44 protein-coding genes (2 of these 44 cut by a window edge) are annotated in these 57671 nt (G+C 70.0%); 25 read left to right on the plus strand and 19 right to left on the minus strand.

From position 1 onward, the window contains the following. Window positions 1-8, minus strand: the 5' end (the start) of a protein-coding gene (locus tag QSK15_RS21555; RefSeq protein WP_285795967.1) for a dihydrodipicolinate synthase family protein. It extends 910 nt beyond the left edge of the window; 8 of the gene's 918 nt are visible here — the first part of the coding sequence; its start codon is at window positions 6-8; its stop codon lies beyond the left edge, outside the window. A 254-nt stretch (window positions 9-262) separates the two neighbouring features. On the opposite strand from QSK15_RS21555, the gene QSK15_RS21560 reads away from it, so the two are divergent. Next, complete coding sequence (locus tag QSK15_RS21560; protein WP_285795968.1) at window positions 263-1492, plus strand: PucR family transcriptional regulator; 1230 nt, start codon at window positions 263-265, stop codon at window positions 1490-1492. Between the two features lie 57 nt (window positions 1493-1549). Here QSK15_RS21560 and QSK15_RS21565 read toward each other — a convergent pair whose 3' ends face one another. After that, entirely contained in the window at window positions 1550-2635 is a 1086-nt protein-coding gene (locus QSK15_RS21565) for a branched-chain amino acid aminotransferase (protein ID WP_279516008.1), read from the minus strand. A gap of 151 nt (window positions 2636-2786) precedes the next feature. On the opposite strand from QSK15_RS21565, the gene acpS reads away from it, so the two are divergent. The 15 genes from acpS to QSK15_RS21640 all read left to right on the plus strand — a co-directional run bounded on the left by acpS (window position 2787) and on the right by QSK15_RS21640 (window position 18107). Next, window positions 2787-3233, plus strand: coding sequence for a holo-ACP synthase (gene acpS, locus QSK15_RS21570; protein ID WP_285795969.1), 447 nt, complete (start codon window positions 2787-2789; stop codon window positions 3231-3233). Between the two features lie 348 nt (window positions 3234-3581). Continuing rightward, the gene (locus QSK15_RS21575; RefSeq protein WP_285795970.1) at window positions 3582-4787 is read left to right on the plus strand and encodes a DUF6421 family protein; all 1206 of its coding nucleotides are present in this window, start codon (window positions 3582-3584) and stop codon (window positions 4785-4787) included. Then, window positions 4780-5898, plus strand: a complete 1119-nt coding sequence (locus QSK15_RS21580; protein WP_285795971.1) for a branched-chain amino acid aminotransferase — start codon at window positions 4780-4782, stop codon at window positions 5896-5898. The genes QSK15_RS21575 and QSK15_RS21580 overlap by 8 nt, the downstream gene beginning before the upstream one ends. A gap of 12 nt (window positions 5899-5910) precedes the next feature. Then, window positions 5911-6486: a hypothetical protein gene (locus QSK15_RS21585; RefSeq protein ID WP_285795972.1), complete on the plus strand. Its 576-nt coding sequence runs from the start codon at window positions 5911-5913 to the stop codon at window positions 6484-6486. Then, window positions 6480-7697: an ATP-grasp domain-containing protein gene (locus QSK15_RS21590; protein ID WP_285795973.1), complete on the plus strand. Its 1218-nt coding sequence runs from the start codon at window positions 6480-6482 to the stop codon at window positions 7695-7697. Before QSK15_RS21585 ends, QSK15_RS21590 begins: the two co-directional genes overlap by 7 nt. A gap of 2 nt (window positions 7698-7699) precedes the next feature. Beyond that, entirely contained in the window at window positions 7700-8794 is a 1095-nt protein-coding gene (locus QSK15_RS21595; RefSeq protein WP_285795974.1) for an aminotransferase class IV, read from the plus strand. Window positions 8795-8828: 34 nt separating this feature from the next. Continuing rightward, window positions 8829-9119 (plus strand): 4Fe-4S dicluster domain-containing protein, encoded by a 291-nt coding sequence (locus QSK15_RS21600; RefSeq protein WP_279516015.1) that lies wholly within the window; start codon window positions 8829-8831, stop codon window positions 9117-9119. An 18-nt stretch (window positions 9120-9137) separates the two neighbouring features. Next, window positions 9138-10658: a coproporphyrinogen-III oxidase family protein gene (locus QSK15_RS21605; RefSeq protein WP_285795975.1), complete on the plus strand. Its 1521-nt coding sequence runs from the start codon at window positions 9138-9140 to the stop codon at window positions 10656-10658. Window position 10659: 1 nt separating this feature from the next. Continuing rightward, entirely contained in the window at window positions 10660-10944 is a 285-nt protein-coding gene (locus QSK15_RS21610) for an acyl carrier protein (RefSeq protein ID WP_285795976.1), read from the plus strand. Next, window positions 10937-11509, plus strand: coding sequence for an RBBP9/YdeN family alpha/beta hydrolase (locus QSK15_RS21615; protein WP_285795977.1), 573 nt, complete (start codon window positions 10937-10939; stop codon window positions 11507-11509). The genes QSK15_RS21610 and QSK15_RS21615 overlap by 8 nt, the downstream gene beginning before the upstream one ends. Continuing rightward, window positions 11506-13047 carry an amino acid adenylation domain-containing protein gene (locus tag QSK15_RS21620; protein WP_285795978.1) on the plus strand — a complete coding sequence of 514 codons (1542 nt, stop codon included), beginning with the start codon at window positions 11506-11508 and terminating at the stop codon, window positions 13045-13047. The genes QSK15_RS21615 and QSK15_RS21620 overlap by 4 nt, the downstream gene beginning before the upstream one ends. Then, window positions 13037-14458 (plus strand): S8 family serine peptidase, encoded by a 1422-nt coding sequence (locus QSK15_RS21625; RefSeq protein WP_285795979.1) that lies wholly within the window; start codon window positions 13037-13039, stop codon window positions 14456-14458. The genes QSK15_RS21620 and QSK15_RS21625 overlap by 11 nt, the downstream gene beginning before the upstream one ends. Before the next feature lie 62 nt (window positions 14459-14520). Beyond that, a complete protein-coding gene (locus QSK15_RS21630) occupies window positions 14521-15738 on the plus strand; it encodes an MFS transporter (protein ID WP_285795980.1) in 1218 nt (405 codons plus the stop codon). Then, window positions 15704-16927, plus strand: coding sequence for an ATP-grasp domain-containing protein (locus QSK15_RS21635; protein ID WP_285795981.1), 1224 nt, complete (start codon window positions 15704-15706; stop codon window positions 16925-16927). Before QSK15_RS21630 ends, QSK15_RS21635 begins: the two co-directional genes overlap by 35 nt. Beyond that, entirely contained in the window at window positions 16920-18107 is a 1188-nt protein-coding gene (locus QSK15_RS21640) for an ATP-grasp domain-containing protein (RefSeq protein ID WP_285795982.1), read from the plus strand. The genes QSK15_RS21635 and QSK15_RS21640 overlap by 8 nt, the downstream gene beginning before the upstream one ends. A gap of 235 nt (window positions 18108-18342) precedes the next feature. On the opposite strand, the gene QSK15_RS21645 is transcribed toward QSK15_RS21640, so the two are convergent. Then, on the minus strand, window positions 18343-19083 hold the full coding sequence (locus QSK15_RS21645; RefSeq protein WP_285795983.1) for a uroporphyrinogen-III synthase: 741 nt from the start codon (window positions 19081-19083) through the stop codon (window positions 18343-18345). A gap of 366 nt (window positions 19084-19449) precedes the next feature. On the opposite strand from QSK15_RS21645, the gene QSK15_RS21650 reads away from it, so the two are divergent. The 4 genes from QSK15_RS21650 to QSK15_RS21665 all read left to right on the plus strand — a co-directional run bounded on the left by QSK15_RS21650 (window position 19450) and on the right by QSK15_RS21665 (window position 23907). Continuing rightward, on the plus strand, window positions 19450-20535 hold the full coding sequence (locus QSK15_RS21650) for a hypothetical protein (RefSeq protein WP_285795984.1): 1086 nt from the start codon (window positions 19450-19452) through the stop codon (window positions 20533-20535). A gap of 235 nt (window positions 20536-20770) precedes the next feature. Continuing rightward, window positions 20771-22111, plus strand: coding sequence for a carbohydrate-binding protein (locus tag QSK15_RS21655; RefSeq protein WP_285795985.1), 1341 nt, complete (start codon window positions 20771-20773; stop codon window positions 22109-22111). Between the two features lie 54 nt (window positions 22112-22165). Then, a complete protein-coding gene (locus QSK15_RS21660; RefSeq protein WP_285795986.1) occupies window positions 22166-23413 on the plus strand; it encodes an FAD-dependent oxidoreductase in 1248 nt (415 codons plus the stop codon). Between the two features lie 8 nt (window positions 23414-23421). Next, entirely contained in the window at window positions 23422-23907 is a 486-nt protein-coding gene (locus QSK15_RS21665) for a MarR family winged helix-turn-helix transcriptional regulator (RefSeq protein ID WP_285795987.1), read from the plus strand. Between the two features lie 36 nt (window positions 23908-23943). Here QSK15_RS21665 and QSK15_RS21670 read toward each other — a convergent pair whose 3' ends face one another. Continuing rightward, the gene (locus QSK15_RS21670; RefSeq protein WP_285795988.1) at window positions 23944-24351 is read right to left on the minus strand and encodes a nitroreductase family deazaflavin-dependent oxidoreductase; all 408 of its coding nucleotides are present in this window, start codon (window positions 24349-24351) and stop codon (window positions 23944-23946) included. Window positions 24352-24616: 265 nt separating this feature from the next. On the opposite strand from QSK15_RS21670, the gene QSK15_RS21675 reads away from it, so the two are divergent. Continuing rightward, complete coding sequence (locus QSK15_RS21675) at window positions 24617-25681, plus strand: carboxypeptidase-like regulatory domain-containing protein (protein ID WP_285795989.1); 1065 nt, start codon at window positions 24617-24619, stop codon at window positions 25679-25681. Between the two features lie 38 nt (window positions 25682-25719). On the opposite strand, the gene QSK15_RS21680 is transcribed toward QSK15_RS21675, so the two are convergent. From QSK15_RS21680 to QSK15_RS21720, 9 genes are all read right to left on the minus strand, one after another. Continuing rightward, entirely contained in the window at window positions 25720-26643 is a 924-nt protein-coding gene (locus tag QSK15_RS21680) for a serine hydrolase (protein WP_285795990.1), read from the minus strand. Next, window positions 26636-27262: a hypothetical protein gene (locus QSK15_RS21685; protein WP_285795991.1), complete on the minus strand. Its 627-nt coding sequence runs from the start codon at window positions 27260-27262 to the stop codon at window positions 26636-26638. The genes QSK15_RS21680 and QSK15_RS21685 overlap by 8 nt, the downstream gene beginning before the upstream one ends. Before the next feature lie 197 nt (window positions 27263-27459). Beyond that, window positions 27460-27960, minus strand: coding sequence for a SigE family RNA polymerase sigma factor (locus QSK15_RS21690; RefSeq protein ID WP_285795992.1), 501 nt, complete (start codon window positions 27958-27960; stop codon window positions 27460-27462). Continuing rightward, window positions 27953-28837 (minus strand): hypothetical protein, encoded by an 885-nt coding sequence (locus QSK15_RS21695; protein WP_285795993.1) that lies wholly within the window; start codon window positions 28835-28837, stop codon window positions 27953-27955. The genes QSK15_RS21690 and QSK15_RS21695 overlap by 8 nt, the downstream gene beginning before the upstream one ends. A gap of 124 nt (window positions 28838-28961) precedes the next feature. Further along, window positions 28962-29474, minus strand: a complete 513-nt coding sequence (locus tag QSK15_RS21700) for a DinB family protein (protein WP_285795994.1) — start codon at window positions 29472-29474, stop codon at window positions 28962-28964. A 97-nt stretch (window positions 29475-29571) separates the two neighbouring features. After that, a complete protein-coding gene (locus QSK15_RS21705) occupies window positions 29572-38625 on the minus strand; it encodes a hypothetical protein (RefSeq protein WP_285795995.1) in 9054 nt (3017 codons plus the stop codon). Beyond that, the gene (locus tag QSK15_RS21710) at window positions 38622-40910 is read right to left on the minus strand and encodes a caspase family protein (protein ID WP_285795996.1); all 2289 of its coding nucleotides are present in this window, start codon (window positions 40908-40910) and stop codon (window positions 38622-38624) included. Before QSK15_RS21710 ends, QSK15_RS21705 begins: the two co-directional genes overlap by 4 nt. Then, window positions 40907-42109: an alpha/beta hydrolase family protein gene (locus QSK15_RS21715; RefSeq protein WP_285795997.1), complete on the minus strand. Its 1203-nt coding sequence runs from the start codon at window positions 42107-42109 to the stop codon at window positions 40907-40909. The genes QSK15_RS21710 and QSK15_RS21715 overlap by 4 nt, the downstream gene beginning before the upstream one ends. 409 nt (window positions 42110-42518) lie before the next feature. Continuing rightward, on the minus strand, window positions 42519-43292 hold the full coding sequence (locus tag QSK15_RS21720) for a hypothetical protein (protein WP_285795998.1): 774 nt from the start codon (window positions 43290-43292) through the stop codon (window positions 42519-42521). Window positions 43293-43627: 335 nt separating this feature from the next. Here QSK15_RS21720 and QSK15_RS21725 point away from each other — a divergent pair, with 335 nt between their 5' ends. Next, window positions 43628-44506: a hypothetical protein gene (locus QSK15_RS21725; RefSeq protein ID WP_285795999.1), complete on the plus strand. Its 879-nt coding sequence runs from the start codon at window positions 43628-43630 to the stop codon at window positions 44504-44506. Between the two features lie 53 nt (window positions 44507-44559). On the opposite strand, the gene pdxR is transcribed toward QSK15_RS21725, so the two are convergent. Beyond that, window positions 44560-46023, minus strand: a complete 1464-nt coding sequence (pdxR, locus tag QSK15_RS21730; RefSeq protein ID WP_285796000.1) for a MocR-like pyridoxine biosynthesis transcription factor PdxR — start codon at window positions 46021-46023, stop codon at window positions 44560-44562. A gap of 47 nt (window positions 46024-46070) precedes the next feature. Between pdxR and QSK15_RS21735 the strand changes: the two genes are divergently transcribed. Then, window positions 46071-47423: an FAD-binding oxidoreductase gene (locus QSK15_RS21735; RefSeq protein ID WP_285796001.1), complete on the plus strand. Its 1353-nt coding sequence runs from the start codon at window positions 46071-46073 to the stop codon at window positions 47421-47423. A gap of 5 nt (window positions 47424-47428) precedes the next feature. Here the strand turns inward: QSK15_RS21735 and QSK15_RS21740 are convergent, their stop codons facing one another. From QSK15_RS21740 to QSK15_RS21750, 3 genes are all read right to left on the minus strand, one after another. Next, window positions 47429-47824 (minus strand): VOC family protein, encoded by a 396-nt coding sequence (locus tag QSK15_RS21740; protein ID WP_285796002.1) that lies wholly within the window; start codon window positions 47822-47824, stop codon window positions 47429-47431. 15 nt (window positions 47825-47839) lie between these two features. After that, window positions 47840-48607 carry an arsenate reductase/protein-tyrosine-phosphatase family protein gene (locus QSK15_RS21745; protein ID WP_285796003.1) on the minus strand — a complete coding sequence of 256 codons (768 nt, stop codon included), beginning with the start codon at window positions 48605-48607 and terminating at the stop codon, window positions 47840-47842. Window positions 48608-48715: 108 nt separating this feature from the next. Beyond that, on the minus strand, window positions 48716-49645 hold the full coding sequence (locus QSK15_RS21750) for an NADP-dependent oxidoreductase (protein WP_352232198.1): 930 nt from the start codon (window positions 49643-49645) through the stop codon (window positions 48716-48718). Between the two features lie 51 nt (window positions 49646-49696). On the opposite strand from QSK15_RS21750, the gene QSK15_RS21755 reads away from it, so the two are divergent. Continuing rightward, the gene (locus QSK15_RS21755; protein WP_285796005.1) at window positions 49697-50383 is read left to right on the plus strand and encodes a TetR/AcrR family transcriptional regulator; all 687 of its coding nucleotides are present in this window, start codon (window positions 49697-49699) and stop codon (window positions 50381-50383) included. Between the two features lie 204 nt (window positions 50384-50587). Further along, window positions 50588-53515: an immunoglobulin-like domain-containing protein gene (locus QSK15_RS21760; protein ID WP_285796006.1), complete on the plus strand. Its 2928-nt coding sequence runs from the start codon at window positions 50588-50590 to the stop codon at window positions 53513-53515. Between the two features lie 83 nt (window positions 53516-53598). Here the strand turns inward: QSK15_RS21760 and QSK15_RS21765 are convergent, their stop codons facing one another. Together QSK15_RS21765 and QSK15_RS21770 are read right to left on the minus strand one after the other, a co-directional pair. Further along, window positions 53599-55353: a family 43 glycosylhydrolase gene (locus QSK15_RS21765; RefSeq protein WP_285796007.1), complete on the minus strand. Its 1755-nt coding sequence runs from the start codon at window positions 55351-55353 to the stop codon at window positions 53599-53601. Between the two features lie 358 nt (window positions 55354-55711). After that, window positions 55712-57671 carry the final stretch of a SpvB/TcaC N-terminal domain-containing protein gene (locus tag QSK15_RS21770; RefSeq protein ID WP_285796008.1) on the minus strand. Its footprint extends 5702 nt past the window's final position, so only the last 1960 of its 7662 coding nucleotides appear in the window; its start codon lies off the right edge, out of view; its stop codon occupies window positions 55712-55714.

Genomic DNA, 57671 nt, shown 5'->3' on the forward strand with positions numbered 1-57671 from the left:
GTTCCCACTCGGATATCCCCTCCCCGCCGGCAACGCCCGTCATCGTTACCGCGCCGTGCGCGGGGCACCGGTGCGGTCCGTACCGGAACCTTAGGAACGTCTGTCATCCGCGGTCTTCGGACAGATGCCGGAACAGTCGCGGTGCCGTCCGTCCTTATGTCGCGACTTCGACAGTGGACCTTGCGCAAGGGCCCATCCGCACCGGAGGGTAAGGACTGACGGTCGCGCGATCCCTGTCACGCAGCGCAACCATGGGAGATACATGCACGGTGAGCTCCAGCGAATCGTCGACGCCGTCGCCGCCCGGGTGGGGCGACCCGCCCTCATCGAGGACCGGCGGCAACGGGTGGTCGCCTACAGCGAGCACGACGGCCCGATGGACGACGTCCGCCGGATGTCGATCCTGCGTCGGCAGACGACGCCGGAGGTGATCGCCTGGTTCCGCGGAAAGGGCGTGCTCACGGCGCGCGCACCGATCCGCACCCCGGCGTGCGCCGACCTGGACCTGCTGGCGAGGGTCTGCGTGCCGATCCGGCACGACGACCTGCTGCTCGGGTTCGTCTGGTTCATCGATGCCGACGGTTCGATGACCGATGCCGACATCGCCACCGCTGCCGGTGCCTTCACCGACCTGTCCTTGGCTCTCTACCGGGAGAACCTGCTCGGTGAGCTCGCCTCGCAGCGGGAGACCGAGGCCACCCGCACCCTCCTGGTGGAGGGCCGGCAGGCGCGGGAGCACGCGGCGCGGGCGCTGCTGGATGAGGGCGTGGTGGCCGCCGACGGGTCGACCGTCGCGCTCGTCGCGCAGCTCGTGGCGACCGGTGGGCGGCAACCCGACGAGGTGGCCCGGATCGCCCTGGAGCAGGCCCTGGTCACGACCCGTCGGTGGATCGGCGTGCGGGAGACGCTGCATCTGGTCTGGCACGACCACGGTGTGCTGCTGGTCTGCGGCGACCGGATCGCCGGCCGCCCCACGCCGGAGGCCTCCGCCGCGCACCTGGACGCGGCGCTGAGCACCGCGACCCGGGGTCTGGCGTCGGTGGACCGGACCGTGACCGGGATCGGCCAGCCCCGCGCCGAGCTGTCCAGCGCCGTCGCGTCCTACCAGGAGGCCGCCCAGGCGGCCCGGGTCGGTACCCAACTGCCCGCGCTCGGCCGGGTGATCTCCTGGGCCGGCCTGGGCATCTACCGGGTGCTGTCCCAGTTGGACAGCCAGCATCTGGACGTCGCTGGTGTCCATCCCGGGCTGGAGCGGCTGCTGCGCGACGACGCCCACCAGGTGCTGCTGGAGACCCTTGAGGCCTACCTCGACCTGGCGGGCAACGCGCACGCGACCGCCGAGAAACTGCGACTGCACCGGACCACGCTGTACTACCGGCTGCAGCGGGTGGAACAGCTCGCCGGGACCGACCTCAAGGACGGCAACGAACGTCTGTGCCTGCACCTGGCCATGAAGCTCGGTCGGCTCACCGGCCACTACCGCACGCCGTGACGCCGCCCGCCCGTGGCGTGGCCGCGACCAGCGACGCGACCGGGCGGACGGTCCTCGTCACACCAGGCGGGTCATCCAGCCGTACGGGTCGGCGGCCCGGCCGTACTGGATGTCGAGCAGGTGCCGGCGCAGTCGCATGGTCACCGAGTCCTCGGCGCCGGCCTTCGGTGCCGTCACCTCGCCGCCGTCCCAGACCAGACGCCCGACCGGCGTGACCACGGCGCCGGTGCCACACGCGAAGACCTCGGTGATCGCGCCGGACGCCACGCCCTCCTGCCATTCCCGGATCTCCACCGGGCGCTCCTCGACCTCCAGGCCCAGGTCCTTGGCGAGGATGAGGATCGACCCCCGGGTGACGCCCTCGAGAATGGTGCCGAGTTCCGGGGTGATGATCTTGCCGTCGGCGGTGATGAAGTAGAGGTTCATGCCGCCCAGTTCCTCCACGTAGCGGCCCTCGGCGGCGTCCAGGAAACAGACCTGCTCACAGCCGTGCTCGGCGGCCTCAACCATGGGCGCCAGGCTGGAGGCGTAGTTGCCGCCGCACTTCGCCTCACCCGTGCCGCCGCGCGCCGCCCGGGTGTATTCGGTGGAGAGCCAGATGGAGACCGGCTTGACACCACCGGAGAAGTACGCGCCGACCGGGCAGGCGATCACCATGTAGGTGATCTCCTTCGCCGGGCGAACCCCCAGGAACGGCTCGGACGCGAACATGAACGGCCGCAGGTAGACGCTGTACTCGTCCTCGTCCGGCACCCACACCTGGTCGGCCCGGACCAGTCCCTCGACCGAGGCCATGAAGTCCGGCACCGGCAGTTCGGGCAGTGCCAGCCGTCGGGCGGACCGGGCGAAGCGCTCGCCGTTGGCCTGTGGCCGGAACGACCAGATCGAGCCGTCGGCGTGCCGGTACGCCTTCATCCCCTCGAAGATCTCCTGCGCGTAGTGCAGCACCGCCGCGGCCGGGTGCATGAGGATCGGGCCGAAAGGGATGATCTCGGAATCCTGCCAGCCGCCGTCCGGCCTCCACACCGCCCGTGCCATGTGGTCGGTGAAGTAGGTGCCGAACCCGGGATTCGCCATGATCTCGGCTCGCCGCTGCGCGCTGGCCGGGTGCGGATTCTGCTGCAACGGGAACGGCAGGCTCATGGGCCGGGTCCTCTCACTGGCCGCATCCCTGGCGCTCAGTCATCGGGAACGAACACGCAGGGGAAGTTTGTCGGATGACAGGTGCAGAATACCGACCGTATTGTCGCCGGTCATAGGCAGACTGCGGCGACGCGGGAGGGACGGTGCGCCGGTGAGCCGGGGTGACGAGCGGATCGTCGCGGCCGCCGACAGCGCCGCCCGCCAGGTGGTGGGCCGGGTGGTCGTGTGTGCGGGCACCGACCTCGTCGACGTCGACGACATCCGGGCGCTGCTGGCCCGGCAGCCCCGCTTCGCGGAGCGGCACTTCACTGCGGGTGAGCGCGCGTACTGCCTGCTCGAACGCGACCCGGCGGAACGCTTCGCGGTCCGCTTCGCCGCCAAGGAGGCGGTGTTGAAGGCTCTCGGCACCGGCCTGAGCGGGGCGGCGCTGCGCGAGATCGAGGTGGTGCGCCGGCACTCCGGGCAACCGGAACTGGCCCTGGCCGGGCGCGCGGCGGCGCTCGCCGAGGCGGCCGGTGTCCATTCCTGGCTGATCACCCTGACGCACAGCCGACATCTGGCGCACGCCTTCGTCGCGGGCGTGGGCCAACCGACCTGAACGCCTTCCTGCCACTATTCGTCCAACTTGGACATACAGCTCATACTATTTGATTGACCGTCGATGCCACATTGTTGACTTTAGCTATTCGGTGTGGAGGTTCGACACTGACCATCAGCAGATATTTACCGCGGAATCGGGCAAAACAAGGGGCAGTCAAGATCGGCAATACCCATAGTCATTTATGTCTATATCCCAGATAGCGAGAGTTGTTTGACGGAACCGGAGCAGCCCCTGAGGATTTCGATCAAGCGGTTCCTCGGGGGATGGGCAACAGTCGTGCATACTTCGAGGTGCATCACGGGTGGGACGTCGTAACGGCGTCGATGCTGCTGCCGAGGGGATATTGTGGAACCACGCACGCTCTCTCAGCTCCTGGAATTCGAGCGTCGCATTGTGCCGGCCGCCGGCCTGATCCGCGCGGCCCAGATCCGTGGCGACAGCGATCAGGCCCTCGCGCACCTCGACCAGCTCTGCCGTGACGTCGAGCAGCTCGCTCCGCTGATGCCGACGCGCCAGATCGAGGCCACGGTCCACGACCTGCGCGCCTGGTCAGACTCCGGCTTCCTGGAGAAGCCGGCCTTCGACGCGACCCGTGACACCGTTCCCGCGCCGGAGGACGGAGAAGCCGCCGCCTTCGTCGGACCGGTCACCCTGCCCAACGGCGACGGCTCCCGCGGCGCCTTCCTCGAGGCGTTCACTGTCGTTCGCCAGGACCCGGACTGCACCACCGAGCTTCAGTCGCGCTATCCGCACGACAAAGCGGTGTTCCAGTCGACCCGACTTCTTTCCGCTTCCCCAGGATTGCGCGACGGAAACTGCGTCGTCTTCTTCCCGGAGAACATCCCGACGGCCACTCCCACAGTAGATCAGTCGTTCGCCTGGTTCTTCTTCAACCGGCACACCACCATCTACGCCCGCACGCTGGAAATCGTGGCGCGGCTCTGTGGTGTCGGTTCCCCGTTCGCCGACTCGAAGGGGCTGGCGTCCGCCGACGTCGACCCGGAGGACGTCTATCAGGCGCGCTGCGTCTGGGGCTACCTGCACGACTACTACCACCACACCGGGCCCCGTCCACTGGATCAGCACCTGGCGTTGAAGACGAAATGGCGCCCCGGTCTCGCCGAGGAGCTGAAGGTCGACCTGAAGTCGGCGATAGCCTGCCACGAGGAGTCGGTGCCCTACGGCGACATCATTTTCGAGTACATCATCCTGGAACGGCTCTTCCGCTACCCGGCAGAGCCGCGCCCCTTGCGCAACTTCGACTCCGGGACCGGCTTCGCCCTCGGCACGTGGCTTGCCGAGCACGGCCTGTTCACCATCGGCGACGACGGCCGGCGCAGTCTGGCCGGGAAGGCGGACATCGTCGCGTCGGCCAAGGAACTCGTCCGGACGATCGAGGAATTCGAGACGATTGCCGACGACGAGTCCTATCGCGAGAAGGTCACCGATTTCCTCTACGAGAGATTGCTACTGGAGCCGGAGAACAAGGCGGACAGGTACGGCGGCCCTCGGGCACCCCTGAGCCTCTGGGGCAGTGAGGTCCATGTCTGACGGGATCCTGACCATCACCGACCGTGCCGCCGCCCTTCGCGATCCCGGATTCTGCCGGTTCCACACCGACAACACCGTGGTCGTCGACTGGTCGGCCGACCGCGGCTGGTCCGACCTCTCCGTTGAGCCGTACGCCCCGATGACGATGGATCCCGGGACCCTCGTGCTGCACTACGGACAGAGCGTCTTCGAGGGCCTGAAGGCGTTCCGCCAGCCCGACGGCTCCGCCGCGTTGTTCCGCCCCGCCGACCATGCCCGCAGGCTGGCCCGGTCGGCGCGTCGGCTGGCGATGGCCGAGATGCCGGCCGACCTGTTCCTGGACGCCTGCGCTCAGCTCGTCGCCGCTGACGACGGCTGGATTCCCGAGGAACCGGGCCAGGGTCTCTACCTGCGCCCGTTGCTGATCGCGACCGAAGCCGAGCTCGGGCTCCGCGACTCGCGGCGCTACCGGTGCACCTTCCTGGCCTATCCGGCCGACCCCTGCTTCGGTCGGGCCTTCACGCCGATCTCCGTGCTGAGCTCGGCAGACACGGTTCGCGCGGTGCGTGGCGGGATGGGCGAGGCGAAGTGTTCCGGCAACTACGCCGCCAGCCTGCTGACCCGCAAGCGGGCCCAGGCGCGCGGCTACGACGAGGTGCTGTGGCTCGACGGCCTCGAGTTCCGTTGGGTCGAGGAGCTCAGCGGCATGAACGTCTTCTTCGTCTGGCGCGACGACCACGAGCGGCACGGTGTGCGGCTGACCACCCCGCCGTGCCAGGGGACGATCATGCGGGGCGTGACCCGCGACTGCGTCATCGCCCTCGCCGGTGAGCTCGGCATTCCGGTCACGGAGGAGCCGACACCGATCGACGCCCTCATGACCGGCGCCCGGTCCGGGCGACTCGTCGAGATGTTCGCCTGCGGGACCGCCGCCGTGGTCGTGGCGGTCGGCCGGATCGCCGACAGGGACGACGACGTGACGATCGGGGACGGGCAGGAGGGCGTGGTGACCGCCCGGGTGCGGCACACGCTCATGGAGATCCAGCACGGCGGCCGTCCGGACACCCACGGATGGCTGCGGAGCGTACGCAAAGACCTTGCATCCGTTCACAGCTCGACCGACCGACAGTAAGGGAGATGGCGGATGCCTGACGCCAACGGCCGTTCCACAGCAGGTTCCAACTCAACCGAACTGCCGCACGTCACCACCATCCACACGCTCGGGCCGACCGGCACCAACCTGGAGAAGGCGGCGCACCGCTGGTTCGCCGACCGACAGCGCCCGGGCCGGGTGGTCCTGCACGCCGAGGTCGAGGACGGACTCGACGTCATGACGTTCGACGGCAGCGAGGCGATTCTCGCCTGTGCCGTCTATCCGCGCCTGCACGACCTGGTGTTCGGCAACCTGCATCGGCTCACGATGGCCGACAGCTTCATCCTGGACACGTACGACATGGTGCTCGCCGCGCGGCCGGGACAGCAGTCCGTCACCACCATCGTCACCCATCCCGCCCCCAGCTGCCTGGTGACGAATCGGGGCACCATCTCGTACGCGAGCAGCAACTCGGTGGCCGCCGCCGCCTGCGCCGCGGGGGAATACGACGCCTGCGTGACCACCGACCGCGCGGCCCGGGCGCAGGGGCTGCGGACTTTGGAGAACTTCGGTCCGGTGCCGATGGTGTTCACCCTGCACGTGGGGAAGGTCGGCGCCGCGTGTTGATAGTCGTCCAGCCGCTCTCGGCCGGGATCCAGCTGGCGAGCCGGCTGGTGACGGCCGGTGTCCCGTGCCTGATCCCGACGCAGTTCCCCGACCTGCTGCCCGCGGAGGTCCACTCCGGTGCGCGCGTCGTCGACTGGCATCCGGACCACGGCGTCCCCGCTCTGCTGGCGCTCGTCGAGCGGCTTGGGGTGACGCCGACCGGCGTCATCGCGGGCTTCGAGTACGCCGTCGGGCCGGCGGCCGAGCTGGCCCGCGCCCTCGGGCTGCCGGCGCTGAGTCAGGATACGGCCGAGGCCGTCCGGCAGAAGGACGTGATGCGGGAGCGCTGCGTCAAGCACGGCATCGCCGTCCCGGCATCGATCACGATCCCGGCCGACGATGTGGGCGAATGCCCCTTCGCGTTCCCGGTGGTCGTCAAGCCGGCCGACTGGGGCGGGAGCCTGATGGTGCGCCTCGCCCGGGACGCGGACGAGTACCAGCGCGCCTGCGCGGAGATCCACCGGTACGGCGAGGTCAAGTTCCACCACGATCCGCGGCGGGTCGCCCTGGTCGAGGAGTACGTCGAGGGCCCCGAGTTCTCTCTGGAGGGCTGGGTGGACGCAGCCGGGGTGCATCTCGTCAGCATCACCACGAAACTCGTCGGCGCGCTGCCGCAGTTCTTCGAGATGGGCCACATCGCCACGCCGCCGCAGAGTTCACCGCACGGACAGCTGCTGCACGAGTTCGCCGCGCAGGTGGTCGCCGCCTTCGACATCACCGTCGGGCCGTTCCACATCGAGACCCGCATCGCCGCGGACGACCGTCCGGTGCTGATCGAGGTGGGCGCCCGGTTGGCCGGCGACTGCATCCCCGAACTGATCATGGCGGGTCCCGGGGTGGATCTCTACCTGGCGACGGCTGAGGCGGCTCGCGGCGGCACTTACCTGGACGAGCCGGTCTCGTCGGTGAGCGCCGGCGTCGCCTTCGTCACCACCGATCGGCCGGGCGCCTTCGCCGGCAGTGTGTCCGGCATCGAGCCGTTTCTCGATGTCGACGAGTTCGACCGGATCGTCTTCGAGGCCGAGCGCGGCGTTGCGCTCGATCCCGACGACATCTTCCACAACCGGGTCGCGCAGGTCTATTTCGTCGGCGATCCCGGCCGGGTCGAGAACCTGGTCGCCGCCGTGCTCCGCGACGTGCGGGTCGATATATCCGACAAGGAAGGCAGCTGATCGTGAGCAAGGACAACGATCTGATCGTCGAGGCGACGACCGCACCCCGTTCGAAGCCGGCGGCCGACGCGCCGACGCGCCCGGGCGGCGTTCTGACCGACCACGCGTACTCGATGCGGTGGAGCAAGCGGCGGTCCTGGCAGGGCATGGTCATCGCCGACCGGGACGCGCTGCCGTCCGTACGGCCCACGTCCTCGGCCCTGAACCACGGGCAGGCGGTCTTCGACGACCTCGCGGCCTACCGGATGACCGACGGGTCCGTGTCGGTGTACCGCCCGGACAGCCACATCAAGCGGCTCAACAACGGGGCCCGGCGGATGGCGCTCCCGCAACTCGACTTCGACCGCGTCTGGCTCGCGATCCGCCGGCTCGTGGACCTGGACGAGGCGTGGATCCCGGCGCAGCCCGGATCGGCGCTGCTGCTGCACTCCGTCCTGGCCGGCAACGGCTCGTCGCTCGAGGTCGCCCCGGCCGAGGAGTGCCTGTTCACGATCGTGGCGAGCCCGCTGACCCGGCCGGCTCCGAGCGACCTGCCGGTGCGGGCGATGGTGGTGAACGACTACGTGCGGGCGTGGCCGGGCGGCACGGGGGACATCAACGCCGTCGGCAACTACGGGCCAGGGCTGGTCCCGCGGGAGATCGCCGCCAACTACGACTACCACCACGTGCTGTGGGTGGGCGGCGGTCCGGAGCGCACTGTCCAGCAGATCGGCGCGATGAACGCGTTCTTCGTCATCGACGGCGTCCTGACCACGCCGTCGCTGGACGGCACCGTACGGCCGGGGATCATCCGCGACTCGATCATCAAGCTGTCGCGTGATGCCGGGACCACTGTCCACGAACGGCCGCTGCCGTTGGCGGAGGTGCTGGAGGGCATCAGCGACGGCCGGATCACCGAGTGTTTCGGCACCGGGACGGTCGAGGGCGTCGTGTCCATCAACGGCCTCGGCTACGGCGGGGAGGAATACCGACTGCCCGGCAGCGTCGCCGTGGCGTCGCACCACCGAGAGGTGCTCGACGGCCTGCACCGCGGCGATGTGATCGACCGGTTCGGCTGGATGCGCCGGCTCACCGAAGTTTCGACTGTCCACGCCTGACCACGGCAGCGCAACCCGTCAGGAGATCTAGATCATGGCCTACGTCGTCACCGATGCGTGCATCGGGTGCAAGTACACCGACTGCGTGGACGTCTGCCCGGTCAACTGCTTCCACGAAGGCCCGGAGATGCTCTACATCGATCCGGAGGAGTGCATCGACTGCAACGCCTGCGTTGCCGAATGTCCGCCGGAAGCCATCTGGGCCGATGTCGAGCTGCCCGAGGACAAGTTCGAGTGGATCCTGATCAACGGTGAGATGAGCCAGCAGTACCCGGTGATCTACCAGAGCGACGCCAATTCCGTCAGCAAGAAGTCCGCCTCATAAGGGATGGGATCGACAGACATGACTACCACCGAGAACTCGTTCATGCTCGGTCTCGATTCGAACTTCTACCTCAAGGACGACTTCGAGAGCCCGGAGAAGCGGACCAACGTCACCTGGTTCTACCCGAAGATCTGCGGCTTCCAGGACGCGCTGCGGACCGAGCAGGAGAAGGCGGAGTACTTCTCCTTCCTCGACCGTCAGACGCACCCGCAGCAGACGAACATCCTGCTGTACTTCCACATCCCCTTCTGCGAGGCGTTCTGCAACTTCTGTGCCTGCTTCAAGGAGTCCTCGGCGAAGTACCAGGGCGAGCAGCGGGTGCGGTTCGTCAAGGCCATGGTGAAGGAGATCGAGCGCAACGCCCGCTCGGCGTACTTCCAGGGCACGAAGATCAAGTACGTGCAGTTCGGCGGGGGCACGCCGTCGGCGCTCGACCAGGAGTCGATGGCGACCATCATCCAGGCCGTGCACCGCGAGTTCGACCTGAGCGAGGTCGACGGGATCTCGTTGGAGGGCAGCCCGCTCGGCCTGTCCACGGACGGCTACATCGAGATGCTCAAGTCCCTGGGGATCACCCGCATCTCGTTCGGCGTGCAGACGCTCAACGAGGAGATCCGCCGCAAGCTGACCATCAAGGCCACCGTCGAGCAGGTCTACCAGACGGCGGAAAACATCCGCAAGGCCGGGATCAGGACCTTCGCGCTGGACCTGATGTACAACCTCGCCGGTCAGACCGACGAGATTCTCGCCTCCGACATCCACGGCATCTGCGCCGAGCTGCGCCCCAGCTTCGTCCAGACGTACCGGTTCAACCAGTGGGAGGGCACCCGGCTCGACAAGCAGATCCGGGCCGGCAAGGTGAGCGACGTGCTGCCGTCCGGCAGCATCGAGCGGGTCCAGTACCGCCAGATCAAGGAGAGCCTGGCCGACTACGGGTACGACAAGCAGCTCCTGATCAACTTCTTCACCCACCTCGACGAGACCGGCCCGATCGGGCTGGACCACGCCTGCGGCGGCAACGGCTACCGGGCGAGCTACACCCTGGGCATCGGCCCGGCCGCCGAGAACTACATGGGTGAGCGCAGCTACCGCAACCACACCAACGTGGACCGCTGGATCAAGGATGTCGAGGACGGCATCATCCCGATCGAGCAGGGTCGGATCTGCAGTGAGGACGAGGTCGAGAACCGGGTGATGGTGTTCTTCCCGGTCTTCGGCACCGTACGCAAAGCGGACGTCGCCAACCTGGAGAAGTACCGGCGGGAGATCAACTGGATGGTCGACAGCGGGTACGCGATCGAGACCGACGAGGACATCACCCTCACCGAGGTCGGCCGGGAGAACGCGGGCAACATCGCCTTCCTGTTCTACTCCGACGAGGAGAAGGCGCGGGCCCGCCGCACCATGTACCTCTCCCTCAAGAACAAGCGCAACCCGTTCCACCAGGACGAGATGAACATCCCCCGCACACCGGTCTTCCTGCAGTCCAAGCTGGCGACCCGGCCAGCCGACTCCAGCAGCGCACCGAAGGCGGGTTGACGTGACGAGCACCGACCGGAAGACCCGCGCCGACATCGAGGACGACCTGCGCAAGATCGCAGCCGAGGTCTTCCCGAACCACAACGTCGAATTGGCCTCGACCACGCCCCTGTTCAACGGCGGGCTCTCGCTGAACTCCACCCAGATGATCGAGCTGACGCTGGCCTTCGAGTCGTACTACGACATAGAACTCGAACCGGAGCTGCTGACGGTGGAGCACTTCGCCACCCTCGGCTCGCTCGCGACCATGCTCGAGGACCAGCTCAACGACGACTCCTATGTCTGATGGCGTACGGGTCGTCCTGGTGCACGGCAACGCCGGAGCAACCATCGACGGCATCTGGTTCCCGTACCTCAAACGGGAGCTTGAGGCTCGTGGCCACAACGTGGTGGCACAGACCTTCCCCGATCCGATCAAGGGTCGGATGCGCTACTGGCTGCCCTACCTGACCGACGTCATCCGTCCGGACGACCAGACGGTCATCGTCGGGCATTCGTCGGGAGCACTGACCGCACTGCGGTACGCGGAGTCGGCGCCGCTGCTGGGCACCTTCGTGGTGGCCGGGCACCACACCGACTGCGGCTTCGAACTCGAACGGCGCAGCGGATTCTTCGACCAGCCGTGGGACTGGGCGGCGATCAAGCGGAATCAACGCTTCATCGTCCAGTTCCACTCGACGGACGATCCGTGGGTTCCCATCGACGTGGCCCGGGAGCTGCACCGACTGACCGGCAGCCGGCTGACGGTGATGGAGGGGATGGGCCACTTCGGGTCGTACGACCAGAAGCTGGACAGCTTCCCGGAGCTGCTGGAGGCGGTGTGCCAGCAACTCGAGATGGTCGACAGGTGACCGGCGGTTCGCTCCGCTTCGTCGACGAGGTCCTCGACCGCCGCCACGACGACGACGCCGTGGCGGTGGTCGATCTGGCCACGAGCGTCCAGGTGTCCTACCGGACACTGGCCCGGCGGGTCCAGGCCCTGACCGACCTGCTGGCTCCCCTCGTCGGGCGGCACGGCACCGTCGCGATGGTGATGGACAAGTCCGTCGACTCGGTGGTCTGCATGGTGGCGGCGCTGCGACTCGGCGCGCGGTACGTCCCCGTCGACGAGTCGTTGCCGCCGGCCCGGATCGCGGTGCTGTTCGCCAGGTGCCGCCCGACGGTGACGGTGGCGCATCCGCGGTATCTCGGGCTGCTCGCCGAGGCGGCGGCGGGCACTCCGGTGGTCGCCGGTGACTCCTGGGACGTGTCGGCTGAGGCCGACTACCGGCCGTCGGCGTACGGGGACAGGACGCCGGACGACCAGGCGTACGTCATCTTCACGTCGGGATCGACCGGCGGCCCGAAGGGCGTCATGATCAGCCACCGCAGTGTGTGCGCGCTGCTGGAAGGCGTACAGCAGGTGGTCGGTTTCCCGGAACGGATGCGATACCTGAACGTGGCGCCGTTGTTCTTCGACGCGTCCGTTGTCGACCTGTACTCCACCTTCCTCGTCGGCGGCAGCGTGCACCTGCTGCCCCGGCTGTCGATGGCCGGCCAGGTCACGCAGGCGTGCGAGCAGTGGGGCATCACCGATGTGCTGCTGGTGCCCTCGGTCATCCGGATGCTGCTCGGACGGTTCAGCGACATCGACCGCCGCGACCTGAGCTCCCTGCGACGCCTGTGGTTCGGCGGCGAGTCGTGCCCGACCTCGCTGCTGCGGGCGATGGACAAGAAGCTTCCGGGTCTGACCTATGTGCACGGCTACGGGCCGACCGAGACCACGCACAGCGCCACCCTGTACGTGACCGACGACATCGCCGGCCACGATGACGAGTACCTGCCGATCGGGACCCCGCTGCCCGCCGTCGACGTCCTGATCGTCGACGACGACCTGCGACCGGTGCCCGACGGCGAAGCGGGTGAGCTGCTCATCGGCGGCCCGCAGGTCATGCTGGGTTACTGCGAGGAGCGGGCGAGGACCGAGCAGGTGCTGATCACGCGCGGCTCCCCCGGGGTCCGGTACTACCGGTCGGGCGACTTCGTTCGGCGCACCAGCGCCGGTCAGCTCGTCTTCGTCGGCCGCCGCGACGATGCCGTGAAGATCGCCGGAAACCTCGTGCACACCTCCGAGGTCGAAGCCGCGGCGCTCGCCGTGGACTGGGTGGTCGACTGCTGCGCGGTGGTGACCCGGCACCGGGTCGCCGGCCGGGCCATCACCCTCTTCGTCCTGGCTGCCGACCGGACCGGCGCCGAGACCGACCTCAGGGCCGAGCTGGCGCGGGTGCTGCCGCCGTACATGGTCCCCGCCAAGATCATCTTGATCGACGAGGGCGAGGTCGGCCTGACACCGACCGGCAAACTCGACCGCTCCCGCCTGCGCGACCTGGTGACCTCCGATGATCGATGACGAGATCGCCGCGTTCACCCGGCGGGGTGTGCTGACAGTGGTCCCACGGGCGGCGTCCGGGCGCAGCCTCACCGACCCCGCCGAGCTGCTTCGCCGCCCTGTCGAGGAGTTCCTTCCCACGCCGGCGACCGTCGACCGGGTTGCCGAGGCGCTGCTCCGGGAAGGCCTCGCGATCGAGGCACGAACCGACGCGGGCCTGACGGTCAGCGGTGAGCAGAGCCTGCTCGGGGACGTCTTCGGCAGCGCCGTCGCCGCAATCCGCAACAAGTACATCCGCGACTCCCCCCGCTACGAACTCGTGGCGCGGGGTCCACTGCGTTCCCGGGTGTGCGCCGACCTGATCAGTGCGGTCTCGGTGCCGCGTTCCGGCTTCGAGCTGACCGCCACCGCGTCGCCGCCGGTGGTGCGCGGGACCGGGCACCACCTCCGCCTCCCCGGCGATGCGGTGCGGGTGGCCGGAGCCGAGGCACTGCACGCCGCCGGTGTCCGCGGCGACGGCGTCCGGGTCGTCATGGTCGACACCGGCCTCTACGATCACCCGCATCACCGCCAGCACGGTTACCGGACCTCGGTCGTCGCCCCACTGCCGCAGCTCGATCCCGCGGTCGACGAACGTGGTCACGGCACCGCGATGTCGGCGTTGCTGCTGGCGGTGGCGCCCGACGTGTCGCTCACGATGGTCAAGATGGCCACCGAGGGCTTCTCGTTTCCCGTCGCCGCGTTCCAGCGGGCGGTGCAGCTCGAACCTGATGTCATCTCCTGCAGCTGGGGGACGTTGCGCTCGGAACCCCATCTGCATCTCGAGGTCGCCAACGCGATCCGACAGGGCTGCACCGTGCTGTTCGCCGCCGGTAACGGCTCGACCGACCGGCCGACGGCCATGTTCCAGTCCGTCGCCACCCCTGGTGCCATCACCGTCGGGGGCGTACACGTCGGCCCGGACGGCGAGCTGCGGGCCGCCGACCTCGCCTCCAGCTACCGGTCGGCGGTCTTTCCCGGACGGGCCGTGCCGGACGTCTCCGGCCCGTGCGGCATGTTGCCCAACGGCAACTACATCCTCTTCCCCACCCAACCCGGTTGCCTGTTCGACCGCCGTAACAGCAAGTACGACGGCACGGGTGCGGATGACGGCTGGCTGGTGTCGAGCGGCACGTCAGGTGCCACGGCGTACGCCGCCGGCGTGGTGGCGCTGGCGATTCAGCAGGGTCTGCCGTGCACGGCCGAGTCGTTGGCCAGCCACTGTGTACCGGTCACCCAGGGTCGTTCCATCACCGGTGACGAGTGCGGTGCGCAGAGCCCGAACCCGGCCACCGGCCACGGTCTGCTCACCGCGCACCGATTGGACGGGGTTGTCGCTGCTGATCGGGCGCTGTTACGCTCCTCGATGGACAGACGGGGGAGCTCTGCGTGACTGGACCATTGCGTGCCCCCGCCAGGGAGTCCCCGACAACTGACATCCGCCCCCATCAGATCGTGCGCTTCGTCGGGGGCCGGGGGGTCGCCGCGCTGGCCGACCAGTTTCTGTTGTTCGCCATTCCCCTGCTGGTCTTCAAGACCACCGGCAGTGTCGCCGCGAGCGGGCTCGTCTTCCTGGTCGAGTGGCTGCCGCGGGTCATCTTCGTCCCCGTCGCCGGCGTGCTCGCCGACCGGATCGACGGCTACCGGCTCTATCTGATCGCCGACAGCGTCCGGGCGCTGCTCGCCGTGGGGGCCTTCGTCGCCGTGCTGGCGTGGCCGGGCGCGACGGTGGTGACGCTCAGCGTTCTCGCCGCGTCCATGTCCCTGGCCAGCGCCCAGGCGTACATCGCGATGGAGACCACGCTCCCCCGGTTCGTGCCCCCCGAGCACATGGTGCGCGCCCAGTCCGTCATCCAGGGCACCGAGCAGGCGAGCACCGTGCTCGGGCCGGCCATCGCGGTCCTGCTGGCCACGCTGCTGGGAACGACCGATCTCCTGCTGGTGACCGGGGTGCTCTTCGCGCTCACCACGATCAACGTCCTGACGCTGCGCGGCAGCCTGCGCAGTGCGGTCACCAACACCGAGCCCACGACGGTACGCGGTGTGCTGGCCTCAGTGGCCGAGGGTGGGCGCACGCTGTTCAAGCTCCCCGCGATCGTGGGCCTCGTCGGGTTGACGATGATGGTGAACCTCATGGTGGGTGTCGGCATGGCGACCAGCGCCGCCATCACCACCGGCACCTTCGGCAAGCCCGACCGCTACTTCGGGGTGCTGTCCTTCGCCGAAGGCGTGCTCTCCCTGTTGATCTTCTTCATCATCCCGCGACTGTCCCGGCGGATCACCCCACTGGTCGCCATCCTGGGCACCTTCGTGATCATCTGCCTGGGTGGGCTCACGATCAGCCAGGCGAACACGTTCACGCAGTTCGCCATCGGCTACACGTTGCTGATCGGCACCGTCGGCATCCTGAACGTCTTCATCCGCGCCGAACGGATCCGCCGCATCCCCCGCGAACACCTCGGCAAGACGATCGGCCTCATCGTCCTGCTGAACCAGGTCTCCCTGCCGATCTCGGGTTTCGTCGTCGCCGTCTTCGCCACCGCGCACGGCCCGCAGGCCGTCCTGCTCGGCGCGGTGCTCGGATCCGTCCTCGTCGCCGTTCTGTTGCTCCCACTGGTCCTTCAACTGAGGTATCCGCATGCGCATCCTGATCCTGCACCGCATCACCGATGACATCATCCGCTACGCGGATGGCCTCGACTTCGAAGCCCACGAGGTGACGTTCATCGGTACGGCCGAGCGCATGGCGACACTGCCCGCACGGCTGCCCGGCACACGGATCGAGCGGCCCGGAACGGGCGCCACGGAGACCGAGGTGGTGGCGGCGCTCGCCGGCCACCCGAAGCCCGACCTGGTCATCGCCCAGTCCGAGTTCGACCTGATCGCCGCGGCGCGCATCCGGGAGGCCCTCGACGTGCCCGGCCCCCGCGAGGCCGACGTGCTTCCCGTCCGGGACAAGGTCATGATGAAGGCCGCCGCCGCCCGGGCGGGTCTGCGTGTGCCGCGCTATCTCCCGCTGGTCTCGGCCCTCGACGGAGCCGACGTCGGGTGGTCGGGCAGGACGGTGCTCAAGCCGCTCGACGGCGCCTCCAGCCAGGGCGTACGCGTATTCGACACCCCCGCATCGGCCCTCGAAACGGTACGCCGCGACGGCCTGCCCTCCGACGCTCACCCGACCGGCTTCGAGATCGAGGAATTCGTCAGCGGCCCGATCATCCACGTCGACGGGTTGGCCGTCGACGGCACACCGGTCACGCTCCAGGCCAGCCGGTACGTCGGCACCTGCCTCGGGTACGCCGAGGGCAGCCCGCTCGGTTCGGTGCAGACGGACACCCCGCCGGCCGTCGTGGAGTGGACCACCGCCTGCCTGCGGGCCGTCGGCATCACCACGAGCCTGTTCCACCTCGAAGGCATCGAGACGCCCGACGGGCTGGTCTTCCTCGAGGTGGCCAGCAGGTTCGGCGGGGCCGGCGTGGCCGACACCTTCGAGCTGGCGACCGGCGTGCACATGCCGTCGGTGCAACTGCGGGCCCTCTCGACCTCCGGCGCCTCCGCCCCCGAGGCGCACGACTCCGGCCCGGACGCCCAGTACGGCTGGTTCATCATCCCCGGTCACACCCTGGGCGCGAGGTTCTGCACCGTCGACGGCGCGGACGAGTTCCGGCGCAGCCCGCTGACCTGGCGCTGGGTGCAGCGCACCGAGGACGAGCCGGTCAGTCAGGCGCTGAGCTACGCCGAATACGACGTACCCATCGCCGGTATCGTCGGCCCGGCACCCACGGCGGTGCTCGAACAGTTCCTGCGGGACATCTTCGCCTCGGTCAAGGTCACGGCTGCCGGCAAGGCGGACACCCATGTCTGAGCTGCTGCTGGTCGGGGTCGGTTTCATGGGCAGGCCCTACCTCGCCGCCGCGCGACGACTGGGTCTGCGGGTGGCAGCCGTGGAAGGCGCGGCCCGAGCCGCCGACACGGGCGGGCTCGTCGACCACATCCGGGTGGCCCCCGGCAACCACGACGAGCAGTGGGCCGAAGGGGCCTGGGCCGCCGCGGCAGACCGCCGGCCGGCAGGGGTGGTGGCGTTCACCGAGAACAACGTGCTCGGCGCGGCCCTGCTGCAGGACCGGCTCGGCGTACCCGGCCCGTCCCTGCACGCCGCGACCGTCTCCCGCAACAAGGCGCTGCAACGGGGCCTGTTCGCCGCGGCGGGCATCCGCCAACCGGAATATCTGATGACCGGCGACCTGGATTCGGCGCGCGACTGGGCCACCGCCCGCCTGCCGGTCGTCGTGAAGCCACTGTCCGCCGCGGGAAGCGAGGGAGTGGAACTGGTCGACACCCTGGACGCCTTCCAGGACGCTGTGGCACGCCGGAACGACGAGGGTCCACTCCTGGTGGAGACGGCCGTGGACGGTCCGGAATACAGCTGGGAGGCGCTGATCAGCGAGGGGAAGGTGTGGCTGGCCAACCTCACCGCCAAGGAGACCGCCGAGCCGCCCCACTTCGTCGAGATAGCGCATCGCACCGGCGTCCAGCTCGACCACGAGGCCGCCGCCGAGGTGACGGATTTCTGCACCGCGGTGGTGACCGCCCTCGGCATGCGGACGGGCATCGTGCACCTCGAGTTCCGGCTCGCCGCCGACGGGCCGACCCTGATGGAGATCGCCGTCCGGACCCCCGGCGACTACCTCATGGACCTGCTCGGTCTCACCTACGGCCTGGACTGGTTCGAGATGGTCGTCCGGCTCGCCATGGCGATGCCCCTGCCCGAACCACCGGCGGGTCCCGTCGCGTACGCGGCGAGCTATCTCCCCATCGCGCCACCCGGCATCCTGGTCGAGATGCGGGGCATGGCCGAGATCGAGGCACACCCGGCGTTCGTCGCGTGTGGCTGGTGGAAGAACCCCGGTGACGTCGTGCCGGCGGCCACCTGGAGCGCGGAACGCGCCGGCTACCTCATCGTCTCGGCCGAAACCCCGGCGCTCCGCGACGAAGCACTGGAATTCGTCCGCAGGACGCTGACCATCGTCACCCGCCCCGGCTGAACCGTGACGGCGCGCCCGAACCGCTCGTCGACCCGTTCACTGCCTGGGGTGGGGCGGGTGCGGCCGTTCGGGCGGTTTCCTCGTGGCGTGGGTGGCGTCGGACCTGAGCTGGCTCATCGCGCCGCGCTCGTGAGGCCCGCGTCGCGTTAACCCGCGGTGATGCCTGCAGGTGGGACTGGTGCACGCACCAACCGAATGAGTCAACTGGGTCTGACCGGCCAGCCGTCTGGCGGCCTCAGAGCCGCAGCAGCCCCGCGGCGAGCGACTCGCGCAGTCCGGCGGGGGGCTCCTGGTAGCCCTCGCCCCACAGCGCACCGGGAAAGCCGCCGGCCGCGAACGCAGTGTTGAGATCGTCGACGAACCAGATCGCCGGCCCCACCTTCCCGTCGATTCCGGGGCCGGGCAGGTCAATACCGTAGGGCGCGTCGCCGCTGATGTTCGCCTTGTGGAGCTCGTCGGGCGCGTAGTCGAGCTGGAACGGGATGCCGGCGTCCCGGCGCGCGGTGTCCCGGAGGTACGCCGCGTGCTCGGCCTCGTAGTAGGAGCGCGAGCCGCCCCGCTCGGCCCACTCGAGCTGCACCACCAACGGGTCCGCGAGCACGCTGGCCGGCCAACCCGGCAATTCCCCGACGAGCCACACATCGCCCACCTGCCGGATCCACGCGCTGATCGTCATCGGGAACGGCGCGAACGTCACCTCCAGCCAGTCGGCCAGCGCGGGCGCGTCCGGTGACGGGGGAACGTGGGCGCGACACGGCGTCCCCTCGTCGTCGTTCTCCTCCGCACGGAAGCCCCGCGCCTGCAGCCGCTCAACGAGCGTCTCGACGTTCCTGCGGGCACGGTCGGCGAACTCGCGCGCCACCGCCTCGGCGTCCTCGCGGTACGGGGCGTCGTAGACCCGTAGGCCAAGACCGCGCAGGTCGCGCCATACGTCGTCGGGATCACCGGACACGTACCGCGCGTGGAAGCTCGCCATGGCCACCATCCTTGCAGCGAGCCGCCAGCGTCGGCGGCGAGGTCTCGGCTGCCTACTCAGCTGGCGATCCGCAACGTCATCACGCAGCCGCGGCCGCTGCGCTCGGCGACCCCGCCATCCCCGCCGAGAAGCAGGCCATCCTCGAGGATCCACGCCCGCAAGGGCACGCACCAACCCGACGTGACTCACGGTTGGCGGATTCGGGGGTCTGTGGGGGGTGTGACCTGGGGTCGTGTGTCGGGAGGGCAGGGGCCGCCCACTTCTGTAGCGGACAGCCGACACCGGAGCGCGAGGTAGCCGACTGTGACCATGGAGTCACCACGTGCACGCTCCTCTCCGACATGTTCCCGTCGACTGGAGGAACAGATGCGTCTCCGATCGTTCATCACCGCGGCACTGGCCACCGTCCTGGCCGCCAGCGCACTCGCGCCGGCGGCACCGGCCGCAGCGGCAACCGCCGACCGCTGGGGCTTCGCGTACGTCAAGGACCCCACCGTGCCGGTCTGGACGGTGCTGGACACCAGCCGGCAGTGGGGCAGCTGGAAGACCGCGTTCCCGGCCGCCTGGGCCGACGGCGTCAAGCTCGCACCCGGCCGGTTCCAGGTCCGCTTCCCGCAGGTGGGGGCCGGCTCACGGGGCGTACCGCACGTGACCCCGGTGAACCGGACCGGGCACTACTGCGAGGTCGTCCGCTGGTTCCAGTCCGGTGCCGACGAGATCGTCGACGTGCAGTGCCACAAGCCCGGCGGCGCCCGCGACGACACCCCGTTCACTGTGCTCTGGACGACCAGTTCGGGGGTGCTGCCCGCCGGCACCTCCCACGCGTACGTGCAGTGGAGCAGCGGCCTGATGGCGCAGTCGTACAACTCCACCGGCGTCGCGAACGCTGTCGGACCGGTGGGCGTCGGGCAGTACCTGGTGCGGCTGCCCGGGGTGGGGCTGGCCGGGGTGCTCGCCGGCAACCCGCAGGTCACCGCCGTGCAGCCGAACGCCGGTCCGCGCCGGTGCAAGGTCTACTCCTGGGGCGCGGTCGGCAGCGACGTGCAGGTCTACGTCTTCTGCTACGACCAGGCCGGCGCGTTCGTCAACACCGACTTCGTCCTCTCGTACCACCGTCGCCGGCCGGTGATCGGCTCCCTCGGCCCGCCGTCGTACTTCGGCTACCTGGGTACCGCCGTCGGCGGGCCGACCAACGACAACTCGGTGCTCGGCGTCGGCGCGAACACCGTGGCGCCGCTGGCGCCCGCCGGCCGCTACCTGGCGACCTTCCCGCAGGTCGGCCTCAAGGAGACGCACGCCCAGGTGGTGGCGCAGGGCGCCGGCAGCAACTACTGCCACCTCACCCAGCCCTGGACGTACACCACCGACGCCGACGTCGACATCATCTGCTTCGACAACACCGGCGCGGTCACCCCGCACCGCTTCCTGGCCGCCTTCACCTCCCGACTCTGACGTCACGCCGAGCCGGGCCGGCGGCAGTCGTTCGCATTGCCGCCGGCCCGGCGAGGGCCGGCACCGGTGGCAGATCCTCTGGCCGACTCCGGCCGGGCCTGGAACGGCCCTCGGCGTGGTGCGTGAGGCACGACGGGGTACGGCCACGTGCTATCTGTAAACAACCCTTGATATTCACGGTCACGAACGTCAATATGTGGAGGTCGCGGGTCGTCGAACCCTTGGGGAGTGAGCCATGAGAAGCCGTCGGATTTTCGCAGTGCTGGCCGGGGCGGCGATGACCGTCACGGCGGCCGTCGCCTTCGTCCCCAGCAGCATGGCGGCGGCACCCTCGGCCGACGCCGTCGCGATGGTCGCCTGCACGGCCCCGGCCTGGGCCGAGGGCACCACTTACCAGGCGGGCACCCAGGTCACGTACAGCGGAAGGCTCTACCAGGCACTGGTCACCCACACCGCGCACCCCGGCGCCGGCTGGAACCCCGCCGCGACGCCGTCGCTCTGGCGTGACCTGGGTGCGTGCTCGGGAAGCACGCCGCCACCCACCACGCCACCCCCGACCACCCCACCGCCCACCACCCCACCGCCCACCACGCCTCCCCCGACCACGCCGCCGCCGACCGGCGGGACCTGCGCGGTGAAGTCGCGGCCGACCGGCAAGGTGTTGCAGGGGTACTGGGAGAACTGGGACGGCGCCTCCAACGGCGTCCACCCCGGCCTCGGCTGGATCCCGATCACCGACAGCCGGCTCAACCAGCACGGCTACAACGTGATCAACGCGGCGTTCCCGGTGATCCGCGCGGACGGCACGGTCCTCTGGGAGAACGGCATGGACGCGGGCGTGAAGGTCGCCACCCCGACCGAGATGTGCCAGGCCAAGGCGGCGGGCGCCACCATCCTCATGTCGATCGGCGGGGCCGCCGCGGGCATCGACCTCAGCTCCACCGCGGTCGCCGACCGGTTCATCGCGACGATCGTGCCGATCCTGACGGCCTACCACTTCGACGGCATCGACATCGACATCGAGACCGGCCTGACCGGTAGCGGCAACATCAACACGCTGTCCACGTCGCAGGCCAACCTGATCCGGATCATCGACGGCGTACTGGCCCGGATGCCCTCGAACTTCGGCCTGACCATGGCACCGGAAACGGCCTACGTCACCGGCGGCAGCGTCGTCTACGGCTCGATCTGGGGCTCCTACCTGCCGATCATCAAAAAGTACGTGGACAACGGCCGGCTCTGGTGGCTGAACATGCAGTACTACAACGGCAGCATGTACGGCTGCGCCGGCGACTCGTACCCGGCGGGCACCGTGCAGGGCTTCACGGTGCAGACCCAGTGCCTGAACAACGGCCTCACCATCCAGGGCACCACGATCCGGGTGCCGTACGACAAGCAGGTCCCGGGTCTGCCCGCGCAGATCGGGGCGGGCGGCGGCTACCTGTCGACGTCGCTGGTCACCCAGGCCTGGAACTCCGTACCCGGCCTCAAGGGCCTGATGACCTGGTCGGCGAACTGGGACGGGTCGAAGGGGTGGACCTTCGGCGACAACGTGAAGCGCCTGCAGGGCCGCTGACACGCGGCGGCGCCGGGCCCTTGCCCAATTCATCTTAGTCATTAAGATAATCGCATGGGCACATCGACTGACTTCTCGGTGGCAATCGCCGGCGCCGGCCTCTCCGGCCTCTGCCTCGCCCAGTACCTGATGCGCGCCGGCATCGACGTGCACGTCTACGAGCGGGACGCGGGCCCCTTCGTCCGGCGGCAGGGTTACCGCATCATTCTGGACGAGCACGGGCTCCAGGCGCTGCGCGAGAGCCTGCCGCGCGCGCTGTACCAGCTGGCGCTGGCCACCGGCGACGAGCCTGGCGGGCACCTGCGCTTCACCGACAGCCGGCTGCGTGACGCGTTCACCATCACCTTCAAGGACGAGCCGCACGCGACCCGCCAGGTCGACCGGCTGACCCTGCGGTCGATCCTGCAGTCCGGGCTGAACGGGCGCATCCACCACGGCAAGGACGCCGTCGCCGTCGACAGCGGCGGCCCGGCGGGGCTGCGGCTGCGGTTTTCCGACGGCGGGGCCGCCGCGGCGACGGTCGTCGTGGGCGCGGACGGCGTCGGCTCCGCCCTGCGCCCACAGCTCATGCCGGACGCGGACCCGGCGAACACCCCGATGGCCGGCATCTACGGCCGGTCACCCCTTCATCGAAACGGCGAGAGCGTCATCCCGGAGGCGCTGCGCACCAGCGGGGTCCTGGCCCTCGCCGACCGGCCGGGCCGCGCCTTCTTCTTCACCTCCATGCGGTTCGGCGAGAGCCCACAGGAGGCGTTCGGGCGCCTGGCTCCGGGTAACTACGCGCCCACCGGCTACGACTACGTCATGTGGGGACTGCTGCTCCAGCAGCAGGAGGTGCCCGTCGACAGCCGCGGGGACCTGCTGGCGCTGTGGAGGCTGGCCTCCCAGAAGAGCGCCGACTTCCACCCGGTCATCCGGCGGCTGGTCGGCACCGCCGAGCTGGACGCCACGGTGCTCAACCTCTTCGCCACCGGCCGGCGCCCACGCCGGTGGGCGGTGCCCCGGGCGACGATGATGGGCGACGCCGTGCACGTCATGCCGCCGTTCGGCGCGCACGGCGGCAACACCGCGCTTCGCGACGCCGCCCTGCTCGGCCGCAAGCTGGTGGAGGCCCGCGCCGGCGGCGCGTCGGTGGAAGAGGCGATCGCCGGCTACCAGGACGAGATGGTGCCGTACGCCTTCCGCGCCGTCGACACCGCCGCCGGGTTGATGCGCCGCCTCACCGGGGGCGCGGCCGCACCGCACTGGGTGCTGACCCGCGTGTTACCTCGGCTGCACCGGGTCACCGTACCGGAGGCATGATTGCGGGCATGTCCCACGAGCCGGCCCCCGCCTCCGCGATCGCCGACCTGATGCGCGCCGGGCGGGAGATGTCGCGGCTGTCCATGGTGTTCCGGTACGCCATCGCGGAACGGCTCGGCCTCACCGTGAGCGATCTGGAATGCCTGGACCACCTGGCGGACGTCGGATCCGCCACCGCGGGACAGGTGGCCGAACGGACCAACCTCACCACCGGGGCGGTGACCAGCATGCTCCGCCGGCTCCAGCAGGCCGGCTACGTCACGACCGAGCGCGACCCGGCCGACCGGCGGCGGGTGATCGTCACCCTGCGGCCGGACCGGGTCGCCGAGTTGGAGCGACCGTACGAGCGGTTCGCCGAGCGGGCGGAATGGCTCATCGAGGGCTACAGCGCCGAGGAGGTCCAACTGCTGGTCCGGCACTACAACCGCATGCAGGCGATGTACCTCGCCGAGTTGGACCGCCTGCGCGGCGATCTGCCTGGTCACGCCCGGTGAAGTCCTGGCGGTCGCGGGTGGGTTGACCGGGGTCGGCTACGGCGCAGGCTCCAGTACGACGACGGGGATCTGGCGGGCGGTCTTCCGCTCGTAGTCGGCGAAGCCGGGATACGCGGCCTTCTGCGCGCTCCAGATCCGTTCCCGCTCGTCCCCGGTAGCCACCCTGGCGACCAACTCGACCTTGTCCGTGCCGATCTCCGCCTGGGCCTGTGGATTGGCGAGCAGGTTGTAGTACCAGTCCGGATTGGTGGGCGCACCGCCCTTGGACGCGAACACGGCGTAGCCGCCATCCACCTTCTGGTACATCATCGGGTTCACCCGAGGCTGGCCGCTCCTGGCGCCGACGGTGTGCAACAGCAGCAGCGGCGCGCCGGCGAACTGCCCGCCGACCTGCCCATCGTTGGCGCGAAACTCGGCGATGATCTTGTCGTTCCAGTCACTCATGCCTTCTCCTCGCTCGCGCGGACCCGCTCCACAAACCACGATACTGACAGTCTCGGCCGGGCCTGGCACGGCGACAACGCGTGGCGCTGGCCCGCAACAGGTGCGGACGTGGCACTGGGCAGTGTCTCCCGGCCAACCGTCGGGGGCGGGTCGCGCAAGCCGTTCCGGACAGGGCATAGTGGCCCGCGGCGCCATCGACCGGCGTTGCTCGCTGTGCAGGAGGTGGTGTGAAGTGACGACGCGCTCACGTGTCCGATGGACCCGGGTGGCCGCACTGATCACGCTGATCGGGGGGACTGTCGCACTGTCGGCGACACCCGCGCCGGCAGCCCCGGAGACCGTCAGCATCCTCAGCGTATCGGCGGAGAACGTGAAACCCGGCGACACGGTACGTCTGCGCTACCGGGTCACCAACACCGGACGCAAGGCCGAAACAGCCATCGTGGTGATCGGCGGCGGACTGCGATGCACCTCCGGATGCCGGGTGGAACCGAAACTCGCGCCCGGCCAGAGTCAGGCGTTCGACACGACGCTCGTCGCCCCCGACGCTCGCCCAGGTGAGATCACCGGCCTCAACATCTCCGTCGGTGTGCGTCTTGCCGGGCAGAACAGTTACGCCCACAAGATGGTCTACGTCCACGGCCCGGGTGCGGCGTCGTCGGGCGACAACAAGCCGCCGGCCGGCGTGCGTGGGGTCTCCGGCCGGGTCCGCGACGCCGACGGTAAGGCGATCGGCGGCGTGGCCCTGACCATCCAGGACAGCGCCGGGCACGAATACCGGACGACCAGCAGCCCCAGCGGCCAGTTCTCGATCACATCGAGCGCGGGCAAGACGATCGCCGCCGGATCCATCACTGTCCGCGCGACCAAGGACGGCTACCGCACCGCTCGCACCACCGTACGGGGCAGCGCCGGTGACGTCGCGACCGTGCGGCTGACCCTCTCCGTGGAGGCGGCGCCCACCAAGGCGTCGCCGTCGCCCGCCGCGGAGGCGAGCCCGGTCGCGGCGGCGGGCGACGGCTCCCCGGAGGCTGCGCCACCGACGTTCAAGGCCGTCAGCGACGAGGCGGGCGGCATGTCACCGTTCTTCCTCCTCGGCGGCCTACTCGTCGCCGCCGGCATGGGCGCGCTCGCACTGGTCGTGATGCGTCGGAGGAACGCACCGGAGCCTGGCACGCCGGCGACGACCGAGTTGCTGACGCCGACCGGTGGGAGCATGGCCGACGCTCCGACGGCGGTGCTGCGCATCGGACCCGTCGACGGCGGGTTCCCGGGCTCGTACGGCCCTCCCCCGCCGGGTGTCACCCAGCAGAGCGGCTACCGAGGCTGAAGAACCGCACTTCCCGTCGGCGTGTCAGATGAGGCGGCCTACCCCTGCGCAGGGCCGTCGTCGGCAGTGGCGGCACGGAGCTCCTTCAGCACGTACGTGGCGGCCTTCTCGACGACCCGGATGCCGTCCTTCTGGCTCACGTGATGGTCGGAGAGCACCGCGATCAGCCAGTCATGACGGGCCTCGACGATCCGTCCGATGCTGTTGACCAACCAACGACCGCCGTCGACATCAGCGGTGTCCCAGCCGTTCTTGACGTAGACGGAACGATTGCCCGGCTCTCGGGCGGCGGTGATCCCCCATCGTTGCTCGGGGATCACCTTCGTCAGGAGACCCATGATGAAGGTACGGTCCTGCGGGGTCAGCGGTCCGGTCGGCGACGTCAGCGCGGTCAGCAGACGGAGCTGGTCGGCAGCCGTCGTCGTGGTGAGCCCCCAGTGCGAGTTGGGCTTGGTCTCCCGCAGACCGAACGCGCGGTTCGCGGCGGTCAGGCCGCGCGAGCCCTCGATCCGCTGCCAGAGGGCCACCGCCGCCTCGTTGTCACTGGACACGATCATGTCCTCGGCCAACCGCCGGGTGCTCGCCCCCAGGGCCCTGCCCGACGGTCGCTGACGCAGCAGCAGCGCCGCCAGAATGTTGACCTTGACAATGCTGGCGGTCTCGAACCGTTTGGTGCCCGCCGTCACCGCAGCCGTTCCCTGCCGGTCCAGTGCCGCCACCGCCAGGTGGCCGTCGAAGCGGTCCACGTAGGCCTCGATGCGCGTCCTCGCCTCGGCGACCCGGTCGACGGCCGGTGTGGTGGGAATCGGACTGGCAGGGGAAGGACCGACCGACGGGCCGGGACGGTCGCCGAGGCGACCGCGAGTGGCGCCGAAGGCGGCCGTCGCCACACCGGCGAGAGACATGGCGGCCGTGGAGACGACCCACCGGCGCGGCAGCTGCCGACCTTTCCGCTCAGCCAAGGCGGGCCACCACCCTCGCCGCGATCACGTCCACCGCGGCCCGGCTGCCCGGATCGGGCACGCTGACCGTCGAGACCGTCTCGCCTCGTCTCAGCATCACGAACCACCTGACGGTGGTTGGGGCGTCGGCATGCGCGATGCGACCTCGGACGAGCATGCCGGTGCCGTCGAGATAATGCGGATCGACGACATCGAACGCGACCCGCGAGCCGAACGCCAGGTAGCTCGCGCACCGCAGAAGGACGCGACGGACGTCGTCGACATTCCGCTCGGCCCATCCCGGCTCGTACGTCTCCACGACGTGGTGGGCCTGCGACGAGCCGTCAGACGGCCGGTAGTAGCGCTGCACGGCCGCGCGCCGATGCGACTTGGCCGGGTAGTCGCTGCTCTGATAGTTGGGGCAGTTGTCCTGCTCCCACGGCCAGGGCGGCGGACCGCTTCGCGCGTCGTCCTCGCGCCAGTCCGAACCCAGATCGCCCGCCCCCAGCAGCATGCCCGAACCGCCCCGATCGGCGTTCGCGGTGTGCCGCCCGTCGGGGCCGACGCCGGGCTCCCCTCGATGACACCCCGCGGCGGTGAGCACCAACGCCGTCAGGATCACCGGGACGACAGCGGCCAAGCCACGGCCTTCGCCGCGAGTCAGGCCTCGGCCCTTCCCGCTGCTCGACACGGACACCATGGACCTCCCCCAACACAGGTGTTCGCCGGCGCGGCTCGCGTTCGCGACGTCCGCGCGTGGTGGGTCATTCGCCGCCGTACGACAGGCGCGGCCCGACACCAGCGGGACCCGTCGTACATCGGCCGCAGCCGGACCGATCAATGCCGTTCCTCGGCGAACAGCTCGGCCCGGGTCTCGCCGAGCAACTCGCGCAGACGACTGAGCGAGCGCATGCTCTGGCTCTTGACCACCGCGGTGGAGACGCCGACGACCTCGGCGACTGTCTCCACACTCAGGTCGTCCCAGTAGCGCAGCACGACGATCGCCCGATCCCGCAACGGCAGGGTGGCGACCGCGTCCAGCAGCGTCATGCGCAGCTCGGCCGGATGTTCCTCGCCCCGGTCCGGCGGAGCCGACATCGCCAACTCACTGCTGGAGCGACGACGCTGCTGGTCGATCAGGCACCGCAGCAGCACCTTGCGGGCGTACGCGTGAGGGTCGTCGGCCCGGCGGACCCGCCGCCAGTTGGCGTACACCTTGGCCAGCGTCGTCTGGGTGAGGTCCTGGGCGAGATGCCAGTCGCGGCACATCAGGAACGCGGCGTCGCGCAGGCGGCCGGCGGCAGCCTGCGCGAACTCGACAAATTCGTCGTCAGCCATTCGACCGAGCCAGCGACGGGAACCTCTTGAAACCGGTGACGACGAACTCCGCCGGCAGTTTCGTCCCCCACATCGGGCTCGCGGCGACAGCGGTCGCCTCGTCCACGGAGAGGGCGGGTCGTGCCGGCAAGGTCCCCTTGGGACCCCAGTCCACACACGAAGAGATCATCAGATTGACCTGGACACCGCTTGGGTGATGCACCGTGACCATCTTGTTCTGTACGCAGTTGTCGGGCACCTCGGTCAGCTCCACCGTCCCCGGGGGCGGGTCGCCGCCGAGGTCGCCCTGGTAGACGGAGAGCCGCAGCATCCCCGGACCAGCGCCCCGATCCAGGTAGAGCTGGACGTACGGCGTGCCGGGTCCCGCCCCGCTACCCTGCAGACTCATGTAACCGCTGGTCTTCCCCTCCGGCAGCAGCCTGGTGAGCAGTTCCAGGGCGCCCTGCGGTGTGGTGGGCAGCAACTCACCGTCCGGCACCATGCCGATCCGCACAGTGCCGATCACCGTGGTCGAGGAGGTCGGCAGGCCCGCCCGGAAGGGATTCGCCCGGTTCTCGTCGTCGGCACCCATGGGACCCGGGGGCCCATCGGAATGCGGAACCGGGGACGGCGGGGCGGAGCCGACCGGCCCGGCCGGCGAGCCACCGGTCGCGCCGCCTGGTCGACCGACGTCGTTCGCGCCCACGCCGAACGGCCCGACGATCAGCCCGACCACGAGCACCATCACCAACGCCGAGCCGCCCGCGCCCAACTGCGCCAGGCGGCGCCGGCGGCGCAGCCGCCGGCCCTGCACCACCGACTGCTGCACCAGATCACCCAACGGCGGGGCGGGGTGCCGGGCCAGATCGTCAGTGAAACGCCCACGGACGTCGCCCATGTCCGAACCCCTCTCCCCGGCCGACCACCGGGGAGGTGATCCGTCGCTGACCAGACGGGTTGGCCAGCCGGTTTGGTTACCGCCTTTCGCAAAAAGTTTTTCGGCGACGGTCGAGGGAGAACAGCTATCGAGGTCCGAGCCCGGTCTTTCCGTCGATCAGCTCGCGCACGACGTCGAGGTGACCGGCATGGCGTGCGGTCTCCTCGATCAGGTGAAGGATGACGCGCCGCAGGTCGGTGACCTCGTCACCGAGCCAACCGGGATGACGCCCACGCACCGGCGCGGACAGTGGCGTAGCGGCAACGACGGCGTTGGATCGCTCGCACTGTGCCCGGTAGAACGCGAAGACCACTGACGGTGGCCGTGGGGTGGTCAGGGGCGTGTGGTCGTCGTCGGGCCAGGCCAGCGGCTCGACGGAGCCGGTAGCGATCTCCTGGAACCAGTACCGCTCGGCGTAGCCGAGGTGCTCCACGAGACCCAGCGGCGTCCAACCTGAGGGCAGCACCGCGGTGGTCAGAGCTTCGAGGTCAAGGCCGTCAACAATCGCGAGAACACTGGAACGTTGCGCCTCCAGGAACATCAACAGTGCGTTCTTCTCAGCGTCGTCCACCCGGTCCACGCCCTTCCTGGTCAGCATGATGACGGTTGGCGGGGCACCTCGTCCGCCCCCCACCGGCGAATGCGGCACGCTAACAACCGGGGGCGACATTCGTCGACGTGCTGGGAACCGTCAGCTACGCCCCGTCAGCGGGTATCACCCCCACGAGCACCTCGAGCAGCTGCGCACTGCGGGCGCAGTCCGGATCCTGCACGATCGGCGGGACCGGAAGCAGCGTCAGGCCATGCCATCGCTGCATCGATCCCCACAACACCCGCCCGAGCGCGTCCCGTTGCGCTGGGAGAAGCTCCCGCTGCGCCGTCACCTGCCCCGGCGACGGCGCCAGCGGCCGGCCCAGCGCGGCGACGCTGCCCAGCACGCCCTCGTACCCCTCGATCTCGTCATAGCTGACGTGCGCGCCAGCGCTCGCCGCGAGACTCTGCATGACGATGCTGAGCGCCTGGTCCGGCCGGAGGGCGGTCCGGGCCCGAATGCCTCGTTGCACGTCCTTGATGGTCCGGAAATCGGCCGGCTTGAGCACCGGGCCCAGGTTCACCTGATCCAACCGCCGCCACAGGTCGGTCTTGACCGCCGTGTCCGGGTCACCGATCCAGTCGTGCAGGAGCGGCTCGAGGTGCCGGGACCGGATCGCCCGCAGCGCCAACTGGCGGCACAGGTGGACGGCCGCGGCTGCGGCGGCCGCCCCACCCGACGGGTGCCCGCGCATCGCGTCGAGCAGCAGCGCGGCTGCCACCGCGGGCGCCAGCTCGATGTCGCGGGGTGCGCCCAGCCCGAAAGCGGCCGCTGCGTCAGTCGCGAGCCAGCGCCCGAGGGAAGCCTGGTGGTCCTCGCTGGGCCCGGCGTCCCCGTGTACGACGGCACCCGCGCCGGCCAGCAACGCCTGGTACTCGCCCCGTGCCGACGGATCCACCGCGGAGTCTGCCGCGAACGACCGGTCCGGCGCCTGCCTGATCAGCCACGCCGGCAGGTCGAGAGCGAGGTGACGCTGGTCGGGGTCGCAGACGCTGATTCGTGGGGAACCACGCTCCAGAAGACGCCCGTCGACCTCGCACAGGCGGGGCTCGGCGGTCAGCGGAGGAGCCGACCCTTCCAGCCGCATGTCGAGCAGGATGTCGGACATGTACGCGCGGACGATGTACCGGTGCCGTCCGTCCGCCAGGCGTTCGGTCGCTTCCTCGCCGATCACCTCCACCCGGAGCGGGTCGCCCAGCCTCAGCTGTTCGAAGCGCTGCAGGTTCGCCGCCGTGCGGACCAGCGAGACGGTGCCGTCCGGCAGAAGCCGACAGGACAGCTCGCGCAGTCGCTGCCGGCTGTTCGGTCGGCCCAGGTAGTGGTGCAGGTGCTCGGCGTCGAGAGGGGTCCAGCCGACCTCGGTGGCGGGCAGCCAGCGGGGCCGGTTCGTGCGTCGTTCGAGGCAGATGATGCCGGCGTCGGCACCGGTGCCGATCACTCCCACCGGCCTGACGGTGATCTCCTCGGCGGGTCGGCCCGGCTCATCGGGCAACCCGAGCCGGACTCCCGCCGACCGGTCGGCGTACGCCCAGAGCGGCTGCCTCGTGCGGCGGATCGTCTGGATGGCCTGGTCGACCAGGGGAAGCGGAAGGCCCGGAACGAGGTCACCGACGGCACCCACGGTCAGCCGGAATCCCCGGCGCAGCAGCAGCCCGCCGGAGGGCAGCACACCGAGCGGCTGAAGCACTGTCAGTTCACCCGGGCTCAGGTCGCGGTCGTGCCGGCGCCGGGAACAGCGGATGGTCGTCCCGGACACCTCCTCGACCGTGACGGGCAGAGCACCCCCGCACAGCTCGAACAGCGCCCGACGATCCGCCGGGTCCTTCAGCGCCGCGACGAGCCACTCCGCCATGGAGTCGCTCCCGGCCGCCACGGGGACACGATCCGGCAGGCCAACGATGCTGAGGCCGGCCTCACCCTCCTCGAGAAGGACCGTGTCACCGCGACCGACCACAGGTCTCTCGCCAGCCGGCGAGACCTCGTTCCGGTCGGTGAGCCAGACCAGGGTGTCCTTCCGGTGAGCCTCGTCGGGCTCGGTGGGCAGGGTGGCCGACCAGATCCCGATCCCCACCCGTACGCTGCGCCGGGCGCTGTCGGTCTGCCCGATCGGCAGCAGCGCGCGCCGCCCCAGCGCGCCCCGGGGACCGACGATCCACTCGTGCAGCACCAGCCCGCCGATCTCGGTGGGATCGTGCCGCTCCACCGACAGGGTGACGCGATCGCCGGGGGCGAAGCTCGACCAGTCCATTCCGTCGAGGCTGTTTCCGTCCGGTGTGGACAGCATGGGACCGGTGACCTCGATGAGGCGGCCCGGAGCGACCTCGACCCAGAGGCCACTCGGGCGGCCACCGCGGTGGGTGACGCCGCCCACCGCGTAGGTACGGGGGCGGCCGACCTTCCGACCGGCGCCACCGTCGACCAGCTCGGTAGCGGGCAGACCATACTGCCGGAGCTCGTCAGCGCTGTACCGCAGCATCCCGCCGCTGCCGAAGAACACCGGGTCCGTCCAGACCGTGGCGGACGGATTGAGCCGCTCGGTGGTGACCGTCTCCAGTCGCTCACCCTGGCGATACCCGGTCGTGCTGTCGTGGTACTCCCAGGACGACTTGTCGCACCATTCCCGGATTCCGTGCGCGCCACGGTCGAAGAAGGACACCTGCGCCCAACGGACCCGCGTCCGCCAGGTGACCCCGTCGGCGTCGCGGCCCGCGGCGGACAGGGTGCCGTCGGCTTCGCGGCGCAGGCTGCCCACGCGAACGTCGCTGCCGATCCGCTCCAGGTGGTACGAGTTGCGGGCTTCCCGCCGGACGGTGCCCAGCTTCGGATGCGGCGTCGCGATCAGTTCCCGGGCCTGGGCGTCCGGCGCACGCCCCCGGCGGGAGGCCGGCACGATGACCGACGGGAGTCCGACGACGGTGTACGAGCCCCGGCCGAGCGCTGTCGCGCCGTCATCGCGCCGACTCAGCAGGTTCTGCATCGGCAGCAGCTGGACCGGCCGGCCCTCCCGTGGCAGATACGCGGCGTCACCGAGCAGCGCCTGACGGACCATGAGTTGCCGGTCCGGCCCGCGCAGCAGACGGACGATGGATCCGTTGCGCGCCTCGTCCGCGTTGGCGACGGCATCGGCGGTGAAGCGGAACACGACGTTCGGCCGTACCTCCAACTCGATCCGGTCACCCTGCCGTACGACAGTGGCGAAGCACGGGGTCTCGTCGTTGGCAAGCCGGCTCATCAGGGCGGCGTGCGGGCGTCCGGGACCGCCCACGATCGAGCCCTCGGCGCGATTGTCAGCCGGATGGATGCGTGTCAGCTTGACGAGGTAGACGGCGCCACGCAGCGGGTGGGTTCCCGGCTCGGCGTTGCGGTGGATGTGTTGCAGGAGCGCCTGCCGGCGGGAGAAGTCACGGCGCAGCACCGCGACCTCGAAACCCGTCCGCGATCCGCCGCCGATCAGATCGCCGCCGCGCAGCGTGAGGGCGACGTCGTTGGGTAGCGGGCGGATCTCGTCCGCGGTCAGGAACAGGCGGCAGCCCTGCGGAAGCTCGCCGTTGTCGAACGTCGGACTGATGAAGTGGAACTCGACCTGCGCGCCACCGCTGCGTTTGAACTTGTCGACGTCGAGCCGGACGAGCGCCTGGTTGGGGCGGTCCGGCCGGGCCTCGCGCCGTTCCGCCTGCCAGGCGTCGGTGATGCGACGGCTGGCCTCCGGTGCCAGCCGCAGCCGGCGCAGCACGACCGTCTGGGTGTCCCGGTAGACCGGGCCGTCGGCGGGTGGCTTGCGCCAGCGGACGTGCAGGGCCTTGATGCGCGGGCGGCCACCGTCCTGGTCGGCGACGATGTCGGCGAGGTGGATGACCTGGTTGGCGGCCTCCCGGTGGAGCTGCGCGTACCAGCCCCAGCGGATGTGTTCCATCCGGATGTCCAGCACGAGGTCCTGGGTGCCGGCGCGTTGGTCGATCAGGACGTCGGTGACGAAGTCGCCGTGGAAGAGGGAGACGGCGTTGTCCGCGGCTGGTCTGCCGTCAATGGTGAGGGCCTGCTCGTTCAGTTCCAGCGTGTGGCCGTAGCCCCACTCGAACCGGTGCATCACCCCCTGCGCCGTCTCCCGGCGGTCGACGTAGTGCAGCCGCGCCCCGCGCAGATCCGAACGAATCCCGAGGCGGATGCCCTGTCGCTGGAAGTGCCGGAAGAACTCCGCCATGGAGAGCGCGGGCGCAGTCCGGTAGCTGGCGAACACGCCGCCGGCCAACTCCAGCAGAACGACCCGCACATCGTTGCTGCGGTACGCGACGGCGACCCAGGGCTCCTCGCCTTCGGCGAGCGGGATCTGCCACGTCGACCCTCCGGTGGGCGTCGGCACCGTCCACTCCGTCTGCAGGGTCACCGTGGAGCCGCTGAGCGTCGCCGTCAACGGGGAGCGCTCACCGGCGAGATAGCGGTAGTAACCGTCGGTGCTCGACTGCCCGGCAGCGGGGGTGGCGGCTGGCTGCTGCGCGACCCCCGTTGACAGGCTGAAGCTGCGCCGGACCACGACATGTCCCGGATCCACGTCCTCGAGCGCCACGTCGACACCGACGACCCGGGAGAACGGACCGGCTTGGACGTAGCGCGTCTCACCGTGCACCTCGGCCGATCCACGCCGGTCCGCGTACCGGACCGCCATGCGACGCCGGTCGCGATCCGGGTAGACACGGGACATCTCGACAGTGCCGGCGCTCAGCGCGGGTTCCTCACCGTTCGCTGCGACGGGTCGCAGATGCGCCGTGGCGGACAGGTCGTCGTACAGGTAGAGGACCGGCCGGTTGGTCGACTGGGCCAGCGCCTTGCGCTGTCCTCGCCACTGCACGATGCCGAGGCCGATCGCGTCCGCCGGAGGAGCCTCGTTCTGGTACTCCCAGACCGCCCGCACGCGAATACGCCGGCGGTACGCGGTGAAGATCCAGCCGTGCCGACTGCGGCGGCCACGCACGATCGCGCCGATGCCGGTCGGCGGGCGGTCGAAGTTCTCCCGGCGCAGAGAGCAGACCGCGATGTCGACTCCGAGGTCGAGCAGGACCGTGTAGACGTCGGCCCGGCTCCGGGTGATCGGCGCGTCGACCACGATGCCGCGCAACTCGTGCTGCCGCACCAGGGCGTCCTCGCCGGCCTCGCGGTCGGCCTCGGCGAGACCCGCTGTGAGGTTGATGTTGGGTACCGGCGCCGGCTGGCCGTCACCGGTGGGCACCTCGAAGGTCCGCACGTCGCAGACCTGGGACTGACGGTTCTGTCGCAGGCGCTGATGCACCTTGTGTCTGGCGGAGACCGGCCCGAGCCAGATCGACTCCGCCTCCACGTCGACCGCGATCCCCTCGACGGTGTAACCGCGCCTCATCCCCCACTGCGGTTCCGCCACAGTGGTGCGGAGTTGAACGACGTCACCGTCGGCCAGGTCGACGAGCCGTTCGAAGAGCTCCCGGTCCGGCCGATCCGGCAGGTTCAGATGACGGGCCGGCACGACCCGCCCGCCGACCTGCCGCCGCCGCTGCTGCTCCTCCCCCCAGGCGGAGGGGGTGAAGCGGCACAGGGTTCCGGGCGCGTCGAGCCCGGTGACGACGACGTCCGGAAGGTCCGCCAATCGGGGGTCGAAACGCCACGTGCCGTCGACGAGGCGTGCCTCGTGGTCCGAGCCGTCCCGAAACAGGTCACGCCACCGCAGCGCGCGCACGTCGAGCGCGTCCTCGGCCGGCCGGCCGGGTTCCCGGCGCAGGCGCAGCCGCGGCGCGCCGACGTCGTCGCCGTGCAGATCGGCCGTCACGACAAGACCGCACGGGTCACCGGCTGCCTCGCGGACGGCGGCGAGGAGGTCCGCACGGTCATCGTCGTCCCAGACCTGGTTGTCCAGCACCACGTTGCAGCCGGGGCCGGCCGAGAATCGGATCGAGCGGCCCTGCCGGACGAGTTCGATCACCACCAGCCGGATCGGCGCCTGTTCGCCGCGACCGGTGAGTATCGCCAGGAACTCGACGTACTCGCGGTCGACGGGCAGCCAGTGCTCGCCCTCCCATCGTGCGAGGGCCGGGTACTCGCCCACCGACAGCTCCTCCAGCTCACCGAGGAGATCGGGATCCCAGCTCCGCCGCGCCTGCTGTGGAAGGGCCGCCACATCGAACGGCATGGCGTCGGCCACCCGGACGACGAGGCGTCCGGTGGCCGGCCGCTCGATCGTCGCGGGCCGCAGGTCGCCGACGACCGGCAACGACGCCAGCCGCTCGATCGGACCTGCCGCCGCCGGTCCGGCGATGCTCCGGCGCAGCGGAACCGCCACCTGGTCGCCGACCCGGACGACGTCGACCGGCGCGGGCACCGGCAGCGGGTCGGCCAGGCCGCAGTTCACCCAGACCTGACCGTCCTTTGCCGCGCAGACCATGCCGATGACGTACGACGGGTTGTTCCCGAGCATGCGCTCGAACTGTTCGGGGGAGAGCCGGAACGGGTCTTCGACGCTCGCCCCCGAGAACGTCCGCAGTTGCGGCGATCGTCGCGCGTGGACACGGAGCACGCCGTCCACCGGGTCGACGGTGAGCCCGGCGAGGAGCCGGGGGTCGACCAGGCCGCGTGCCCCCTCATCCTCGTCCACCGGGATGCTCAGCTCCGTCAGGCGGAGGTTCTGGTGGGCGTCCTGCCACAGTTGCAGGACGAAGTCGGACAGCGTGCGCCCACCGATGACGACGTCGGCGGGACCGAGCTCGAAGACGAGTCGCTGCATCAGCATGGTCAGCAGGGCGTTGCTCCGCCGAACGCCGAGTGACTGCCACGGGTTGTTGAGCAGGCGCTCATGCTGGTCCACCGACTGTCGCTGGTACAGGCCGCGGAGCAGACGATGCCGGAGAGCCTCGGCCAGGTACGGCGGAAGCACCGCCGTCGGCCCGAGCCGCTCGAACATGAGCCAGCGGTCGAGTGGGGTGCCGAGGCCGAACTCGATCTCGGTGTCGATGATGTCCTCAAGGATCAACCGCTGCCAGGAGTGGCCCTCAAGGTTCTGGCCGAGTGCGGCGAGCAGGCGCATCCGGACCGGCCGGGACAGCTCGCGCACCTTGGTGACGGCGTTGATCGCGGTCCGCCACTGCTCCACCCAGTCGGCGCGCTCGGCCTCAGAGATCAGGTCCGGCTCGGCGAGGAGGGCCGCCAGACGCTCGGTCAGCAGGGCGAGCTGAACACCGTGCCGGTCGTTGACGAGACTGGGGTAGCGCCGCCAGCCGTCGGCATTGAGCGGCGGAACGGCCAGGACCTCCCACTGGTTCGAGACGCGGGACGGATGAACGTCGCGCTCGTACCACGGCGTCATGGCGGCGCCCTCTTCGTCGCGCCCGAAGTGCAGCCGCAACAGGGCTGCCGGTCGCTTGGTGAGCGATGGCGGCAGGATCTGGACCGCGCGGATCAGGACCCGCTCGGCGAGGCTGAGCCCACCGGCGACCGGCTGCCGCCATCGCCCCTGGCCACCGGTGTCGAGGTCCGGCACCGTTCCGCTGAGGGCGTTCTCGATCCAACCGGTCACCAGGGACACCCCCGGTCGGCCGCGCAACCACCGCTCCTGCTGTGGCAGCGCCTCCTCGTGGTGGTCGGCGAGCAGCAGATCCGCGAAGACCGAGGGCTCGATCTGGGGGTACCTGCCGTCGCCGGCCCGCTCGTATTCCCGGTAGGTGTGCAGGGCCAGCCCGGCCAGCGGCAGGGACATCGAGGGGTTCGGCGACTCCAGTTGGTACGCCAGCTCGCTCAGGAAGGCGCGGTGCCGGGTGTCCGACAGCACGTCCGCGGCGTGCAGGACGAGTGCGGCGAGATGTTCGGCCCGGCCGGCCTCGACGCTGCGGAGCAGGCGTACGGCGGTGCACACCGCGAGCATCAGCCGCAACAGCAGGACCGAGTCACCACCCATGGGGAACAGTGAATCCCTGATCTGCTCGTCCGGATCTCGGGTGAAGCGGGCGTTGTACGCGCTGTTGTGGCGGTTGAACCATGGCGACAGCACGGCGACGGAGAACCAGCTCGACAGTTGCAGGGGCCCGGACCGGACGATGAACTCCACCGGCTTCTCGTTCCCGGTCCGCAGTCGGGCGAGCGACGCCGCGCTCGTCTGCCACGCGCTCAGTTCGTGGGTCGGCAGCGGGATCCGTACCCGGATCGGCTTGTTGATCTCGCGGTGGGGTGCGATCCACCGATGCGCCAGCGCGTCCGCCGTCCCCTGCGGATCGATGTCGGCCGACAGTTCGTCCAGGACGGCCTGCCAGAGAACCATGGCGATGGTGGCCGGATGCTGACCGGACAGTCCCAGCCGCGACAGGGCCTCCGACGCGGTCGACGGATCGGGGCGCCCGCGCCGCAGCCGGCGGAGTTGCGACAGCGTCACGACCTCGTTCGACATCAGGCCGGCCGCACCGGGCGCCGGGCCGGCCGGAGCGGACGTCCCCGGGAATCCGAAGGTGAGCCGGGCGATCGCGGCAAGGAGGTCCGGCTCCTGGAATGCCGCGCCGATGCGCGGATCGAGGAGTTGGGTGACGACGTCGTCGGAGCTCATCAGCTCGTCGCCGACCATGGCGGCGAGTTCCGCGGCGAGCAGTTGCGCTCGGCGGCCGCAGTGGCCGGCGAGCGCGTCCCGGCTGAGCTTGCCGATCGTCTCGTCGACGACGAGTCGCGCGGACGCCGGGATGCGCCGTGCCGCCTCGACGCAGGCGGCGAGCACCACCACCTCGGCGGTGAAGCTCTCGATGTCGAGATAGGGGTGCGCCGCGCGGCCGGGACGCACGCGCGCCAGCGCCCGTCGCGCCGCCTCCGACAGATGACCCGCGACGGTCTCGGCCGACCGGGCCGTGAAGATAGCTTCCACCGCCTGCGCCACCGCGGTACGGATCGACCCGTCCAGCACGGCCAGGGTGTCGTCGAGAGCACTCCGGGCCAGAGCCGCCGTACCCGGTTCGACACCGGGCCGCACGGCGACGGCCAGCACCTGCGGGGCGGCGTACCGGCGCATGGCCGGTTCACAGTTGGCGAGCTGACGGAGAGCCGCGTTCAGCAGGTCAGCGCCGGAGTGCCGCGAGGTGAGCGCCTCCGTGATGGAGATGAACGCCTCCGTGTGATGCGGCGACGCGTGCACCGCCGAACAGAAGTACCAGGTCTCGATCATGCGCACTCTCCATCGGGGTGAGCCGGAAGGTAGTGAAGGACGCGTCTGAGTTCGGCGATACGGTCAATGAGCACCTGTTCGGTGCGGGGATCCACCGGCCGCAGTCCCACCGCCATCGCCACGACGGACCGCACGTCCGGCGGCCCGGTCAGAAGCTCGATCAGATCCGCGCTCATCGGGCAGGCGCGCAGGGCAGCCATGTATGCGTCGGTCAGCCGGTCCGCCGGGCGGGCCGCGCGCACGATCGCGGCGGCCACGCCGATGCGCCCGGTGAGAAGTGCCGCTTCCCGGCTCAGCTCGACCGGTGTCGGCGCCGACGACGTGCCGTCGCCGGGGGCGGCGGGGTGGCCGGCCATTACCCGGACCAGGTCCGCTATGGCGCGGCCGGCGAAGGCGGACCGCCAGCCGGGCAGTTTCGGGCGTGCGGCCGGATCGCGGAGGGCCGCCAGCACCAGCGCCTCGACGACCGATTCGGTCAGCGGGGCGGGCAGGTCGGTCGGTGCCACCCGGCGATCACCGATCGAGTCCAGCCATCGGACAACGTCGGCGTCGAAGGCGCAGGCCACGGTCAGCCCGGCAACCCAGCCGGCGCCGGTGCGCCGGGTGCCGGAAGCGGTCAGGAACTGCCGATACCAGCCGGGCATGAAGTCGCGAACGGCACACATCAGGTCGGTTTCCACCACCCGGCCGTCGCCGTCCTCCAGCTCGCTGATCACCAGATCGGCCAGCAGCGAAGGGGAAACGCTGTCAAGGTCCGGCCCGGCGTGGCCGGGCAGCGGCGGGAGCACGGGCTTCAGCCCGCGTCGGACGGCCTCCTGGCGCAGCCGGTGCACGACAGCGGGCAGCACCGGCGTCGCGGGGGTGCTGCCCGACGGCAGCGGGGCGGCGATGGTCGGCCGCTCGCCCGGCCGGAACCGGGTCACCGTCAACCAGCCGGTCCCGTCTCTGGTCAGCACCTCGGCCAACCGCTGTGCGGTGAGCATGGCGTCGACTGGCGTCGGGGCCCGGACGGCGACCACGACCGACGACGCGGGGAAGCGGTCTCGAAGGTACGCCGTCCAGGCACGGCACAGGCTCGCCGTCGCGGCGTCCGGGCCTTCCGCGGCCACCTCGATGTCGATGCGGAGCACGAAGGCCCGATCCTCGTCGGACCCGCCCGCGTCGAGAAACGCGGAGTCCGCGTCGGACAGCCGCCACGGATCGCCCGACCGTGCCGGTTCGACGGTGAGCCATCGACGCTGCGTGACGGTCATCCGGGAGTTCTCCCGGAGCAACAGCTCCGCGGTGTTCAGGTCGGTCGCCAGGTCGGCATTCGACGGTTCCGCCACCACTCCGTGGGCCGGTGCCCGGTCCAGGATCCATCGCAGGTCGAGCCGGACTGCCGTACGCTCGCTGCAACTCGGCACCAGCCGACCCGGCGACCAGCCGGACGGGATCACGTACCCCGCCAGCTCGTAGGCCTTGGTCGCGTCGGCCGCCAGGCCCGCGACAAGCCGGCGGCCGGGTTCGTCCACCCCGGTCTCTGGGCTGAAGTAGCAGGTGGTCGGTTCAGTGTCGGACGATCCCCGGTCCTTCATCCCGGCCAGCACCGTGGTCGAGAGGTCGGCGAGCGAGGGGGGCCACACCGCCGTGTCGGCCCGCCTCAACGCGTCCAGCAGGGAACGGGAGAAGAGTCCGCCACGGTCACCGTACGAGTACCCGGCGGCGTGACGGGGCGGCGCCGCGTACATGATCGCCTGCCAGCACTCGCTCTTGCCCTCCTCCTTCTCCGGCAGCGACTCGGCCCTCGGGATCCGCGCGTTCGGGAGGCGGCACGCGTCCACAGAGAAGATCTGCCGGCCGAAGCCGGGCAGGAACTCGGAGCCGCAGAGCGTCACCAACTCCTCGAAGCTGATGTTGATCTGGTGGGCCGTCGTGGCGTCGGCGAGGAGGAGACGCGACTGAAGGTCGGCGTACCAACCATGGCCGGCCCAGAACACCCACAGCAGGTCGCCGTCGTGCTGCGGCAACCGGAGGATCTCCGCACGAACTGCGGCGGACGTCGCTGGGCCGGCGACCTCCAGGCCCGGCGGCATCGGCGGAATTTCCTCGGCCGACAGCAAGAGCCGGATGTTGGCCGCCGGGACACCGAACCTCAACAGAATCTCGGCGAAGCCGACCGCGTCGTCCGCGATGCCTTTACGCGCGAGGTCAGGGCCGAGGTCCGGGTAGTCCTGCACCCCGACGACGAGCGCGAACGTCCGCTGGGAAAGGCCCCGGGGTACGAGAGCCGGCGCGGTGCTCATGGGGCGACCCTCCCCACCTCCTCGACGAGTGACGCGAGACGGTCGTAGAAGTCCTTCCGGTCGAAGTAGGCGCTGTGGGCCTCCGGCATGACCTCGTTTCCGGCTATCTCGACATCCTCCACCCGCCCCGGGAAGATCGGTCCGGCCACGTAGGACAGTAGGTCCCGCCGGTGGTGGACGTTGAGCCAGCGGGGCACCGATCCGGGCAGCGCCTCGCCGACGTCGAGACTCGGCAGCGCGCCCATCTCGTGCAGGAGCGGCCCTTGGGACCCGACCGTGACGAGCGCCATGACGGCGGGCAGGGACCGAAGGACGAGCGTGTCCAGCGCCGCGATGCCGCCCAGGCTGTGCCCCACGAGGACGACCGGTCCTTCCGCGTCCCGGACACAGTCGGCGATGAGCCGCCGGATCCCGTCGCCGCGGGCGAGGTAACGCAGGACGTCGCCCACGAACGGGTGGGCGCTGTCACTGAGCGGGCCGCGCCAGTGGTCGAGCGCCCACGCGCCACCCATCCGCATGGCGAGCTCCGCGCTGATCTTGGCCGCTGTGCCCAGTACGCCGAGCTGACCGCCTTGGAAGGCGTCGATCACCGACTCGACGAGCCGCCGCCGATCGGCGGGCACCAGGCGTGTCGTGGAGGACTGGTGGCGCAGCGTCTCCGCGATGATCGCTTCGGCCAGCGCGTCGACCAGTTCACCCCAGGCGGCGTCGCCCTGGGATTGGGCGATCGCCTCGCGGGCCGGCGCCGAGCGCAGCACCGAGTCCACCGCCACGTCGAACCCCTCGGCGAGCCCGGTCGCGACCAGATCCTCCTTCAGTGTGGACGCCTGGGACATCTGGGCCACCGCACGGGAGATGCGGTCGGCATTGCTGGGCTGCCCCGGCAGGCGAGGCGCCGGACGGGTACGAGCGCTGACCGCCGCGCAGACCCGGACATCATGCAAGGGATCCAGGTCCAGGATGGTCCATCGGGCGGTCGGCCACCCGGACACCGGGGACTGTGCGGTGGTGCTCGGCCGGTATCGGGGGATGGACCTGCGCGGGGCCGGTGGTGGAGAGCCGAGCCGGTCACCCCAGAGACACGGGATGACTGTCGTGCCCGGACACCGGTCACGCATCGCCGCATCGAACTTCTTGAGCACTGGCTCGTACCGCGAGGTGCGCGCGCCCGTACCGTGCACGAAGATCAGAGTTGTCATGCGGCGATCACCCCCCGTGTCCAAGGGAACCATTGTGATTGGAGGCGACTCGGCATAGAAACGTCTGATTGGGCGATGTTTTCGACCCCATGACCGGTCCCGGCGGGGCGCAGGTCACGAGCATTTCGAGGTCGACAGGACCGGCGACGGCGCACAGGCCGTGCAGGTCGCCGTGCAATCTGACCCGCCGGGCACCGGCGTCACCTGACGTAGTCGCAGGTGGGAGTCGTGTCCACGCGCATCAGCGCGAGGTGCGGATGGCACGGTTGGGCCGCGTCGGGTGATAACGGTGCCTGGCACGGCGGTGACGTTGGCCGGAGCGGTGAGCGTCCGAGCAGGTGAGTCGGAAAGCCGACGGCAGTCCTGGGGGCGCCGGCGAGACGCTCGACGCCCCCGGTGACGAACGAGGTCAGCAGCCCAGTCGTTTGGTGGAGAGCGCGACGTCGTCGATCCAGAGGTCGAAGTCGCGCGGTGTGGTGCCGCCCTGATAGAGCTGCCAGCCGATCTTCACTGTGTTCACCGTCGGCAGGACGAAGGGCACGTCGTTGCCGCCGTGATCGGTCGTCGACGCGGTCAGCCCCGGGATCGCCACCTCGTCGATCCACACCGTGACGCGGTTGTCGGTCGGGTCGAGCTTCCACTCGAAACACTGCCAGGTGTCCTCGGCGACCGGGGCGGACTCCCGCCAGTTGGTCCAGTCGCCGGTCGGGCCACCGTCGGCGCCCACGCCCCAGAAGATGCCGGGGACGGTGGGCGCGTACTGGCCGCCGATCGGCCGGACGACCTCGGAACTACCGGTGCCGGTCGCCTCCACCAGCGTGAAGTGCGCCCAGTCGGGGGCGGTGGGGAACGCGTCGACGCGCAGCCGCATCCGGCCATAGAAGCGGTTGCCCGGCGCGGCGAAATCGTCGACCCGCAGGAAGGCCCGCCCGTTGTCGACCGTGTGCACGTGCAACACCTGGTTGCCGTGGCGGGCACGCTCGACGGTGAGCGTGCCGTTGCGGGTGTCGACGCCCCAGTCCAACGTGCTGGCGCCGCCTCGCGGCAGACGCTCGAAGTCTTCACAGAAGAGCAGGCCACTGGCGCACGAGCGGTGGGAGGCACCCGAGGCGCCGGCCGGGACACTGCCGGCTGTGGTGCCGAGGATCAGGGCAGCGGTGATCACCGCGAGGGAACGGCGCATGGTCATCCTTCATGGCGTTGGGTCCCTACCGCGCGGGCAGGGCCGGATCAGTGCGTGCGGACGTCACGGCAGACACCTGCCCGTCGTCGTCGAGATGGTTCGGCGGTGCGGCGCGCGTCCGCCGAGGCGGCGCTCTGCCAGCACTGTGCTGCTCCCGCGCTGACCGTTCCCAGCGCGGTTGCCCCCGCGCTGCAGCGATGGTCGCCATTCCAGCACACCTGCGACCACTCGGGCAACATCGACAGTCGTCAGTGTTGTGGCCCTGTCAGGCGATTGCGATGGGCCATCGCTGGTGGCGGAGGGGTGGGGGTGAGCAGCCGGATAGGGTCACGGCTGTGACAGCAGTACCGCCACCGACGGGTCCGTTCCGGTGGGACCTTGTCTCTCCAGCCCAGCTCGGCGCTCTCCTCGACGCTGCCCCCGAGCCCGATCTGTGGTTCCTACCCGACCTGCTCGACTGCGCCGGCAAGGTCCTTGCCCGCAGCGCCGACGCGGACCTCTACTTCGTCGGCCGCTCCCCCGACAGCATCTTCGACCTGCTCAGCGGCGCGCTGGCCGCCACCACGTGGCGCGACCGCTGTCACCAGCTTCCCCTGTCACTGTGGAGCGACCCGGATGCGATGACCCCTGCGCAGGTCGCCCAGTTCCGCAGCAACCTCAGCCACCTGGGGATCACCCCGCACGGGCTGGCCCACCGCCAGCGTCCGGTGGCATTCGTCGACCTCGTGTTCGGCGGCCGCACCTACGAGAACCTGTTCCATCTGCTCCGCCGCTGGATCAGCGAGGAGAGGGCCGCCTGGTCGGTGATCCGTACGAAGGTGCGGTTCATCGGCATCACCGCCCGTACCAAGACCAGCCCGAACACCTGGCGTTGGTACCAGGCTGCCCCATGGGCCACCCACCTCCCGCGCCGCGCCCTGGTCGGCGTGTCACTGCGCAGATGGGTCTGGGAATACTTCGGCGACCACCAGCACAAGATCACCCGATCGTTCCCCGTCGCACGGTGGCTCGACCAGGACACGCACCTCCCGGCACGAGACCCCAAGGCGTTGGCCGCCCTCGCCGAAGCCGTGGCCATCGTCGCCTACGGCCGCTCGCCCGAAGGGCGGGCCGGGCTTACCGCCGCGATAACCGGCGAACCCACCATGCGCGAGCCATGGGTACGGTCGCTGGTAACCGAACTACGCCGGCCCACCACCACCCGTCAGACCTGACCGCTCCCCACTGCGCCCTCGCCGCTGACGTGCACCCGGGAGCCGCGGCTCGCTCAGGCACCCGCGACCGCGCCACTGTCGGTGGCGGCCACCTCAGGGCGGACCTGCGCACGGACCTCTGCGATCGCAGCGGCCAGGACCTCCATTCCGTCGGCGATGGAGCGTTCGGTGAGGGTGGCGTAACCGAAGATCAGCCCGCCAAGCCCGGCAGGGCTCACGCGGTACCGGGAGACGCCCTGCACGACCAGTCCGCGCCGGGCGGCGGCGGCCACGACCGAGGCCTCGTCGAGGTCCTGCGGGAGCCAGGCCACGACGTGTTGGCCCGCCGCGACACCGACCGGCTCCAGTTCGGGTAGGCGTGCGCGCAGCGCGGCCAGGAGTGCGTCGCGGCGGCGGCGGTAGACCGGGCGCATACGGCGCAGGTGCCTGTCGAATTCGCCGCGGGTGAGGAAGTCGGCGAAGGTCAGCTGGTCGATGACGGGAGAACCGCGGTCGGCCCGCACCTTGGCCGCCGCGATCTCGTCGACCAGGTGTGCCGGCGCGAGCAGCCATCCCAGGCGCAGCCCTGGCGCCAGAGTCTTGCTCGCTGTGCCGCAGTAGACGACGGTGTCGGGTGCCAGCCCCTGCATGGCGCCGACGGGCGCCCGGTCGTAGCGGTACTCCGCGTCGTAGTCGTCCTCAATCACCACGGCGCCACGGCGCTGCGCCCAGCCGATGACCCGGGCCCGCGCGGCGGCCGACAGGACGCCGCCGGTGGGCCACTGGTGCGAGGGCGTCAGCACGACGACGTCCGCGTCGGTGTGTTCCAGTTCCTCGACGAGGAGGCCGTCCGGCCCGACCGGGACGCCGATCACGTCCAGGCCGGCCACGGCCGCGACGAGGCGGGCGTCGTCGTCGGCGGACGGGTCCTCGACGGCCAACCTGCGGGCGCCGCGCGCCGCGAGCACCTGGAGTGTCAGCGCGACGCCTTGGCCGTAGCCGCTGCAGATCACGACGTTCTCCGGACGGGCGGAGGTGCCGCGGACCCGGTTGAGGTAGTCGGTCAGGGCGGCGTGCAGTTCGGGTACGCCACGCCCGTCGAGGTAGGCGAAGCGTTCGTTCGGGGTGGTGGTGAGGACCGTTCGCACCGAACGCAGCCACGCGGCCCGTGGGAACGAGGACACGTCGGTGCGGCCGTACCCGAAGTCGATCTGTGCCGCCGGTCGGTCCTCGCCGCTCCGGCCTGCCGGCGGTGGGGCCGGCTCGACCGCGACCCTGGTGTACCCGCCCGCCCGACTGGTGAGGTAGCCCTCGGCGACGAGTTGCTGGTAGGCCTCGACGACGACACCGCGGGCGACGCCCAGATCGGCGGCGACGGTGCGCGTGGGCGGAAGTGACGTTCCGAGACGCAACCGGCCGGCCCGGATGCCGCCCCGGATCGAGGCGGCGATCTGCCGGTGCAGCGGTTCGGCGGCGGACCGGTCGACATGGATGAGCAGGTCCTCCGCGGTGCTCGAATTGGTCCTGATTCGCCCCATGGAATCGGACCTTACCGGGTGTACCGATTCCCGTCAGGCTCAGACGCATGACGACAACGACCGGTCCCCGCTTCGACGGCCGCGTCCTCACCCCCGGTGATCCGGGTTACGACGCGGCCCGCACCGTCTGGAACGCCATGATCGACCGGCGACCGCGGATGATCGTGCAGGCCGCGAGCGTCACCGACGTGGTGGCCGCGGTGCGCCTGGCCCGCGACCTCGACCTGGAGATCGGCGTACGCTGCGGCGGGCACAACGTGGCCGGCTTCGCCGTCCCCGCGAACGGCCTCATGATCGACCTGACCGCGTTGAACGGCGTTCGGGTCGACCCCATCCGTCGACGCGCCCGGGTTCAGGGCGGCGCGCTGCTCGGCGCACTCGACCGGGCGTCGCAGCCGTACGGCCTCGCCACGACTGCCGGCAACGTCTCGCACACCGGGGTCGGCGGCCTGACCCTCGGCGGCGGCATGGGCTGGCTCGCCCGCCAGCACGGTTTGGCCTGCGACAACGTCGTCTCCTACACGATGGTCACCGCGGACGGGAAGGTGGTCACCGCGAGCCGAACCGAGAACCCCGACCTCTACTGGGGCCTGCGCGGCGGGGGCGGCAACTTCGGCATCGTCACCGACTTCGACTTCCAACTGCACCACATCGGTACGCAGACCCTGGTGGCCGAGTTCGACTTCCGCGCCGAGGACGCCGTCCCGGTACTCGAAGGCTGGCGGGACCTCAACGCCGTCGCGCCACGACAGGCGACCTTCACCGCTGATGTCCACGGCACGGCCAGCGGCCCCATCGCCGCCGTCGGCTTCGTGTGGGTCGGCGACCCGGCACCCGGTCTCCGGTTGCTGCCGGCGATGCGCGCGCTCGGGCGCCCGGTCGCTGAGCGGGTCACCACCCCGTCATACCTTCAGTTGCAGCACCGCGACGACACCGTCGGCGGCCACGCCTACCGCCGGTACTCCAGCGCGCACTACCTGCGGCAGTTCCCCACCGCCGCGATCGAGGCGTTCCTTCTGCGCGGTGCGGCAGACCTGCACGCCGGCGCCCACCTGCCCGGCGTCGGCCTGCAGGCGCACGGTGGCGCGATCGCTGACATCGCGGATGCCGACGCGGCGTTCAGTCACCGCGGTACCGCGTTCGAATTCGGCGCCGGCTCCCGCTGGACCGAGCCGTCCGAAGACGACGTACGGATGGCAGCGGCGCGCAGTGCCGCAGCGGCACTGGGCCCGTACGCCGACGGCGTCTACGTCAACTCACTCGCCGCCGACGAGGGGCAACGCGGGGTACGCCGCGCGTACCCGGCCGCCAAGCTCGCCAAGCTCACCGCACTGAAGACGGTCTGGGACCCGCACAACGTGTTCCACCTCAACCACAACATCCGGCCCCACAGCCGCTAGCGCGGTCATTGTGCGGCGGGACGGTGGGCGGGCTGGAACAGTTCGATGAGGTTGGCGGCGGGGTCGGCGAGCAGGATCTGGCGCCCGCCGGGGCCGGCGACCACGTCGCTGCGGAACGACACGCCTCCGCCGCGGAGTCGGTCGATCTCCGCATCCAGATCGTCGACGGTGAGATGGATGCGGTTGCGCCCGGCGTCCGCGGCGTCGTCGGGGGTGGCGCGGGCACCGGAGCTGGCCGGCCCCGACAGCAGCAGCCGCAGCGGGCCGCGTACGACGTCGGCGAAGGCGGGCACGGCGCTGGTGTGCACTGTGAAGCCGAGGTGGGTGGTGTAGAAGTCGATGGCCGCTTGGACGTCATCGACGATGTAACGGACGCTGGCATGCTGCTCGGTCGCTGTCATGGCGGCATCTCTCCGTTAGGTCCGGGTGGCGTTGAGGGCAGGCAGCAGGTGTCTGACGCGGGTGTCGATGTCGGTCGCGACACGCTGGAAGGCGGGGTAGCTGACCTGGTCGGTGTCGCCGGCAGTAGCGGGGTCGGGGATGCTCCAGTGCACTCTGCGGGGGTGGCCCGGGAAGTCGGGGCAGGCCTCGCGGGCCTTGTCGCACAGGCTGATGACGTAGTCGAACCGGCGACCGGTCAGCGTGTCCCAGTGCCGAGGGCGCTGGTCGGTGATGTCGAGGCTGAAATCCTCGCGCACCACCCGTACGGCGTTGGGGTGCAGGTGCGGCCTGGGGTGGCTGCCGGCGCTGGCCACGCTGACGTGACCACGGGTGTGCTGCCGGAGCAGGGCCTCGGCGATCGCTGAGCGGGCGCTGTTGCCGGTGCAGACGAACAGCACGCCAAGGCGGGGTACGCGCCGCAGGTCCGGGTGGGGCACGAGGGCCTCTCGGCGCAGCGCCGGGTGCAGCGCGCTGCCGGTTTCGGTCAGCGCCTCGGCGCAGCGCTCCAGGTCCAGGTGGTAGTAGCTGTCGCGGCCGTCGAAGCTGCTGCGTGTGGTGGTGACCAGCCCGCCGTCGCGCAGCAGCCGCAGGTGGTACGAGACCAGGTTCTGTGGCTCGTCGACGAGCGTCACCAGTTCCCGGACCCGGTAGTCGCTGGCCGCGAGCGCGGTCAGCAGTCTCCACCGCAGCGGATGGGCGGCGAGACGCACGAACGCCGGGGCGGCGTGACCCGACAGCACCATGACCGGAAGGTACCTCAGGCCGAAGCGATGCATCAAGTGGATTTGATGGATTCACATCGAGTGGCGGAACGCCGGAACCGCCCGCCCCACGGCGGGCGGTCGGGCGCGCTACGGCTTCAGCACGATCTTTCCTCGCGCGTGGCGGGACTCACTCAACTCGTGGGCGGCGGCCGCTTCCTTCAGGGAGAAGACGGCTGCGACCGGCACCGTGAAGCGGCCCCGCTCGGCGAGGTCGCCGGCGGCGGCGATCCCTTCGAGCGACGGTGAGTCCGCGCCGGGACCAGAGCCGCGCGACAGGTGCACGCCGTACGCCGGGGCGTTGATGTCCGCGATGCTCACCACCCGGTCCGGGCCGGAGACCAGGCTCACCAGGTCAGGTATCGAGCCAGAGCCGGCACAGTCGAGCACCGCATCCACTCCGCCGGGCAGCAGCGCATCGACCCGCCCGGCCAGCCCGGAGCCGTAGGTGGTCGGGATGGCACCGAGCGAGGCGAGGAAGCCCTGGTTGCGGTCGCTGGCCGTGCCGATGACGGTCGCGCCACGAGCGACAGCGAGTTGGATCACCGTCGTACCGACCCCGCCGGCCGCACCCTCGATCAACAGCGTGGTGCCATCCCCCACGCCCAGGAGGTCGAGCACCCGCGTGGCCGTCTCGATGTTGCCGGCCGCGCCGCCCGCCTGCTCCCAGCTCAGGGCGGCCGGCTTCGGTGCCCACGCGGCCAGGACGGCGTATTCGGCGTTCGCTCCGCCCATCTGGGCGTAGTCGGTGATCCCGAACACCTCGTCGCCTGGCCGAACCGTGGTCACCCCGTCACCGATCTCGTCCACCACCCCGGCCGCGTCGACGCCGGGCACGTGGGGCAGCCGGAGCGGAATCCATTCCTGGAATCGGCCGGCGCGGACGTACGTGTCCGCCGGATTGACACCCGATGCCCGAACCGCCACCCGGATCTGCCCGGGTCCGGGGTGCGGTTCCGGTGCCTCCGAGACCGTGAGCACACTCGCGGGACCGTACTGGGAAAATTGCAGAGCCCTCATGTGCGGGGACGCTAACGCGCCTCCGCCGTCCACCTCGCTAAAGTGAGAGCAGTGACCGCTCGTTTGTCTCACACCCTTCGCTCCGACGCTCTGGACAACCGCGAGCGCATCCTCGACGCCGCCCGCGCGGTCTTCGCCGTTGCCGGTCTGGACGTGCCGATCCGGGAGGTCGCACGGCGTGCCGGGGTGGCGCCGGCCACCCTGTACCGCCGGTTCCCGACCAAGGAGATGCTGGTCACCGAGGCCTTCGCAGAGCAGATGTACGCCTGCCGCGCCGTCGTCGACGAGGGTCTCGCCGACCCGGATCCGTGGCACGGTTTCTGTCTCGTCATTGAGAAGATGTGTGAACTGAACGCCCGCGATGGGGGTTTTACCGCGGCTTTGATCTCGACGTTTCCCAATGCCGTGGATTTCGACGCGCGCCGCGAATACGCTCTCCGGTCGATCGCCGAGCTGGCCCGCCGGGCGAAGGAAGCCGGCCGTCTGCGCCCCGACTTCGCCCTGGACGACGTCATCCTCGTACTCATGGCCAACAGCGGTATCCACGCGCCCTCGCCGGCCGCCAGGGTCACCGCCTCCCGGCGCTTCGCCGCGCTCGCCATCCAGGCATTTCGCGCCGACCCGGATGCCTCGCCGCTGCCGCCTGCGGCGCGGCTGGCACCCCCCGCACCGGTGTCGCGCGAACTGGCCGAACGCGGCGACGAGGACGGCCTGGCCGCCGGTCAGCCGCTGCCCTGACCCTCGGTCGTCGTCTCTGGCGCGGGATGGTCACCTCGTCGCTCTGAATGAGGCCGACCCCGAGTGGGGCCGGGCCGCAACGTGCTGCGTTGACCCGGCAGCACAGCGTAGTTAGCGTTAACAACCCCCGTCCACATCAGAGGGAGCCATCCACCGCTCAAGGAGGGTCCATTGAGACTGCGACAGCGAAGGCCACGTCTCGGGATGAGTCGGAGAGGTAGAGGTGTCGCGGTCCTGGCACTGGGTGCGCTGCTCTCGGTCTCGTTCGCGGCGGTGCCCGCGCACGCTGCCGAGGAGCAACTCGACGACGGTCTGGTGCACCATTTCGCGCTCGACGAGACCAGTGGGACGACGTTGGTCAACTCGGGTAGCGCGGGCTCGGCGGCGAACGCCACACTGGTGAACCCCGAGAAGGCGACCCTGACCGGCGAGGGAGTCAGGTTCAACCCCGACTCCTACGAGAGCGCCCTCGACGGCGCGTACGTGAAGCTGCCGAACGACATCACCGCCGGCATGTCCAACCTCACCGTCGACTATGACGTGTGGGTTGACCCGGCGAACGTCGGCGAGCACCAGATGTGGGGGTTTGGTCGCAAGTCCGGCTCATGCGACGTCGACACCGGCGCCGAGGGCTCGATCTTCGCGTCGAACACCCAGCGGTTCCGCGTGGCGGTGGGTTCGGCGAACCTGCAACAGAACCGGGTCCGCATGCTGGAGGGAGCGTGGACGCACGTCACCTTCACCCAGTCACTGAACCCGACCGGTACGAGCTGGACCGGCAGGCTCTACCTCGACGGCGTGCTGCACGCGACGTCGACGAACCTGACCACGCCGCCCTCGGTGAACGCTGCGGGGACGAACTGCAATTTCCTCGGTCGCTCGCAGACGTCGGGCCACTATTCGTTCCGCGGGACGATCCGAGACTTCCGGGTGTACGACCGGGCGGTGAGTCCCGACGAGACGCTCGCCCTCGCGGAACGGACCGTCTCCGACGGCGTCCGCGCCGACGCCGACGCCATCGACCTCGGTCTGACCAGTGCGATCGTCCGTGACATCACGCTGCCGAAGGTGGGCTCCGTGGCGGGCTCGACCATCACGTGGACCAGCTCCGACCCCTCGGTCGTCGCGGTCCACACCCCGCCGGCCGTCGCCAGCGCCCGCAAGGTCGCGGTGACCGGCAGGATCACCCGGCCCGCGCAGGGGCAGCCGGACGCGACAGCCACGCTCACGGCGACGGTCCGCAAGGGCGCCCAGGAGGTCAGCACGCGGGACATCCCCGTCGTGGTGAAGGCCGAGTTCGACGATGCGCAGGCGGTCGACCGGGACACCTTCGACCTGGCCCTGAACACCACCAACGACGTACGCGGGAACCTCGACCTTGCCGCCAGGGGCGAGTTCGGCTCCACCATCACCTGGAGGTCGACCACCGACCTGGTCACCCCGACGGGCGCGGTCACCCGCCCGGCCTTCGGCCGCGAGGATGTTGCCGCCACCCTGACGGCGACCATCACCAGGGGCACGGCCTCGCAGACGAAGTCGTTCCCGGTGCGGGTCGTCGCCATGCCGCGCTCCGAGGAGTACGAGCGGTACTTCATGGGGTACTTCAAGGGTGAGGGGATCGCCGACGGCGAGCAGATCATGTTCGCGACATCCAACGGGAACACCGCGCTGGACTGGACCGGCCTGACCGGGGGTCGGCCGTCGCTCATCTCGCAGCTGGGCGACCAGGGTCTTCGTGACCCGCACATCGTCCGCTCACCCGACGGCGACACGTTCTACATGATCGCCACCGACCTGAACTGGTACGACCAGGGCGGATACGCCATCAACGACACCCAGTACATCGAGGTGTTCGAGTCGCACGACCTGGTGAACTGGACCCCTCAGCGGCACGTGAAGGTCGCGCCCGACAACGCGGGCAACGCTTTCGCGCCGGAGTCGTTGTGGGTCGAGGAGATCGGCGCCTACGTCGTGTTCTGGGCCCAGTCGCTGTGGAGCGACCCGGTGAACCGCACGGGTCAGGGCAACGCGCAGATGTGGTACGCCACGACGCGGGACTTCCGGACGTTCTCCGCTCCCCAGGTCTGGCAGAACCCGGCCCCGCTGTCGCGGATCGACACGACAGCGATCCGGGTCGGCGACAACTACTACCGCGTGACCAAGAACGAGGCCGGCAACCAGGGTTCGGACATCTTCTCGGAGAAGCACACCGACTTCCTGGACAGCGACATCGACAACTGGACGTTGGTCGCGCCGGCGCTGGGGCGCACGACGTGGGTCGCCAACCAGGGGTACGAGGGACCGGTCATCTTCAAGGCCAACCCCGGTGACACCGCCTGCCCCGGCCAGTTCTACCTCTGGGGTGACCGGTACACGAACGGCGGTGGATACCAGGCCGCGTGCCACGAGAACATCGAGGCGCCGACCTGGAACGCCAAGGCGATCACGATGACCAACGCGGGTGTCGTCCGTCCGCGGCACGGCACCGTGATCCCGTTGACCGTGCGCGAGTGGAACGACATCCGCGGGATCCCGAACAGCGACGTCACGACCACCACCGAGGTGGCTGTCCAGCCGTACGCGAGCGGGGCCCAGGCGACCACGGCCACCGTGACCGTCACGGCGGCCGACGGGTTCGAGACCGGCGGTCAGGTGCGGCTCAGCGTCGGCGCGTGGTCGACGCTCGCCCACCTGAGCGACGGCGCGGCCACTGTCACTCTGCCGACGGGCCTGCCTGCGGGTGCCCGGACGGTCAAGGCCGAGTACCTCGGCTTCGACTACCTCAAGGCGTCGGAGGCTACGGCGTCGTTCGAGGTGCCCTCCGGCCCGGCCGCCGTCAAGGTCCATGCGAAGGCCTCGCCGGCCTCGGTCGTCCGGGGGGACACGTTCACGCTGAACGTGAGCGTGGGGCCGGCGGGCGGGCCCAAGAAGAACGCTCCGACCCCGACCGGCGAGGTCACCGTCACCTTCGGCGGCACCGTGCAGGTCGTGCCGCTGGCGGACGGTAAGGCCGTCGTCGAGTTGCCGACCGCTGGTCTGCGGCGCGGGTCGTACCGGGTCCACGTCGCCTACTCCGGCAACCCGACCTACCGGCCCCACGCCGGCAACCACCAGAGGTTGACGGTGCGGTAGCCAGCCCAGGCATCCGCGACGCGCTGAAGGGCGGCACAGAAAGGAGCGGGCGGGATCAGTGGATCCCGCCCGCTCCCCCGTGACTACGGAGTGATCATGCCCTTCGAGACGACCAGGTTGTAGTTCTCGCCGAACACGTTGAGTTCGTGGACGCCGACCTTGACGTTCTCGGTCGTGCCCAGGACCTTCAGCCTGACCGCGTTCGTCAGCACCCGGTCGAAGGTGACGTAGTCAGCCGTGTACGCGGTGGTGTTCGTACTCCTGTCGACCAGGGACCGCCACGTGTTGGTGGGGATGTCCTTGTACTCCAGCGTGTACCGCACCGCGTTGTCACTGGTGAACGCGCGTCCGAGCTCCTTCCACTGGATCTGCGCGGCGGAGATGTGGAAGACGGTTCCGAAACCCCTGATGTACGTGGGTGCAGTGTCGCTGTCCGCCGGCTCCCACCAGGTGGAGAGGGAACGGTCCCCTCCGTAGTACGGGTTACGCCCGGCCGCGTAACTGCTTGCCCAGTACGCCTGGCTGTTGGTGGCCACGTTGTAGAGCCCGACGTCGTCCCGGCCCGAGATCTTCTTCCCCGGGGCCAGTTGCGGCGTGTTGGACAACTCGCAGTCAATTGCTCCCCGTTTCGGACCGGCGGGAATCACGGTGCAGACGTCCATGCCCAGTCGCCGCTCGAAGAACTCCTCGTAGGCGATGACATAGGTGTAGAAGAACACCAGGTTTCCGGAGTTGTCGAGGACGAAGCTGCCGTGCCCGGCGTTCGGGTACACCGCACTCGGGTGGTTGTTTCCGTAGCCGATCGGGTTCTGCTGGGTGACCTTGAATCCGGAAAGCGGTTTGTTTGAGGTCATCACGCCGGTCGCGTACGTGGTGAACTCCGTGCCGCCGGACGCGACGGAGAGGTAGTAGGTGTCGCCCACCTTGAACAGCTGCGAACCCTCCACGTACCCGTGTGTGTAGGTGGCCTTGTTGTCACCGATGTGCTGCCACTCCTGGCGCGGGTCGAAAGTCCAGAGCACGACCGGGTCGCTGATGAGCTGGCGAGGATTGTTCGGGTCGAGTTCGGCGCCCATGATCGGTGATCCGATGTTGTACGTCAGATACAGCCGACCGTCGGTGTCCGGGAAGAACTGCACGTCGCCGACGCTCAGCGTCTGACCGTTCGGGCGCAGGAAGTTCCCCATGCTGGTCCACGGCCCGGTGGGCGAGTCGGCCTGATAGACCGGCGTGTTGTTGCCGGCCATGTAGAACGTGTCGCCGAGCTGGACGACTGTCGGCGCGACCAGGCCCAGGTTCATCTGGTGGGGTGTCCACGTGAGGTAGTCGGTGGTGGACCAGACGGTGCGATTGTTGTTCGGTGCGTTCTGCATGGCACCTGATGCGTAGAGGTAGATGGTCCCGTCGACGTTCAGCGCGGACCAGTCCGCCCCGGTCCGGGCCGAGTTCTCCGAGATCCTGCTGAAGCCGACAGTGGATCGGCTCGCCAGCGTCCGCCCGGACGCTGCCGTCCACGTCTCCAGGTTCAGGCTGGCCGGGATCTGCGACGTGTTCGCGACGTTCGCATCGGTAGGTGGCATCGTCCCTACGATGTTGCGCACCGCCATCCCCGGCAGGTTGATCGGGTTGACGTACGTCTGGGCCATGTCGACACCGGCCAGTGGCACCTTGGCGGACGGGGTCTGCGGTCCGACGCCCGGCGGCGCCGGCGGCACGGGCTTCTCCGCCGAGGCCGGCACGATCGGTGCCAGTTGACCCACCCCGATTCCCACCAGGAGAGCGAGGCCAATTGCCGCCAACCCTCGACGTCGCTTCCCGGCGGCCCTCTCGATAACCATCAGGTCCCACCTTCCTTCTGGTCGTGATAACGCTAACAACAAACGCCGTCGCCCGATTTTCCGGACAACCGACTTCAACGTGGTCCGTTGCTGGTGTGAGGCACCCTTCGAATGGGCGAGAAGGGTGAGGAGAAGGCGGGTCCGCTCGACCGGCTGGGCGCTCAGCGCGCACGCTCATGAGCTCGGTCTCGCCCAGCGAGCGAGGATCAGCGACGGGCTGCTGTTAGCGCTAACAAGGTTTCGGTGATGTTAACCGTCCTATCCGGAGCGTGTCAAGAACGTCAATGCAGTCTGACGCAATTGATCACGGCGTTGGGGCGTAGACCTCAGCCGCTCGCGTCCCGGTACGCGCCGTCGGTCACCACCAGTCGAAGTAGCGGCCGGCGTGGAAGATCCCCACACCGATGGCGGCGACGATGCCGACCGCGAGCACGACCGGGGCGATCACCACGCTGCCGGCCGCGACGCCGATGGCACCCGCGGCGATGGCCAGACCCGCGCCGATGCCGACGGCGCCGGCCACCACCCCCGGGGTGTCGCCAGCCTCGGCGGCCCGGTTCATGCTGACGTACGAGACGGCGGCCAGACCGATGCCACCGATCACCAGTCCGGCGGTCATCGCGCTGACCGTGGCGACAGTGGCACCCGGCACGGCGATGGCGTACAACTCCAGGCCACCGCCGACCGCGCCGAGCGCGTCGCCGACTCCCATCTCCCAGTCGCCGTGCTGGTAGTCACCCCACAGGGCGAACGCCGACAGGCCGAACCCGACGACGCTGAGCCCCTTGCCGGCCATGCCGGTCCGGCCCGGCAGTCCGCGCACGTGCTCCGGCGCCGTGGCGGTGGCGGGGATCTTCCGTCCCCGTCCCGGGTTGGTCGCCGTGCGGATCGCGTTTCCCACGCTGGCCGGTGCGTCGGTCTCGGTGATGATGACGGCCTGAGACCGCTTGCCGGCCATGGTGCCGCTCGGGTTGGCCTGGATCGCGGCGTCCGCGTCCCGGGTCGCCGCCCGGGCGATGTCACCGGCCTTGTCGTACACGTCGGTCGACTTGATCTGCTTGACGGTGGTCGCGGTTTCCAGATCGAAGTTCGCCGTGTTGTCGCGCCACGGCATGCCGTACAGCCATTCCAGGATGTTGCCGCGGAACGTTCCCCGGCCGCCCTTGAACTTGAAGTTCCAGATGAACTTCTCGGCGGCGGGCGCGGTGTGCGCGGCGGCGCCGCCGGTGACGCCGGGTGCGGCCGGCGTCTTGCCGCCGGGGTCGGCCGGTGGTGCGGCCGGCGGCGGTTCGGGTGGTGGGGCCGGTGTGGGTGGTGGCGGCTCGGCCGGTGGCGGCTCCGGCGGCGGCGGAGGCGGCGCCGGCTTCGGTTTCGGCGGTGCCGGCGGCGGAAGGACGGCGTGCAGCACCCAGGTGCCACCCGGGTGCTCGGACCAGGTGCCCCCCTCCAGGTTGAGGGTGACGTTGGGCTGGTAGTAGATGACCGAGTTCTTGTTGTTGATCCGTGGATCGAGCGTCGCACCGTGGTTGCTCAGATAACGGCGGAAGTCCTCCACCGTGGGGTTCTCGGACCCGGTGAAGTGGGGCTCCGAGATGGAGATGTCGTGGGTTTCCGGCCCGTTGACGGTGATGGGCTTGAACCCGGCCGGATCGGCCATCCCGACGGGATTGTTGCGGCAGTACCGGAACAGGTTGCCCCCGTCGACGAAGCCACCCGGGTCGGTGCTCGCCCACCGGCCCAGCCACGGCACGTAGTACCGCGCCCCGGCATAGCAGAAGCCGGTCTCGTCGTCCGCCTCGTGCCCGCCGAAGCGGTACCGCTTCAGGCTGAGGTCGACGCCCGGCCGGCCGTACCGGTACGCGGTCGTGCCGTACGGGTGGTACTCCTCGTAGGAGATGATCACCCCGGCGGCGTCGGTCTCCAGCGCGGCCGAGCCGAGGTGGTTGGTGAGCTGGTAGCGGATCAGCGCAACGCCGAGCGGGTTGGCCGGGTCGAAGCCGCCGACGTCGACGGTCTTGACGTCCACCTGGGCGACCGGGCCGGTGTCGTCGGCGATCGTGGTGGTCCAACGCTCGTGCTGGAGGGTGCCGGTGACCCGGTTGCGCCGCCGGAACACGGTGACCGCACCCAGGAAGATCCATTCCAGTTGGACGCTGCCCGGCCGGTCCACGATCTTGCGCAGCCGCTGCCCGCTCGCGGCGTAGACGAACCGGGCCTCACCACCGCCGCCGAGGTCGACCCGACTGAGCTGGTCGTGGACGTTCCACTCCAGCGCCGGCAGGTGCGGCATGACGGTCAGGTTGCCGACGGCGTCGTGC

Origin of the sequence: Micromonospora sp. NBRC 107095, from assembly GCF_030269705.1 — a bacterium.
GTDB classification, from domain to species: Bacteria; Actinomycetota; Actinomycetes; order Mycobacteriales; family Micromonosporaceae; genus Micromonospora; species Micromonospora parva.

Bases quoted from the DNA above. Each gene is read 5' to 3' on its own strand.
- QSK15_RS21560 (WP_285795968.1), top strand. From the start codon at position 263: ATGCACGGTGAGCTCCAGCGAATCGTCGACGCCGTCGCCGCCCGGGTG.
- QSK15_RS21565 (WP_279516008.1), bottom strand. From the start codon at position 2,635: ATGAGCCTGCCGTTCCCGTTGCAGCAGAATCCGCACCCGGCCAGCGCG.
- QSK15_RS21580 (WP_285795971.1), top strand. From the start codon at position 4,780: ATGTCTGACGGGATCCTGACCATCACCGACCGTGCCGCCGCCCTTCGC.
- QSK15_RS21585 (WP_285795972.1), top strand. From the start codon at position 5,911: ATGCCTGACGCCAACGGCCGTTCCACAGCAGGTTCCAACTCAACCGAA.
- QSK15_RS21600 (WP_279516015.1), top strand. From the start codon at position 8,829: ATGGCCTACGTCGTCACCGATGCGTGCATCGGGTGCAAGTACACCGAC.
- QSK15_RS21605 (WP_285795975.1), top strand. From the start codon at position 9,138: ATGACTACCACCGAGAACTCGTTCATGCTCGGTCTCGATTCGAACTTC.
- QSK15_RS21615 (WP_285795977.1), top strand. From the start codon at position 10,937: ATGTCTGATGGCGTACGGGTCGTCCTGGTGCACGGCAACGCCGGAGCA.
- QSK15_RS21625 (WP_285795979.1), top strand. From the start codon at position 13,037: ATGATCGATGACGAGATCGCCGCGTTCACCCGGCGGGGTGTGCTGACA.
- QSK15_RS21635 (WP_285795981.1), top strand. From the start codon at position 15,704: ATGCGCATCCTGATCCTGCACCGCATCACCGATGACATCATCCGCTAC.
- QSK15_RS21640 (WP_285795982.1), top strand. From the start codon at position 16,920: ATGTCTGAGCTGCTGCTGGTCGGGGTCGGTTTCATGGGCAGGCCCTAC.
- QSK15_RS21645 (WP_285795983.1), bottom strand. From the start codon at position 19,083: ATGGCGAGCTTCCACGCGCGGTACGTGTCCGGTGATCCCGACGACGTA.
- QSK15_RS21650 (WP_285795984.1), top strand. From the start codon at position 19,450: ATGCGTCTCCGATCGTTCATCACCGCGGCACTGGCCACCGTCCTGGCC.
- QSK15_RS21655 (WP_285795985.1), top strand. From the start codon at position 20,771: ATGAGAAGCCGTCGGATTTTCGCAGTGCTGGCCGGGGCGGCGATGACC.
- QSK15_RS21660 (WP_285795986.1), top strand. From the start codon at position 22,166: ATGGGCACATCGACTGACTTCTCGGTGGCAATCGCCGGCGCCGGCCTC.
- QSK15_RS21665 (WP_285795987.1), top strand. From the start codon at position 23,422: ATGTCCCACGAGCCGGCCCCCGCCTCCGCGATCGCCGACCTGATGCGC.
- QSK15_RS21670 (WP_285795988.1), bottom strand. From the start codon at position 24,351: ATGAGTGACTGGAACGACAAGATCATCGCCGAGTTTCGCGCCAACGAT.
- QSK15_RS21690 (WP_285795992.1), bottom strand. From the start codon at position 27,960: ATGGCTGACGACGAATTTGTCGAGTTCGCGCAGGCTGCCGCCGGCCGC.
- QSK15_RS21695 (WP_285795993.1), bottom strand. From the start codon at position 28,837: ATGGGCGACGTCCGTGGGCGTTTCACTGACGATCTGGCCCGGCACCCC.
- QSK15_RS21700 (WP_285795994.1), bottom strand. From the start codon at position 29,474: ATGCTGACCAGGAAGGGCGTGGACCGGGTGGACGACGCTGAGAAGAAC.
- QSK15_RS21705 (WP_285795995.1), bottom strand. From the start codon at position 38,625: ATGATCGAGACCTGGTACTTCTGTTCGGCGGTGCACGCGTCGCCGCAT.
- QSK15_RS21710 (WP_285795996.1), bottom strand. From the start codon at position 40,910: ATGAGCACCGCGCCGGCTCTCGTACCCCGGGGCCTTTCCCAGCGGACG.
- QSK15_RS21715 (WP_285795997.1), bottom strand. From the start codon at position 42,109: ATGACAACTCTGATCTTCGTGCACGGTACGGGCGCGCGCACCTCGCGG.
- QSK15_RS21720 (WP_285795998.1), bottom strand. From the start codon at position 43,292: ATGCGCCGTTCCCTCGCGGTGATCACCGCTGCCCTGATCCTCGGCACC.
- pdxR (WP_285796000.1), bottom strand. From the start codon at position 46,023: ATGGGGCGAATCAGGACCAATTCGAGCACCGCGGAGGACCTGCTCATC.
- QSK15_RS21735 (WP_285796001.1), top strand. From the start codon at position 46,071: ATGACGACAACGACCGGTCCCCGCTTCGACGGCCGCGTCCTCACCCCC.
- QSK15_RS21740 (WP_285796002.1), bottom strand. From the start codon at position 47,824: ATGACAGCGACCGAGCAGCATGCCAGCGTCCGTTACATCGTCGATGAC.
- QSK15_RS21745 (WP_285796003.1), bottom strand. From the start codon at position 48,607: ATGGTGCTGTCGGGTCACGCCGCCCCGGCGTTCGTGCGTCTCGCCGCC.
- QSK15_RS21750 (WP_352232198.1), bottom strand. From the start codon at position 49,645: ATGAGGGCTCTGCAATTTTCCCAGTACGGTCCCGCGAGTGTGCTCACG.
- QSK15_RS21760 (WP_285796006.1), top strand. From the start codon at position 50,588: ATGAGTCGGAGAGGTAGAGGTGTCGCGGTCCTGGCACTGGGTGCGCTG.
- QSK15_RS21765 (WP_285796007.1), bottom strand. From the start codon at position 55,353: ATGGTTATCGAGAGGGCCGCCGGGAAGCGACGTCGAGGGTTGGCGGCA.